Here is a 57,671-nt window from a genome sequence, read left to right on the forward strand (position 1 = left end):
TTAGGTGGTCATTTTGAATTGGAATCAGGTGCTCACTTTAAATTGGAATTGGGTGGTCAATATCACCGGAATTTGCAGTATGAGACTGATTTAGGAAAACTAAAAGCTTTTTTAATTAGTTATACTGAAGCGTCTAAATCAATTCCTGAAAAATCTGTATTTGAAACTAACCCTAAATTTGAAGCCTTCAAGAAAGATTTTGAAATCAAATACAATGCTTTCATTAAAATAGTTGACGACAATATAAAACTGATTGAGGATAAAATCAAATCCCCAAGCCTTTCAATAACTCTGAATAGTTCCGAGAAAGCACTTGAAGAAATTTTCGATATAATCAAAAATATTAATGATTTAATTGTAGAACACAATAAAAAGATTGACCATAAAGAAATTGCACTCGAAGAAATAAGAACTGACTTTTGGAATATTATACGATGGGAATATGACCAAACAATAAGTGCATTTATTGCAGACAAAGCCGAATCCGTAAAAAACATTGATTTAATCACAAAAGAGATCGAGGCTTTTTTAAAAGCAATTGAAAAAGAAAAAGCTATTATTGTCGAACAACAAAAACAAACAATAAATATTGAAGAAGCTATCATAAACATCAATAACGGCTTGGTTGATTTAGGAATCGACGATTTAAAGATTAAAAATCATTCCGAAAACCTTTACAAGATTGTTCGGGGCGAAAACGATGCTAGGATTTTTCATTCGCTTAGTGAAGGAGAAAAAATGATAATCAGCTTCTTGTATTTTATTGAACTATGTCGAGGAAAAAAAGATATTACAGAAGCTGGGAAAAACAAAATCATTGTTATTGACGACCCTATTTCAAGTTTGTCTCACATTTACGTTTTTAATGTCGGCAGATTAATACATAAAGAATTTCTAAGGAACAATAATTATGAGCAGATTTTCATTTTAACTCATAGCCTTTATTTTTTCTACGAATTAACGAATACTAAAAAGGAAGAGAGAGACAATACGCAAAATTTATTTAGGTTACGAAAAAACAGTTCAGGAAGTGAAATTCTTCCTATGAAATATGAAGAAATCCAAAATGATTACCATGCCTATTGGTTTGTAGTCAAAGACGAACAGCAATCCCCCGCACTTATTGCAAATTGTATGCGGAACATAATTGAATATTTTTTCAACTTTGTTGAGAAGAAAGATTTGAATAATGTTTTTCAAAAACCAGCAATGCAAGAAAATAGATTCCAAGCATTTATGAGATATATAAACCGTGAATCTCATTCGTTAGGGCAAAACATTTTTGATTTAAAGGAATTTGATTATACAGATTTTAAAGATGCATTTGCTTTAGTATTCAAAGAAAATGGATATGAAGAACATTATAAAAAGATGATTAGATAAGAATGCTATAATGGTAATTTAAAATTAAATGTTAATGTCGGTTGACAAAACTTAATTTATCCTTACATTTGTCAACCAAACAACATAAAAAATGGAAGCAATAATAGGACAAAGAATAAGAAATTCAAGAATCCATAAAGGATTATCATTGCAAGAAGTAGCCGATAGTATAGGCGTGTCTAAGCAGATGGTTAATAAATATGAACTTGGAAAATCAATGCCTACCAGTGATAAACTTATTGCTATTTCTAAATTATTTAATCAAAAAATAGATTACTTTTTTAGAAAATCCGAAGTTGTTATTGGTGAAATCAGTTTTAGAAAAAAAAGCAATTTTGGTGTTAAAAAAGTTAATTCATTAAAAGAAGAAATTAGAATTCAAATAGAAAACTATTTGTTTATCGAAAACATTTGTAATGTTTCTAATGCCTTTGAAAACCCGCTTCAAGACTACGCTATTCAGGAGGAACAAGATGTAAAAACTGCTGTCAATACCCTAAGAAACCATTGGAACATTGGACAAGATGCAATTCACAACATTATCGAATTACTGGAAGATAATCACATAAAAGTTATTGAGGTTGACGATGATAGTAAAAAATTCGATGGTTTAGCAACTGTTATTGATGGTAAATATCACATTATTGTAATAACCAAAGCGATGCCAATTGAACGCAAACGTTTTACTTTGTTACATGAATTAGGTCATTTATTGTTGCCTATAGCTACTTTAGAAGAAAAACAGCAAGAAAAACTATGCAATGTCTTTGCCTCTGAAATGTTATTATCAGAAAACAATCTTATCACTGAGTTAGGAAATCAAAGAAGCAGAATCACTTTTGAAGAATTGAAAAATGTTCAAGAAAAATATGGCATGAGTATTTCTGCCATTGTTTACAAATTGGGGGAAACCAAAATTATGTCGCAGGAACGTGTAAAGAAGTTTTACCAGAAACTAAATTTTGATGCAGCTTTAAAACAATCTGTTGAACTGTCGAGATATGACGGTCAGGAACATTCTATTAGATATGAGAACTTAGCATACAGAGCCGTTTCGGAAGAATTAATTTCAATGAGTAAGGCATCATCACTATTGCAAATTAGTTTGGATGAATTGAACAGTAAATTAACTTCCAATTTAAGATAGATGAAAATCCATATCAATGATGCCAATATATTGATTGACCTAGTTCATCTGGATTTGGTTGAGCCTTTTTTGTCTTTGAAGTTTGAACTTTACACGACAGACTTTGTTTTCGCAGAATTAGAACTATTACAACAACAAGTATTTGACTCAGACCAATTAACAAAATTGTCCGCTTCTGTAGAAGATATGCTAGCAATTTTTAATTTAAGTCAAGAACACGTAGGATTAAGTTTTGAAGACTGTTCTGTTTGGTATTTTGCAAAAAACATGAATGGTATTTTGATAACTGGAGATGGTAAATTAAGGACAAAAGCCAAAGCCTCAGGTATTGGTGTCAAAGGAATTATCTATATCATCGAACAAATCAAAGAACAAAATCTATTAACTGTTTCAGTTTGCATAGAAAAATTACAAACACTGCTACAGATTAACAATCGACTTCCTGTAAATGAAATTGAAAAGAGAATTCAATTATGGAAGAATGAAATCAACCATTAGACAATGAACGAAGCAGAAACAAGAGCGGAATTAATTGACCCAAAACTAAAGGCGTGTGGGTGGGGTGTTGTCGAAGGTTCAAAAATCCTTCGAGAATATAACATTACCGCAGGTAAAATACAAACAGGAGGTATCAGAGGCAAAAAAACAATTGCCGACTATGTCTTGGTTTACAAGGGAATTAAACTCGCTGTTGTTGAAGCAAAAAGTGATAATTTAGGCGTTGGCGAAGGAGTAGCACAAGCCAAACAATATGCCGAGAAACTAAAATTAGAAACCACATATTCCAGTAATGGAAAAGAAATTTACAGCATCTGTATGAAAACAGGTGTCGAAGGTTTAGTCGATAATTATCTTTCTCCTGATGAATTGTGGAACAAAACATTTGCAGTTCAAAATGAATGGAGGGAGAAATTTGCTTCCGTTCCATTTGAAGACAAAGGGGGTTCTTGGCAGTTGCGTTACTATCAGGAGTTGGCAGTTTTAAAAACCTTGGAAGTCTTAGCCAATAAGAAAGACAGGATTTTACTAACCCTTGCCACAGGAACAGGAAAAACGGCAATCGCTTTTCAAATAGCGTGGAAGTTATTTCAAACCCGATGGAACTTGTCTTCGATAAACTCAGACACCGAATATATTGCACGCAGACCAAGAATCTTATTTTTAGCAGACAGAAACATATTAGCAGACCAAGCATTCAATTCCTTTTCGGCATTTCCCGAAGATGCACTGGTTAGAATTAGCCCAAAAGAAATCAGCAAGAAAGGAAGCGTTCCGACAAACGGGAGCATCTTCTTTACTATTTTCCAAACCTTTATGTCTGGAACCGACAAAGAGGGTAATCCACAAACCCATTTCGGGCAATACCCTCCCGATTATTTCGATTTCATCATTATTGATGAGTGTCACCGTGGTGGAGCTAACAATGAAGGGAATTGGAGAGGTATTTTAGATTATTTCGCTCCTGCCGTTCAGTTGGGGTTAACCGCCACTCCTAAGCGAAAAGACAACGTTGACACCTATAAATATTTTGGAGAACCCGTTTATGTATATTCCCTAAAAGATGGGATTAACGATGGTTTCCTGACTCCTTTCAAAGTAAAAAGAATCAAGACCACCCTTGACGATTATATTTTCACAAGTGATGACCAAGTCGTTGAAGGAGAAATTGAAGAAGGTAAACGCTATGAAGAAAAAGATTTCAATAGAATTATAGAAATCAAGGCAAGGGAGGCAAATCGTGTCAAAATCTATATGGACGAAGCCAACCAAAAGGAAAAGGCAATCATCTTCTGTGCCAATCAGGAGCACGCCTCAGCGGTTCGTGATTTGGTCAATCAATATAAGACTTCTAAAGACCCAAATTATTGCGTTCGTGTTACCGCCAATGATGGAGAAATTGGAGAACAATTTTTAAGGGAGTTTCAAGACAATGAAAAAACAATCCCAACCATTCTAACAACTTCACAAAAACTTTCCACTGGCGTTGATGCACGGAACATAAGGAATGTAGTTTTGATGCGCCCTGTAAATTCAATGATTGAATTCAAACAAATCGTAGGTAGAGGAACCCGTATGTTTGACGGTAAAGAGTTCTTTACCATTTATGATTTTGTAGATGCCTACAAACATTTTTCTGACCCCGAGTGGGATGGAGAGGCAGAACCTTGTGAAATTTGTGGACAGTTGGTGTGTGAATGCCAAAGCAAACCAAAGCCAGAGCCAAAACCGTGTAAAGAATGCGGTCAATTGTCTTGTATTTGCGTTAACGAACCTCCGCCTCCTTGTTTAAAATGTGGAGAATCACCCTGCGTTTGCAACAAAAGAATAAAAGTAAAAATAAAATTGAGAGACGGAAAAGAACGTGAAATACAAAAGATGATTTCCACTTCGTTTTGGAGCTCAGAAGGCAAACCCATTTCGGCAGAAGAGTTTTTAAACAATCTTTTTGGCGAATTGCCCAACCTTTTCAAAAGTGAATCCGAGTTGCGGACATTGTGGAGCAATCCACTCACGAGAAGAATCTTGTTAGAAAAATTAGAAGAAGCAGGTTTTCCTAAAAGCGATTTACAAATTGTGCAACAATTAGTAAATATGGAAAAGAGTGACTTGTTTGATGTTCTTGAATATGTTTTTAATGGAAATTATCAGTCAATGACTAGAGAGCAACGTGTAGCAGCCTCACAAGCCACCATCTTTGCCCTACTTAACGACAAACAAAAAGAATTTATCGAATTTGTTTTAAGCAAGTACATCGAGACAGGAGTCGAAGAACTTGACCAAGAGAAATTGCCTGTATTGCTGACAAACAAATATCATTCGCTGGAAGATGCCAAGAATATTTTGGGTGACGTTGGAAATATCAGCAAACTTTTTATAGAATTTCAACAACATTTGTACAATCAAAAGGTTGCATAATATTTTGCAACAACCAAAAATCAGACAGAAAGTCATTTAAAAAAAAGGATAACAACAAATAGAGAACCTTTTGAATAGTTTTTGTAATTTTGTAACGATTCGTTCTTTTACATCAACAATAGTGGATTTTTACAACAATTCAAGAATACTAAAACGCATACGATTTACATTATTTCGCACAAAAATAGCTTTGCAAAGCACCGTAAACACTAGGGGTTTAAAATAGGGTTCAAATTCATAACCCTGAGGTCACGGGTTCAACTCCCGTCTTCGCTACACAAAACCCGAAAACCCTTGTAAACAAAGGAGCTTTCGGGTTTTTCATTAAAATCGGTTGTCAAATTAGTGTCAAACTCTTTTATCGTTCAAAAAGCAATTTTTTGAACAATAAAAAAAATGCCTAAAATTCAAAAAAACACCGCTCACGAGAAAGCAGTCGCTTTTTTAGACTACAAACCCGCTGAATTACGTCTAAATAAACAATGGTTGATTGTTTATTACGCCAAAAATCCACTTACTAAAGAATTAGAAAGGTTTAGACTTTCTGTACCTGTAATCGCTTCAAAGAGCGAAAGAATCAAGTACGCAAAAAAAATTGTGCTAGAAATCAACAAAAAGTTAGATAGCGGCTGGCTTCCGTATTATAGCAACTCAGGGACAAATGAATTTAAAACCTACGAATATTGCTTTAAGAAGTTTTTAGAGCATACCGCTGCGGAAGTTGAAAACAAGACTAAAAGACCCGACACCTTAAGAAGTTACACCTCATACTTCAATATGATTAATAAATATGTTGTCGACAAAAAAATGAAATTGGATCTAATTTTAGAACTAAACAAACCATTTGTCGTCAATTATTTGGATTGGATTTATTTTGAACGGAAAAATTCGCCTGCCACCTATAATAATCATCTAATTTTTATAGGAAACTTTATAAATTATTGCATAGGACGTGGATATATGAAAGAGAACTTCACGGCTTCAATACTCAGAAAGAAAGAAGACCCTAAAAAAAGACAAGTTCTAACCGTTCAGGTTAAAGAAAAACTAAAAAATTTGCAGAATGATGAGTATAATTATTTTGCGCTCTGTATGGCTACCTATTTCTGTTTTATAAGGAGAACTGAACTCACAAAACTAAAAGTAGAAAATGTCAATCTTAACAAAAGCTATATAAATATTCCTAAGGAAATATCAAAAAACGGCAAGGATGAAAATGTAACTATCCCAAACGCTTTTGCTGCAATTTTAGCGAAACATTTAGTCAAGGCGAAAAATGATGACTATCTTTTTAGTGACGATAATTTTAAAACGGGCAAAAAACAATTAAAACCCAAAAAAATATCGGATAACTGGGTCAAGTTTCAAAAGAAATATAAAGTCGGTAAAGAGTTTCAGTTTTATTCATTGAAAGATACTGGAATTACGGATTTACTCATCAGCGGAATTCCTGCCATAAAAGTAAGAGACCAAGCAAGACATTACGATTTAAAAATAACAGAGAAATATACGGCACGAAATAAAGCTTGTGACGAAACCGTTCGGAACTCTAACTTTGATTTTTGATAAATTAAAAACAAAGTTTTAAACCGCTTTCACTTACACCAGTTCACTTTAAACCCTAAATAATTGGAAACATTGGAAACAGAAACAGAAAATACCGCTTTTATTGGGTTTAAAGCGGTTTTTGTCGTTTCTAAATAAAGAAACAGGATGTTTTTTTCGGAAACAAACAATTTTTTTGATGCATTTTTTGGAAACAAATAGTAGAGAAAAAATATTTAATTGTTAAAGCTTGCTTTTTAATTGCAAATGTCGTTTTTTTGTTGAGTTATGCGTTTTTACGCTCAAAAACTACTATATAAAGAAAATTATTTCCCTATGATTATTCCAATCGCATGAAATAAAAAAACCGTATCACATTACTGCAACACGGTTTTCCTCCCTATTGTTTTTACTTAGGTTCCCATTGATCACCTTTAAGCCCATAAATAGGATCTGTTCCTAAATTATACAGTAGTCCCATTTGAAGTAGATGATCATCCAATTCAGATCCGGTTAACTCGCTTGGAAAATAGCTTAAAAGAATTTCTTTTTGCTCGTCAAATTCGGCATAGGTTTTAGTGTATATTTTCTCTTGAACTTGTCCCGATCTATTAAAATAAGACATGGTAGACTCATTCTCCGTGCCTTTATTCAGTACAATACTGTCTACTGTCTTTATCGTATAAGTTTTACTTACGGAATCTTTCCTTTCAACCGTGATTTCGATTTGGATGTGCTCTTCTAAAAGTCCTTGACGGTCGTTCACTAATGTTATTTTTTGTTTGGATATTACTTTCATAGTTTTATATTTAATTATTAAACTCCTCCATCTGTTATTGCCCAATTGTTAGGTGCTCCAGTTAGTATTGCTCTACCAGCACTCCCTGCTGCGGTATATTTAATTGTTCCAAAATTTATTGTTATTGGTGTTTTAACCGGCCTAGAACTCCATCCATTATAGATTGCATCTAAATTTGCAGCAGAGAACGTAGACGAAGATCTACCTAACATGAAATCAGAAAAATTAGTTACATTTGAAACGTCCCATCCTCCTATATTTTGGTTAAAAGCCATTGTTGACTGGAGCATCTTTTGCATATCAGTAACTTTAGCTACATTCCATCCACCAATATTTTGATTAAAAGATATAGCTGAGTTAAACATCTGAGCCATAGTCGTTACATTAGACGTGTTCCAACTTCCAATATTTTGGTTGAAGTTATTATTTGCGTAAAACATATACGACATATTTGTAACTGCCGAAGTGTCCCAACTACCAATAGGTTGCATAAATGCGTATGCTTGATGAAATGTTCCTGACATATTAGTAACGGCCGATGTTATCCAATTATTTATCGTTGAACTTCCTCCATTATTAAATGCTGATGCTAATTGAAACATATTAAACATGTCAACAACAGAACTTGTATTCCATGATCCAATATTTTGATTAAAGACCGTGGCGTTCGTGAACATTTGACGAAACGTTGTAACGCTTGAGACATTCCATCCGCCAATGTTTTGATTAAAAGATATAGCTGAGTTAAACATACTTTGCATATTGACAGCTACGTTTGTTCTAATCTGCCAGTTATTTATTGTAGAGCTTCCTCCATTATTGAATGATATCGCTGAAAAAAACATTTGTTGAAATGTTGAAACGCTAAATACATTCCAATTTCCAATATTTTGATTGAAAGTATTTGCTTGCTGAAACATGCCTAGCATGCTTGTTACTTCTGAAACATTCCAATTTCCTACGTTTTGGTTGAATGTAGAAGCAGATTGAAACATACCCTGCATTGTAGTGACTGCACCTGTGTTCCAAGACCCTATATTTTGATTAAAGCTAGAGGCAGATCTAAACATATTCGCCATATTCGTAACCACTGATGTGTTCCAACTTCCAACAGGTTGATTAAAATTAATAGCTGACAAGAACATACTATTCAAAGAAACTGTCCCTGTAGTTTTTAATATCCATGAATTGATAGTTGAATTACCCCCATTGTTAAAAGTAGATGCATTGGCAAAACATGAAGAAAAATCACTAACATTCGATACATTCCAACTGCCTATATTTTGGTTGAAATTTACACATGTATCAAATGTACTAGACATATTCGTAACTGCTGAAACATTCCAATTTCCAATTGTTGAACTACCGCCATTATTAAATGCCGATACTAATGCAAACATTCCAGCCATAGTTGTAACATTCCCAACATTCCATGACCCAATGTTTTGATTGAAATTAGTAGCTTGAAAAAACAAATTAGATGTGTCTGTAACAGCAGAAACATCCCACTCATTTATTCTCCCTATAGTAGCTATAGCAGAACACCCTCTGAAACAATTAAACAATGAAACAGTTCCATTTAAATCCAATCTATCTGTCACTCCCGATAGATTTAAATTAGAACAACCATAAAAATAGCTTCCTTGGTTAGTTCCTAATTTTAGCTTACCCCATGTAGTTACTGACAAAAACTTTAATCTATCGCCTGTATTATTAAATTGCCATCCTGTACATACTCCTTTTATGGTAATAACATAAGTCCCAGCCGATGCATAAGTATGCGTTATAGCCGCTTGATTCCATGAAGTAATACTACTGGTAGAGTTATCTCCCCAGTCCACTACAAAGTTATAAGTTCCTGTTGAGATAAGCGGTAGTTTCACTTGTGTAGAAGTACTTGACCCAGTTGATATATTATCAGTCTTCCAAGTGGAAACAAATGGCTTAGTCTTCTGTCTCCCCCAAATTGCATTTTGAATTAAACTTCCCATATTACACCCCTAATAATAAAATATCGTTTGTACTACCTCTTTTTGTCAGCGTGAAAATCTGTTTTTCTGTTGTAGTTACAGGAGCACCAAATAACCAAGTGTGCGGTGATGCAATAGCCCATGTAATATTTACTCCAGCTAATGTTACTCCATTAAATATGTAGCTATTTACCAATGAAGAAGGAATGGTAATAGTACAACTTGTTACAAATACTACCGTTTTACCATGCCAAGAAGCTTGTGCGTTTTGGCTTGATCCAACTTCTACTTGATTGGCAATGTCCTGTTTTCCTGAAACAACATCAACCAAAGCATCAATCAACCCCTTCAACGTTTTCCCCATCTCAGCAGTCAATGCCTTAGTGGTTCCACCAGTAGTCAGATCATTCACCAAGATAGTACTCAACGAAGTTTGCACCGTTTCAATAGCGTCAACGATTTCCTGTACGTTGTCCAGGTTAATGTTGTCCGAAGTCAAAAGAGCATATATCGCTTCGGCTCTTGAAGCGAGTATCGCCCCTTGTTTTGCCGAAAGTAATCCAGTACTTCCGCCCGTGGTTAAATCGTCAACGATGTTCAGGTATTGGCTGGCTATTTTTTTAAACTCATCCAAGGGTGCATACCCATTGGCGATACCTTTTTCTGACTTGTTCTCTTTTTCAACTAAAAAAAAAAAGTCCCTCGAAAGTGCTATTAAAAATTCATTGACGTTGGCTTGAACGATAACAGGAAAACACAAAGCGTAATCAATAGAGCGGTAATCAATCAAAAAACCGTCCTCATCTGTTGAGGATGCGATACGGAAACGGTTATCATCCCCTCTCTCACGGCACAAACTCATTGACGGCTCGAACGAAGCCACAAGCGAATTGTCCAGCGTACCTTGAAGCAGGACAGTTCCTTTGTCTGTTTTTGTGAATTTAAGCGTTTTTGCGACTGCCATTATTTTTTGGTTTTAGCGATTGATTTCTTTGCAACTGGGTTTTTCTTTGCAACGTTTTTTTTCGTTGCAGGCTTCTTTGCAACTGTTTTTTTTGCACACACTTTCTTAGTCTTGCTAGGGGTTGGGGTTGTTTTTACTACTTTCCCGCCTTTGATGTATTTGAAGCCTTTTTTTAGAGTACCGTCCACTTTTAGCCCTGTGGCTTTTACAACATGGCTACATAATGTTTTCAATCCTCTTACACTTGGTTTTTTTAGTCCTTGGTTTTTCATTTCTCCGTATTGGTTATAGTTAGTATTAAATTCTTTCAAAGCATTTCGTAACGCTAATAGTTCAAATTTGAATTGTCTTTTATAGGTTGCAGGCAATGTGTTATAAATACCTTTACCTGTTGAGGCATTTTGTAAAGTAATTTCATGGTCTTTTTTAAATGCATTAGCCGCCGCCCAACTGGACGCTTTGAAGAATTTCTGATAAAACTCAAACATTGTTTGATAATGACTTTTATGTGTTTTTCCCTTTTGAGATACTTCTACTTTCATATTCTTAATTTACTATAAATGATAATTTTCTTTTTGTCGTTGGTTCTGCCGTTGCTTCGGGTTCGTTCCCTTGCAGCTTTTTACTAAAAATGTTGAATTTCAAGCCATCCAGGGGTTTGTTTTGGTAACGGTTTTTGTCCGCATAAATGTAATTTTCTCGGTAATCGTCTTTTTTCTCGGTAAACAAAACTATGTCAACATCAAACTGGCTTTTGCTTCCCCCACGCATTTTACCGTCTGTTGTTTGTTGAAAAATGACAATGAATAATTTACCGTCATACTTTTTACGTAAATCCTTATCGACTTCAAAGCCCTTTTCCATTTCCTGCATTTTGGTAAAACTATCGATCACAATCACATCGTTTTTCTTGATTAGGCTTTCCAGTTCAGCAATGGTTTTTATTTCCGGAGCTTCTATGTTGTTCAAAGCTTTTGCGTTCAAATATTGCTCGGCTTTATCGTAGTAAACTCCACTCTCGGGGTGTTCCTCAATGCTGGCGTGTCCTACCTTGTAGTTTTGTGCCAACGCATTCATAAACTGGAAGCACATACGGGTTTTCATTGAACCCTGACCACCTGTAAGCGAGACAACAACACTTTCTTTGTTTTTGCGTTCTACATTCCCCAAAAACTCGGCTATATCCTTGTCTTCAATTTTGAATGTCGGCACGTCCTTTGGCTTGTTTGCCATTTTGTAGGCAAGGGAATTCTTGTCTATGTTTTCCTTTGCAATGGGTTTTGCAACAACACTTGGAGCATTCAAACCTTTTTTTGTCTGACCTCTTTTGTCTATTTTCCACCCAAAAGAAACAATAATGCTAATTACTTCTTTAGTATCTTTTGACGATATATATCTACCTTGGTAAAAAAAGGTATAATCGTCTAAAATGGATTCTAAATCAGCTATATGGATAATCTTTTCTTTTAAAGTTCTTTCAAACCCTTCCTCTTTTATTGCAAATTCAATTTCTTTTAATAGATTTTGATTTGAAATAGTATCGTCATAATTAGATTCGATTTTAACTACCTCTTTTTTAATTGGTTTTGCCTTTACAACTGGCTTTGGCGCATTCAATCCTTTTTTGCTCTTTGCCTTTCCTGCAAGTCCTTCAAATAAATCCAATTGTTTAGATTTTTCCTTTTTCGTAGGCTTAACCGTTTCGGGTTTAGCGGTTTTTGGCTTTGCAATTGGTTTTGCAATGGTTTTCTTTACCACTTTCTCGGGCGTTACTGGGGTTTCTTCGTTTGCCACTTCACGCCCTAAAATATGGTTTGCACCTTTTTGCGCCTGTGCGCTTGCCTTTAGAAAAAAACGATTGTCGTTTGTCAATTCATCAACCAATTTCCTATTCCAACCTTGTAAATACTTTGCGGAATTTTCTTTGGTGTGAAATAAAATACCCGATTCTCCACTAAGGAAAACCGCCCCCAATTCTGCAATCAATTCCTCGAATGCATAATCTGAGTTTCCTTTTTTGCTTCCAAACTTCCTGTCTAATCTCTTTACCGCTCCTGTACTGTGTATCGCTTCGTGAAAGAAAGTAGAATAATAAAACTCTTCACTCGAAAACGCTTCAATACTAGGCATATTCAGTATATCGCCTGATGGTTGGTAAAAAGCCTTATCTCCTTTGAATGTGTAGGTCGGTGGATTCTTGTAACCGTCAATAATAGCTTGTGCGCTCTCTATTGGGTTAACGTTCTTGGTTTCGGTGCTTTCTCCCTTAAATTTCAACCCTGTGCAATCATCGGCACGGAAAACGTTGTAATATTTCAGTACAGGCACTCCAAAACCATTTTCGCCCAATTCTTTTTTGTCGATATTGTTTGCTTTCACAAACTCATTCCACTTGGTTCGGTCTGTAGTTTTGATGTTTAACCCGTTGTGGTTATCATAATTGAAAATAAACGTGTAATAAATCACACGTCTTGCCTTAGCTCCTTTGTTTAGGGTTGCTTTGGCATCCTTTATTTGATTGAATGTCAAATAATACGGTTGCTCAAAATTGATAGGTACTAAATACGGCAATCCCTCATCATCAAATTTAATGTCGAAATTAAGTAAGTAATTTGCCCCTGTGTATTCTTTTCCAGAAGCATAGTTTTTTGCACTCCCACCAACTCCGGAACCTTTCCATTCTTTTTGCCATGGCAAATGCCCCACCTTGTCAATGGTGTTGATAATCATTTCGGTAATGTAAGAGTAAATGTCGTCAGCAGATACGGCTTTATTTAGTCCGTTGGTGTCGTCTTCAGAAATGTATTCGAGTGTAGGCAAAAACATATCGGCTTCAACTCCATTCAGTCCATAAGGCTCAACCAAGTTTTTAATTTCAATCAAAAAAATATCATCCGCAAAGCCTTCCAAGACTTTGATTACCCTTTTTGAAATAACGGTATGACGTTCTCTTTCGGCTTTTTCTAATAGCTTTTCAAGATCTTTTCTATGGACGATCATCCCGTTTAGGGCGTTGAATTCTTTAGCGATACTCATTTACTTTGCTTTATATTCCATTCCCAAAATGCTTATTATAACTTCTGTCTTGATTTTGCTTAAGTCAAACCCACCACTATTGACAATTGTAATCGCATTCATCAAAGTAGTTTGCAAATCCAATGAAATAGGCACATTTCTAACCGCAGTACTTGACTTTGCAGCAATGCTAAGCGAACTCATATTTAGATTAGTTTCTCCTATATAAATGCCGTTTTGGTCATAGAACACTAATTTTTTAAGTGTCAAAACAACGCCATCTACACTAAAAGCCGTAGGGGTGGGGTTGATAAAATTTAAATCGATGTTGAATGAAACATTTGGCTTACCGTTATTCCATTTTCCATTGAAGTTTTTTACGCCAATAGGAATTATTGCAATTTCGCTAAACTGGCTAACAACTTGTTGCGCCTTATTTTTGAATAAACTTATAGCAACGACCACAAGACCTAAACCAATTCCTATTTTTGCTATTGTACTGCTCATTTTGCTTTTTTTAATGTTAAATCCAAATTCTCGAAATCCTGTAAGCCCCGTACAAAAGAGTTGCCGTGCCTAAATAAGCCAAATACTTAACCCACCACGGAATATATTTTACTGGGATTTTGATAATTTCTTTGTCGCCTTTTATGTATATCTTTTCCTTGTTTGTCGCCAGTTTTTCCTTGTATGTTTCTGCTATTTTTTGCCAAGCGATTATTTGACCTTTCAATTCATCGTAATAAATACCCGCCTCATTATCGCCTGATTTTTTACGGCTGTTTAGCTGCTTCAAAACTTGGTCTAAAGTTGCCTGTGTAATACTGTCACATTCGGGTTTTGCGGTTTTTACTTTTGCAACCTGAATAATTAAACTGTCCTGTATTGCTTTGCTTATTTCCGTATGCTTTACAGTATCAGTTCTATGTTTGATAATGCCCTCAATGGTATGGGTGCTCTCAATGGGTTTTGAAGCGCAACCAAACAAAAGCATTGCAATAGCAAAGCAAGCGATAAAAGTTACAAAGACTTTTAAAAATATTTTGAATAGATCTCCGTGTGGTAAATTTGTTGTCATAATTAAATTCGTTTTGATTTTATTGAAATTCTTAAACTTTCGAAAATAGTAGAGATTAATTCCTCTAATTTATCATGAAATAGTGTACTCTTGAAGCCACCCCAAGCGCAAACCATGTAGGTAAACATTCGGTTACAATGCAAGAACTGGTCGAAAAGGGCATAAACCGAAATTGCAACAAAAAAACTTATAATACCTTCGGCAAGAATAAAGCTAAGAGTTGGTTTTTTCCCTTTTAGCACGGCATTGTATATTTTTATAAAAATCCCTGCCAGTACGACTAATAGGAACAAAATATAGTCCTGATAATATTTGATGTTATTTATTAATGTTTCCTTCATTTTTTGTAAAATATATTGTTGTTACCGTTATTAAACCAACTCCAAACAGTAGGCTTAACTCTTTGTAGTGTTGGATTGACTTTTTTTTTTAATTCCTCTAGCGTGATTTTTTGGGTTTTGAAATAGGCTGTTTTTAACTTTCTTTCCGCTAATCCATTGGTTCCACCGTTTACTCCTTTGGTAACTGATAAAACGCTGTCTTTATCTGCGTATTTATTTAAATTACCCCAAGCACTCCCATAAACCCAGTACCAACAAGCTATGTCAATAGAATTTATTAATTCCGATGCTAATTCGGGACTATTTACTACATCAATACCCGAATAATTTTTGTATCTCTGGTAATTTCCTCTTCCTGTCAACTGGATTAATCCACGCCCTCTGAATCGGTATCCGTCGCCTAGTTTAGTATTACCTAAGTATTTATGGTTCTGATACTTTTTTTGTGCATTAGCATAGGATATATCTTCAACGGTTGCTGTAAAATTTGCGCTTTCGTGTGCCAATTGTCCTAAAAAATGAGCGATTCGTAAAGGGGTGGTAATACCGTATTTTTTGAACGAATTAAAAAAAGACCCACTGTTTACACTTATAAAATTTACCATTATAGAATTACTTTTTTAGGTTCGGATTTCGGTAATAGCAACACTAATGCTAGTATTGCTATTCCTCCAATCATTAATGTTGATTCTGTTGTTTGTGTCATTTTAATACGGTTTTACGTGTTTACCATTTATAAAATAGTAATTGCCATCTTTTTGAACTAGATAACTCCCGTTTGCGGTTGCTGTCTTAAAAGTTCCTGCTGATTCCCCATAACTGAATTTCCCCCAAACTGCTTCTCCAGTATTGGTATAAGAACCGTTGGCTATTTTTTTGGAATTGTAAAGTGTAGCGGTAGGGACTGAAATCATAAGTTTTGCTCCCACTTTTGGCAATGCAACTGGTTTTGCAACAGGCTTTGCAGCTGTATTTGTAGCTGTCTTCGTAGCAGTCTTTGCAACTGGTGCTGCAGCTGGTGTTGCAATTGTATTTATCGTTTGGAACCGATTAAGGCTTATTTCCGAAACTCCTTTTGCTTTTTGTAAAGCATTTAGAGTAATTTTTCCAAAATCTCCGTCATCTTTTACATTAAGTAAACTTTGCAACTCCTTCACTTCTTTGCCTTTACTTCCTTTGCCTAATAACTTGTTTCTGTCAAGTTCTGTTTTTGGCGTTTCTTCGGGCAGGTAGTTTGGCGTTTCTTCTACTTGGTTTTCGTTCTGTTTTTTCTTCCAGTACAAATAACCAAGCCCTAGAACTCCAACCACTCCAACACCTATTAAAACTTTATCTTCATTACTCACTTTCATTTTCATTTTCTTTTATAGGTAAAGAGGAAACTTTTTCCTCAATAAAATGTAATATTCATCGTTTAACTCTTCTCGAAGCCACCTTTTTAGCGGTAGTTTTGACCCTCCTACGGTATTGTAACCCAACAGCGTGTTATAGTTCTTTAATCCCCACAATTTGTTTATCGCTCCAAATTGCGCCTGTGTTACTCCTGTTAGAGTTTCCACGATAAGGGTTTCATCTGTTCCGCTATAACGGTTCATTGCTTCGTAGAGTAATGATACTTTTTGCTTTGCCGAAAAAACAGGGGCGGTGTTGATGTCGCCTTCGTCTATGTATTTCTTTTTTCCTCCTAATATGGATTTTCCGTCTTTGTTAGTCTTGGTAAGGAAGTATGCCCCAACGCCCAAAACCAATACGGAAAAGCCGATTATTATTGCTTTTTTCTTTTCCATTTTAAAAGAATCCTTGTATTAAAAATCTAAGTTTAGAAATATCCTCCTCTTTAAACTGATCCTGTAGCCATTCTACTAAATCCATTTTAGAGAGGGTTGAACTTCGCCTTTCTCCAAAGGCGTTGTACAATCGTATAAAACCGTTGTAGTTCAGTCCTGTTAAGTTTTTTTCGACTGTGGCATAATTGGCTCCAAATCCCATCATTGCGGTATAGATTGCTTCGGCTCTTGCTTTGGCTTCTAATGTGCTAATCTTACTTGGCTTGTAGCGGTTGTCCTCTTCTCTTTTTTTGAAACCCATAAAAATTTTATAGTAAGCAAAAAAGCATAACCCTCCTATAAGCCCAATTTTTAAAAGTAAAAACGCCAAATCCGTACTTTTTGCAATGGTCTTTTGTCCGTGTTCGCTACTGGCATAGGCAACGAGTGCTGGGTTTTTTAATCCTTCTTCCATTTTTTAAGGTTTTTTATCCCAAAAACCCCTTAATCATTCCGAAATTGTTTTTCAACTGGGAAATAGCCTTTGGGCTTTTAGATAGTTCTGATAACTTTTGTAACACGTCCAAATCTAATTTTGCCAAAGCTGTCAAAGCTTCTGTTTTTGGTTTGATTTCAAAAGGCGTGTTGGTTGTGATTTCTATTTCTATTTTGCTTATGACTGCCATAGGTTATGTTTTTTTAAGAGTTCCGCTAGTTCTACCGAAAACTCATTATTCGTATTTAGTCCTGTGTTGATGTTGTACAATACGCTCACAACGGTATCGTCAAGTTGTTGCAATGTAGTTGCAAAGGCTTTTTTGGCTGGTGTTGTGAATTGTTCTACCGCACCTGCAAGTCCCGCCGTTGCGCCACCGTTAAATATACCCGCCAATGCTGGCAAATGTTGTAATGCTCCCATTATCATACCTTGGTTTGCGCTGCTTTTCTCGCTGTTGTATTTAGTAGCAAGCCTTTCCTCTTTAAGTTCCTCAATAAGCTTCTTTTGCTCCTTGTTTTCGGATTTCAAGATTTCACATTCTGTATAAAGCCTTGTAGCATCGCCTTTTGATACCATAAGATTCACAATGTCCAATGTTCCCAATCCGAAAGAGTTTTGCATTGGTTCAGCAAAAATTGGTTGTTGTACTTGTGGTATTTGCATTTGTGAAAGGCTTTGCGGTTGTACCGTTTGTGTGTCAGGCGAAAAATTAACTTTGAAACTCGCTCCCAAAACTTTATAGGAAGAACCATTTTTGCGCTTTTGAGTCAACTCCAATGTTTTATGTCCCTTTGCAAAAAGGGATTCAAAAAAGTTTTCAGCACTTTGATGTTCCTGCATTATTTCAGCATGGGTTTTGTTGCGAAATAGAAACGCATTCGTATCTAAATCGAAAACGGAAACGCCTGCGTACTGGTCGCTGTTGAGTTTTTCCATTAATAAATCTAATTCACGCATGGGGGTATAATTTTTTTGTAGATTATTTCTATTTTCTTTTCGTAACCCGTCAAAGCCTTGGTTGAGAAAACCACGTCAATGTCAACGTCCGAATATGTGCCGTCTGCAACGACTAGCGTTTTGTTTTTGCCAGCTTTGAGGATTGTATTATTGAAAGTACAATCAACATCTCCAACGTTAAAAACTTCCATTGTGGTAACGTTTTCAACTTTTACGCTTACGTCTTCCTTGGTTATTAAGACTACTGGATTGGACTTGAGCATTTGATTTCGGTTACGCTGTAAATAAGAACCGCATTAAAATACGTGTCCTTTGCAACGGCTGTTTTTGTTTTTGCAATGAAATTGAACGTCTTGGCATTTGTTTCAAACTGCAACGGTTTGTACGAGTCGTGAAAACCCGCTCCCTCTCTACGTTTCCAGTGGTTAATATGAGATGATTTAGCAATAGCTATTCCGCTATCATCATTTATTGCAAATTCAGCCATATTTTCAATGTCTGTGTGGTTCGTGTGAACCTCTGCTCCCAATATGTAACCGTATTCTAATGCGGTTAATAGGGTTGCTTCTTTCGAGCCATTTGGAATGATTAGGTTGATTACTTTTTCTTTGGTTTTCATTTCTTTTGTGAATAAAAAAAAGCCGTAAGCCTTATGCTTTACGGCTTTTTTGATTTAATGATTCCGTGCTTTTTTTAGATTTTAGCTTGGTGCGCTCTGAATTCGAAACGGATATTCAAGTCTGCCCCAGCAGGAACCGAAACACCTTTTGGATATTCGATTTCAAACTCAAATTCCATGTTTGACTGAATTAACGGAGATGTTGATATGTTTCTAAACACTTCGTTTGTACTACTTGGATTTGAGATGTCACTCATTGGCATGTCAAGCAAAATGTTTCCGTTTTGTTTGATTCTGATTTCTGCATTTTGCAACGCTTCATCCAATACTACCGTTTGAGAATATTTCTCGCTTCTCACGTTTGCCGAAGCTGTTGTTCCTTTAAGAACTCTCACACCGTCAATGATATAATCACGTCCTGCATTCAAACGGTTTCCGTCAAGATTGGTTACCCCAACCTCACGCTTTGTATTCACGTCTATTAATGCGATTGTTCCGCCTTGACCTTTCACGTTTACGTTTAAGTAAAGTGTTTTATCGGTTAATGCTACTCTTCCTACGTGTGGTACTCCGCCTTGATCTTTGGCTTTCAATGTAGCTACTGCCGACAATAATTGTGTTTTTCTGTTGTTCATTTTCTTGATTTTTACGGGATAATTCCCAGTTTGGTTGTTTTTTTATTTTTTAGTACTCTCCGTCGTATTCGCCTTGCAGTCCGTACAATTCGTCTTCCGCACCTTGCAATCCGTAGATTTCTTCTTCTGCTCCGTGCAATCCATCTGCCTGTTCAAAAACGTTTCCGTTTTCATCCATAAAAGTTCCGTGCAATCCGCTTTCGTCATACTCGTAAACGTTTCCGTCCGCTCCCATTAATCCACCGTGCAATCCGCCTTCATCAGGACAACCCAAGCCTAAAACACCTTTTGTAAAAAGATCGGCTTTGGACGTTGCTTCGGGTTTTTGAGCATAATATTTCGTCCCTGCTTTTTTGAGTATAATAGAAACCTGAGCCAATGCACTACCCATCAACGCACCTCTCAAAAGATTCTCTTTCGTGCCTGTGCCACTTACTTTTGTCGCTCCAAATACCGATACTCCCGCAATGACAGCATTAATAAATCCACTATTAGGATTTTGGGGCAATAACGTACTTACTCCATTTGATACCATACCGCCTAGTACCGCCCCTCCAATTGTTACTACTTCTTTATTCATTATCTACTTTTTATTAATTACTTACTTTTTTCTTGTCGCTAAATATGCTATCCCAGCCAAAGCAACCGCACCACCTACATATAATATGGTGTTGTTTTTTGGTGCTCCCTGAGCAGCTGCCGTTGTTGGACTTGCTGCCTGTGTTTCTAGCGATTCTTCATAAGGCTTTATTGGTGTCAGTTCGCCCTGTGGTTCCGCCTCGTCCATTGGCTGCGTTTGGATCGCTCTAGTGCTAATTTTTCTTTGCCCTGTGGCTTGTTCCAAGGCTTGTTGAGTTTTTACCCCAAAAATGCCGTCGGGCTTTATTCCCAATTGTTCCTGCAACTCTTTCACGCCTTCGCCTTGGCTTCCTATGGCTAGTGTTTGCGCAGGAGCTTGAACGTCTTCGGTGCTGATTGACGTTTGCCCTGTGGCTTGCTCCAAAGCTTGCTGTGTTTTTGGTCCAAAATCGCCATCGGGTTTTATTCCCAGTTGTTCCTGTAGCGCCTTCACGTCTTCGCCCTTGCTTCCTATGGCTAGTTTTTTGCTTTTCTTTTTAAACTTCAAAGGAGATTTTCCTTTGGGTTTTGGACTTGCCGCAACACTTTTTTGTGGTGTTGCAATGGGTTTTTTCTTTTGTAAAATCTTTGCGCCTCTTTTTTTCTTTTTTACTGGAATTAGGGGCGCAGTTTTATTGCCGTCTTTATCTGTTACCGAAACTACCTCTGTTTTTGGTTTTGAATCGGGAAGGTTAATTCCTGCTTGACTCAAAACGACACTTCCTACTTTTGACTTCCCTAATTTCATGGCTGTTTTTCCAATCTTTGAATCAAGCACTTTAGAAACCGTGCCACCTGCTATAGGTATAAATCCCGCTGCTATCGGCGCTGCAAATTTTGCTACCTTACCAACCTGTTTTACAACAGTTTTAAGCTTTACTTTTTTTAGTACCTTTTTAAACTTCGCTTTCCCAAGCCCAATTTCTCCACTATCTACGTTCTCAACAGTTTCAACATCGGCGGTGTAAACGTTGTTTGCAGGTGCTGCAACGGCTATTGGTTTTCGGTTTCGTTTCTTCTGTAATAATGTGTGTGGTGCAACGGCTATTTTTGCAACTTTCAAGAATTTTTTAAATCCTCTTCTCGGTTTTCCTAACCCATCTCCTCCTACGTCATTTAAATATATCATGGTTCCTTTTTTATTTTTTTCCTAAAAGAAACACCCCGGCCAAAAATGCTCCTATTCCTAGAACTACTTTCCCGTTGCTGTTTTTCGTTGCAACGGTTTTGCCTTTTGTTGCAATGGTTTTTGATTTCTTTGCAACGGTTTTTGATTTTGGAGCATTTAGTCCGTAATGAGGTAAATTAATTTCTGTGTCGTGGTTCATTGTGTATATTGGTTCTCGGTTATTACTCGTTGTGCCGTCAATAATTAAATACCCTTCTTTTATGTTTCCAGTTTCTTGATTTAAAGGCACAATTACATAAACGTGCGTGTATAGATCAGGTCTAAAACTGGGTTGCTTAATTTGACGGATATAGTGCCTAACTCCCATATTTGCTAGCAAACAACTAGCGAAAATTGAATAGGTTTTGCAATCCACGCCCTCAACTCTTTGCTTGAACGCACACGCAGGGCTTCTCAGCATTTGTTCAGCACCGTCAGCTTTATACTGAATATGATGGTACAAAAACCAATATATTTTATCGCAGGTTTCCTTTAGCGTTTCCCTTTGCAAAAGCGTTGCAACTTTCTTTGTTTGATACTGGTATTTAATTACCATATCCTTTATCATTCGCACGGTATCAAAAGTATTGCCGTTGCCTAGGTTAGTCTTATCACAGCTAACTTTCGGGAACAACGGCTCGTACTCTTGACCGCCTAACAAATTTCTTCTTAACAAGTTATCAATGTTCATTTTCGTTTCGTTCTCATCAATAGAGTATTAGGCTTTCGTTTATTTCTTATGTTGGGTGTAAAGATTAGACGACTATTTTTGTGGCTTTAGAGGTTTGCGGACTTTTGCGGGCTTTCCGTGCGTTTGGATTTCTTTGCAACACTTTTGCAATAGCTTCGCAAAGAAAAACCGCTTCGAAGTGAAGCGGTTGGGAGAGGGCATAAAAAAACCACGCTGACTGGCGTGGTTTAGTTTGATTATTTTTTGTAGAGGCTATTTTTGATTTCCGTGGTCGTAATGCAAATGTTGTATCCTTTTTTCTCCAGTCCTTTTATGAGAACTTTGTCTGAAGTCCAAAGTCTATGTTTTTTGAATCGGCTTAACGCTACAAAGAATACATCGTCTGGGTCAATATCCGCAACAATATCAAAAGCTTCCAAAATATATTTTTTAGGTATGTTTGAAATGTCAATAAACTTAATTCTTTTGAAATAAAAATTAAGTTCACCCTGCACTTCTTTCTTGGTCAAATCTGATAATTGAACAATTTTAGAAAAATGATTTTCTATTTCGTCTTTCAGAAAGCTTGGAGCATAAAACTGAATTTGGCTTTTACTTTTAAAAACCTTTGCAACGGTTCCGTTTGGTTTTATTAATGCGCTAACAATTATGTTACTGTCTGTTATGACTATCATTTTAAGTAAATTTCCAAATACTTTCGGGTCATACTTTTGTTTATCATTTTAGATAATTCCTGTATGGCTTTTTCTTTGTTTACTCTTTTTTTAGGAGCATTCAAGTCTGTTTTTTTTACTTTAGTTGCCATCGTTTTTATATTTTAGATATACAAAGGTATGCAAAAAGGGATGATTATTTGCAAAAGTTTTTGGGGTAAAGGGAAACCGCCTGTTTTGGGGCGATTTGTTATTTTGAGTGAAAATTAATTTTAAGCCGCTTTCTTTTCCGAAACACTCGTTTGTGTGGTTTGAAAAGAAAACGGCTTAAAGGGCTTTATTTTGGTTCGTTTTACCGTAAAAAGTTATTTTGAGCAAAAATCTATTTTAAGCCTACTTCGTATTAGAAAGGTGTATTTGTCTTTTGTACCCTCTAAAACTTTCTTAAAAAGCTTTATTTTCATTTCGTCGTCATTTAAATACTTAGAAAGCTTGTTTGCAGTGGTCAATTTTGTGTTTTTTACTTTATTTTCTTTCGGGTTTTCGAGAACTCGAATAATAAAGTTTTGATTTATTATTGCGTTGGTGGGGTTATACGATTTTAGTGCCGCCATGATTTTAATCGTTTTTTATGGATAGTATTACGTAATTTTTTTCCAGCCCGAAGCCTTCAAAAACATTTGTGATTTGTCTACTGTAAACAAAACCAAACTCTAAAACTGTAAACTGTACCCAATCGCCAGTTTTAAAATCTCGGTCATTAAGCCTAATTTCCCAGTCCTTTTTGCCTTGAAAATGAAGTTGGGCAAACTCGTATTTTATCTTTAGATCGTGTTGCATATTTTCGCTTTTTCAAATTTCCACTCTAGCTGCTTTTGATTCATCAAACTTTCCTCATATTCCTTTAGTTTAATTTTTAACTCCTCAGACAATAAGTAACCGTCGGGTGTTCCGTTTCTCTTAATGAATATTATCACTTCATGTGTTAGTAGATTCTTTGCAAAGTGTCGCATTCCCATCGAAACACTTGTTCTTGTTTCTCTCAGAATGTCGTTTATTTCATCGATCAAAACTCTTTCGGACATTTGGCTTAAATATAAATTTTGGAGTTCTTTTTTGGTTCTTATATAATTGAGTTGTTTTAAAATCATTGTAGGTTCTGCGGTTTTTGGTTCTTAATAGATTTTTGACTGATGATTGAAACTTTAGACTGAATTATTGATTAAAACGGTAAATCGTCTCCCGCTTCTTTTATTTCGGCTTCGGTCATTGGTCGCATCGCATCGGTTTGCTCCCAAATCCTCCCGTTGCCAATAAAAATTCGGTCTAGTTTTTCTCCGTTTTTCACTCTCTCAGCCTCTTCCTTATTTCTCGAAATTGAGATACTAAAATCATTATCAAATTTATCGGGAACATCGTAATCCCAAGTTTCAATCATTAGGTATTTTTTGCCGTTTCCGTGTACCAAAACCCTTGATTTATCCACGTCTGTTAAACAAATACTCATTGTTCTTTTTTTGCCTTGCTTTGCCATTTTTTTTTATTGTTTAGGTTAGTTTTTGAATTAATATTTTTTGTTTTGATATGTTGTTTTTAATGAAATAGTAGTCTTTGTTTTCGTCCCAAAATTCCCAACTATTTAATTGTCCATTGATCTTAAATAAATCGCCTTGGTTGAGTTTTTGTAATACGCTTTGCAACTGATATAAAGTATAGGTTTTCATAGTTTATTGATTTACGGTTGTGTTTGTTATTTCTTTTTCTGCTTCTAAAATTCCCACTTCATCAAAAATCCTAACAGGGACAAAAATTTGACTGGTAGAATACAATTGTCTAAAATTGTGTATTTCGGTATTCTCATTAAAATAGAATGGCTGCGTACACATTTCGCCATCGTGGTTTTGTTGAAAATACAGTACTCCTATTCTTTTATTACCGTAGAGGTCTGCAAAATCTTCTCTAGTGGCGACCCTTAATTGCATGATTACTTTTGTTGTCATAACCAGTCGGGTAAATCGGTTTCTACTGTTTCAAACATCATTTCGGGTTGCAATTGTTTTGCGGTTGGTTCCGCAGGTGCTTCATGTGTTTTAATTTCTCCAGTTGTATTTATAAAATAATGTTCTACTGCTTTGCGCCCTCCCGTTTCTTGACATTTTACAATCATTTTTTTACTTTCTAATACCCAACCGTTCATTTTGCAATAACAGTCTAACCCTTTTTTGTGTGAGGTTGGATTTTTTGCAAATTTTCCCGCTTCTATAGCATAATCGTGTTGTATTTCTTGTCTAGGAAACCAAGAATTAAGTTTTGTTGCATCGCTAAAAAAATCATTGCAATGGTGTAGTTGTACGTCCCCTACTTGTTGCTGTAAGTTTCTAATGATTAAGTTTTCTTCGGGCGCATCTATTTTATCGTCTTGGGATAAATAGAATTGCAAACATTGCAACATGAAATTAAAGTCCTTATTTTTGTCTTTTTCCGAATAATCTTTGCTAAACAAAGTTTCTCCGTTAAAACTGTCTTTAATTTTTCGAGTTTCGTGGTATTCCTCACTTTTTTCGTGATAATAGTCGCTACATTGATACGTCAATAGCCTACGTTTTAAGGCGGCTGTAATGTCATTGGGTACAAAATTGGTTGTTGCACAAAGTTTTGGGGAATCCTCAAAAGAGATATACACTTTTTTACCTCCTTTGTGGTTTGCCGTCAAATCCTCAGTAACGATACTGAAAATCTGATTGTAATCGTAATTTTGAGGTAAATCGTCCCAACATATAATATCCGTAGCATCCGTTACACCATCAAACATAAATTTAGGATCATCTTTTAGGATTGTTCTTCCCGAAATGGTCAATTTGTTTTTTAGAAATTGGTACAAGCCTTTTATCTGAAATGATTTTCCCGAGCCTCCGTTACTGTCTTTAATTGACAATCCCATTTTCTTGTCCATTCCTAACACAAAATAACTATTTGCTTCATCTTTGTACTTATGCAAAAGGTATCCTATGCAGTACATTTTATTGATAAGCTGCAATTGTTGTATTCCGTTTTCTTCTTCGCTTAGCTTATCGCCTGTAATGTTGAAATTATTAATATCTTGGTGTTTGTCGTTGGTTTCTTTTTGCCAAAACATCCTACTGGTATTTATCAATACTTTAAAGTATTTGCTTGAATTATCCAAAATGTCAATTTTCCAATTCCCCGATGTATCTTTTGCAATTGTGAAATAGGGGTTTTGCAAATCGAAATTGTGTTTAATAATATTCGATTTCCAAACCGTATTGTCAACTTCTTTGTATTCGTTGTCTACAATTTCTTTTGGGGTAATGCTTACCACTTTGTTGTTGAAAAAATAAACTTGACTCTTTTGTGTTGCCGTATTCGTGTTTAAATCAATTTGTGCTAGTGATGATAGTTTCTCGGGAGAAAAATAGATTGATTTCAGAATCATATTTTGAACTTTCAAATCAATGAATTTTTCCTCCATAAATTGCAGTACAAAATTTCTCACTTCTCGTGGAGAAACCATTTGTACTACGTTTTTTTTTAGTTGGACTATTCTTGTTTCCTCAACATCGTTTGTGCTGTCGGGGTTGTTATTGGTGGTTTTGTGAATAAAAAAGCCGTTTAAAACCAAAAAATGAATCAATTTTTTGTTGTGAGTAGTGTAGCCCCCTTTTTCGTTGCGTTCCCAAAATTTCAATTCCATTGCTTGTGATAGCAATTGTTTGAACATATTTCGAACCATTTCTAAATTATTGGCTTTGTATTTACAAACCCAGTCGCCTAAATCTTTTTTCTTTTCTAATTTTAAAGCTGTAGGCAACCAAACTATTTTTATATCCAAGTGTTGCAAACCCATTGCAAGGGCTTGTTTTACTCCTGTTGTGTCTAAATCGGGGACATAATAAACTACTTTTGCAATTTTGCGTAATTGGTGCATTTCAGTAGATGAAATTATTTCAGCTTCCGAGTTGAACCAAATTACATCATAGCCCAATGAAGCAAGGTTTAGCCCATCGCTTCCGCCAGTTGCAATAATTACGCTATCGAGTTGCAATTCTGCAAGTCTTTTTCTTAGGTTCTTTTTGTAAAATGCATCGTCAGTATCTTTTATTTGCTGTAAAATCGATTCTATTTCCGCAAAATCTTCTTTCCCTATAATATCAAAAAGGCGTTCCCATCCGTAAATATGACGAGGTGGTTTTGTGCCTAAAAAATGGTGTTTTAAGAGATACTTGTCTTTTTTCGGGGCTTTGGGTTCGTACATTTTTGTAAAGCCCTCGTTTTTGTACCCGAAAATTGGGTAATTCTCCGTAGCCTTAACCGTCAATAAAGTAGGCACTTGTGTTTTGCTGTTGATGAATGTTTTTGAATAGGAATTCACACTATAAAAGCCATATTCCGAGCAATCACCCTCTGTTAAAAACGGAGCAAAGTTTTTGTAATTAGCTACTTTGTCGGCATAATCAATTTTCCAAATTCCAGCGGGTTCGGTTGTGGTTTCATAAGTAGTTTCGGGTTTGAAAAATTGCAGGGTCGTTTTTGATAAACCGTATTTTTGAAACAAATATTCGCACGCTTCCACAAATAGAATGTTACGTTCCTGCATTACGTGGTCTATTGCATTCAGTCCTTTTTTATCCGAAAAATTAAAAATAGAATAAATCTCAGTAGCCGATTTTTTGTTGGAAAGAATAGTACTTGGTGTGTCTTCTTTGTGGGTAATGAAATGTTTGTTTTTATTTTCTTTGCCAACACTGTCGGGAAATACATCGTGAAAGTATTTCAGTCCATTATCGGAAGCATCCCAAAGTAATTGTAGGTTGTATGGTTGGTTAGTCATCTTTAGGAGGTGTGGTTTATAGGAATGGATTGTATTTTTCGGGGAAACTTTTAATTCTTCTGTCGCAAATTTCTATAAGGTCTCTATAGATAGTATAAATTGCTCCTTTGTCTTCCTCTGAAAAAATTAAACTCAAGGGTAATAATTCCATTTGATGTTCAATCCTTTCTTTATAGGCTTCCAGTTGTTTTTTTGTGGTGATGAATGCCATTACTTAAAAAGTTTGTTTTTAGTTTCTTGTGCTTTTTTCTTTTTGTTTTTAATCTTTGCAACGAGTTTTGCAATTTCCAGTTCAACGGTTTCGTTGGGTTGTTTTCCCGAAACTATCTTTTGGATGGAGGCGGGCGAAAATTCGTGACCGTTTGCATTAAAGATTTTCTTTTTCGTGAGATGTTGGATTATTAATCTCGAAAACTGTTTGCCCAAAACCTCTATTATCGTCTCTTTCTGTTTTTCCGTTATCATGTGATAGGTATTTCTAGTTGAATTTGGTAATCATAATTACGTTGCAATTCAAGTATGTATTTGTTTTGCAAATCTTCGTTGTAAGGCACAAAAATTGTTTTTGTACTGTATTGATAGCGATACATTTTCTTTATCTTTTGGTGCAATCTGTACTTTCTGTAAATACTTTTTTTGGTCGCTATCATATTTCTTACTTTTTCTCATCTATTGGCATAATATTTGCCTTACAAACAAATAGTTAAAACAGTTTTGCGATGGGATATTTTTTTGTTAAAATTTCCTTACTGTTTTTCTAAAAGTCGCTGCAAAATTTTATTACCTTGCAAGTTGCTTTTAATCTGTTTTAAAGTGGGTTTTTATCCGCTTTCAATTACAAATTAAGCAATATATTTCCGAATTAAAAAATATTTCGGCAAAATAAGTAATATTTTATTATAAATATTTTTTATGTTATTGAAAATCAAAGAGTTTAGAAAATTAAAAAAATTAAGTCAGCAAAATTTGGCGGATAAAATAGATGTTTCAGTAAGAATGTTTGGCGAATATGAAAAACAAACTACGGATATTGGATTGTTAAAACTGCAAAAAATTGCCGAAATTTTGGAAATTTCAATTTTCGAGTTGATTGAATTAAGCGATAATGAAAAGCAGAAAGTTGCAACACCTTTGCAAAGCAATTGCGACGAAAAAATAAAAGAACTAGAAGGACGTATCGAATTTTATAAAGAAAAAATAGAATTTGTAGAGCGAAAACTAGAAGATTGCGAAACCGAAAAAAAACGTATCAAAACTATTAGCTAAGTGGCTATGCAGTAACTAAATAATTAAGAATAATGAGGCAATTTTTTGTGCATAATGGTCAAAATGAAGAAGGACCTTTTGATTTTGAACATCTTCAAACAATTCAACTTAAAAAAGATACACCTATATGGTATGAAGGTTTAGATAATTGGACGACAGTTGATAAAGTAGAAGAATTAAAACCATTATTAAATTCTCATACTTATCCTCCAAAATTTGAAAGTTTAAATCAACAAAAAAGAGATTCCACACCACCAATTTTTGAAAACTTCCAAAAGCAATCTAGTAATGAAAAGAAAAAATCAAAAAATATACTGATTGGTGGGGCGTTAGTTGTTGGATTGATTATAATGTTTTTTTATTTCAATTCTTTTCAATCGAGTAATTCAATCTCAAACGATTCTGTTCGGGCAGATTCTGCATACGTTGAACCAACAGATTCACAATTACAAAATAGTAATGTTGATGTAATTTCTGAAGCAAATACCGCTCAAAGCGAAATTTCTGCTCTTACTGAAAAAAACATGACATATAGAAATAATTTTGAAAAATTCTTAACTGTAACAAGTAATCAATATCAAACTAGAGAAATAGGAGGGATTTTTAATCTTGAAGTTATTTTTGCAAATAATACGGATTACGTAATTGATGTTGCAGAAATTCAGGTTGGATACATTAAAGAGAATGGACAATATTATAAAACCGAGATTGTACAGTTTACAAATGTTCAACCAAACACAAGTGAAAGTATACAGGCACCAGATAGTGAAAGAGGCAAGTCTGTAGATTTTACTTATAATAGCCTATATTCCAAAAAAATGCACTTTTGCTATCCAAGTGATAGCGGCAATAGTGCCGACCAATATTTCTGTAAATAAATTAAAAGTATTATGAAAAAAATAATTTTACTAGTAATATTTTTATTTGCATCGTTAAATTCATTCTCTCAAAAAATAAACCCAAAATTGTTGCAAGGAAAATGGCAAAGTATTGACGATAAAAGAGTTTTTTTGATATTCACGAATAATTTGAGAAAAGAAATTACAACAGGAATGGATGACTGGGAGACAAAAAAATATACCCTTTCAAAAGGACTGGGTAATTCTACATGCATCAATCAGGTGATAGATAATAAAAACGTAAGCATTTGGGCTATTGAATCTTTGAATAGTGAAGAATTAACCTTGTATTATTTACGAAGTGTAAGAGGGAATTCTTTAAGGTATAGAAGAGTTAAATAGATTTGCATACATAAATTTTCAAGCCAAAATTTAGTTTTTGGCTTATTTTTTTATCTTTTTTCTTTTTGTTTCCATTTTTTTTGGAAACAAATAAATAAATAGAAACAAAAAGGAAACAAGGAAAACAGGAACATACCAATAAATCCAAGGGTTTACATTAATGTTTCCAATGTTTCCATTTTTTTTAAAGAAATTATAGAGAGGGTAAAGGGAGAGGGGAAAAGCTAGAGCTTAGAAATCGCCCCCTCCGTAAAAAAACTAAGCGGTGTTATTATTGGTTTGTTTGCCAGTACAAAAGCTATCGCATTTGTACTGGCAAACAAACCAATAATAACGGTTAAAATGCAACCGCTGCGCTATTGCCGTTGCGTGGAAAGGCGCACGGATAAAAAGAATTAACGGATTTGGCTAGTGTCAAATTCTTGTCAATGTATATGTAATTTATTGCTTTTACGAGAAATAAAAGTTTTGATAATCAATTGATTGGGTTTTAAGTGATAAGGGTAATGTGTCCCGTCTTCGCTACAAAAAACAAACCCTTAAACATCAATTGTTTAAGGGTTTTTTATTGGGATTATGTTTAGAAAATACCGACTTCAAATTTCTCAAGTGAGGACTCAAGTGAGGAACTCGAGTGAGGAATTTTATAAATTGAGACGCGAACATTAAGCGGAAAAGATATAAATGAAATCTAATTTTTCGTTTTTACTGTTTAAAATTCACTCAACTATTTTAATTTTCGAAGCAGATAGGGCCGTTTGGACTAAATAACACCTTTTAGAACCCAATCCGTTGAATTAGAAAAAAGAATTTAGTATCCTTAATATTTATCGAAGGATTTATATTTACATCAAATCAAAACACTATTTTTAGCAGGCAATATAATAGAGAACAGACGACGATTTACAATACAAAAAAATACAATAAAAACAGAACTCGCTAAGAGAATGTCGAATACCTAAAAAGAACAACGGAACAACATGGACATAGTCAAATTTAAAATCACGTCAAAAACGATAAAAGTAGAAGTTCGCAATTCGAATAATTATGTTTTTAATTTTAACACAGCCTTAGAAATTGAAAAAGAGGATAGAGACGTTTTATTAAGACTGTACAACGCGTTAGACCTACTTTTTAAGAAAGAAAATACCAGCGAAGTGAAAAACTATATTTCACCCAATCAAACGAACATACTTGACCAGATTGCAGCTGTTGATGATTTAGAACATGAGGATATTAAATAAAAGACTTCTGATTTGAACTGCTCCCAAAAAATTAGACATTATTTGGGAGCAGTCTATTTCGACAAACTGTAGTTTTCCTTAAATTAGGCAGCAACTATTATAAAAACTTAATTTGCGAACCCATATCAAAAACAATAGTAGCAAACGGACGCATATTCGACAAGACGTTACATATTACTTTAAACAACTCCACGTCCTAAAATAGGATAAAATTTAAAAACTTAGTTTTACTTATAATTATCCGCACAAAGCGATATCTAGGCATAAGACAAGAAGAGCTAGACGACATATATATGTCATTATAATCTTAAAATTAAAAATTCCACTTTCAAAAACTATTTATTAAATACTCGCCCAAAGTATTTAAAGGATAAAATGTACTGTACCCCAATAATAGGACAATAATTCAAGGCTCTTTTTTAGTAAAAAAAAGGATTGCCAAAATTATTTTTAGCAATCCCTTTTAATAATTCTCTTTAGCTTTTAATTACAAGCTTAATTTAGAAGTTGATTAAATCTTAATTATTTTTTTAGAAATATTCCCACCGGATGTATATATTTTCAAGAAATAATTACCCATAGCCAGGTTTTGGATTGAGATTGTGTTTTTAGCATACCGCGCAATAAATTGTCCTAAACTATTATACAGTTCTATTTTTTCTAAAATAAGCTCATCTAGTATGGTTACCGTTATAATATCATTTGTCGGATTTGGATATACTCTTACTGTAATTGTTTTTTCAAATGAATCGGTTGATAAACTTTTTGAAACAGTTATTGTTACCGTCTCTACATTACTATCAGCGTTTCCATCATTGGCTTTATAGGTAAAACTATCCGAAGTGGTTTCAGACCCATTATGAGTGTAGCTGAAAGTTCCGTTGCTATTCAATGTCAAAGTTCCATTGCTAACATCAGAAACCAAGATAGCGGTAAGGATATTATTCTCTAAATCGGTATCGTTTGATAAAACATTAGTTGCACCACCAACAAGAGTAGTTGCTGTGCCACCTTCTGCAACCGTGATTTGGTCGGCAACTGCTATTGGCGCATCATTGATGGTTATTTTTCCATCTTCTACAGCGACACTACTGATGTTTTGATTTGCAGTGTTACTTAAAATTACATTAGAATAAACAAAGGAATAATTTCCGGCGCTTAGATTGGAATTTAAAGAGACAGGAAAATTTATAATAGATTCAGCTCCTGTACTTATGGATGCGTTAGAGAAACTGTATAACAATATTCTATATTTATTTGTGCTTAACAGAGAAGCCGATACGCTAAAACCTGCAGACCTTGCTGTCGTTGTGAGATTAGTGGATTGTAAGTTAAAACCCGAAGGCAACTCAACATCAAACTGTATGGCTCTTACTGCATCAGTATTCTTTAGTAGGATTGAAAAATTATTTAATTGATTTTTAATACCCATTTGGTTTTTAATCATCACATAATTAGTTGATAATAATTTTGTAATCGTTATAACAACCGTAACCACATTACCATTAGAAGTCCCATCATTAACCTTGTAAGAAAAACCATCTGAAGTAGTTGCAGAACCACTGTGAATGTAAGAAAAAGTTCCATTACTGTTTAACGTTAAGGTTCCATTAGAAACCCCAGAAACCAAGACAGCAGTAAGTATATTATTTTCAGCATCAATATCATTGGCTAGAACATTAGTTGATCCACCAACAAGAGTTGTTGCGGCGCCCCCTTCGGTAACCGTGATTTGATCTGCAACCGCTGTTGGTGCATCATTCATCGGGCTAACCGTTATCGTCACTGTGATTACATTACTATCAGCGTTTCCGTCATTGGCTTTATAGGTAAAACTATCCGAAGTGGTTTCAGACCCATTATGAGTGTAGCTGAAAGTTCCGTTGCTATTCAATGTCAAAGTTCCATTGCTAACATCAGAAACCAAGATAGCGGTAAGGATATTATTCTCTAAATCGGTATCGTTTGATAAAACATTAGTTGCACCACCAACAAGAGTAGTTGCTGTGCCACCTTCTGCAACCGTGATTTGGTCGGCAACTGCTATTGGCGCATCATTGATGGTTATTTTTCCATCTTCTACAGCGACACTACTGATGTTTTGATTTGCAGTGTTACTTAAAATTACATTAGAATAAACAAAGGAATAATTTCCGGCGCTTAGATTGGAATTTAAAGAGACAGGAAAATTTATAATAGATTCAGCTCCTGTACTTATGGATGCGTTAGAGAAACTGTATAACAATATTCTATATTTATTTGTGCTTAACAGAGAAGCCGATACGCTAAAACCTGCAGACCTTGCTGTCGTTGTGAGATTAGTGGATTGTAAGTTAAAACCCGAAGGCAACTCAACATCAAACTGTATGGCTCTTACTGCATCAGTATTCTTTAGTAGGATTGAAAAATTATTTAATTGATTTTTAATACCCATTTGGTTTTTAATCATCACATAATTAGTTGATAATAATTTTGTAATCGTTATAACAACCGTAACCACATTACCATTAGAAGTCCCATCATTAACCTTGTAAGAAAAACCATCTGAAGTAGTTGCAGAACCACTGTGAATGTAAGAAAAAGTTCCATTACTGTTTAACGTTAAGGTTCCATTAGAAACCCCAGAAACCAAGACAGCAGTAAGTATATTATTTTCAGCATCAATATCATTGGCTAGAACATTAGTTGATCCACCAACAAGAGTTGTTGCGGTGCCCCCTTCGGTAACCGTGATTTGATCTGCAACCGCTGTTGGTGCATCATTAACCGGAGTAACGGTTATCGTCACTGTGATTACATTACTATCAGCATTTCCATCATTTGCTTTATAGGTAAAGCTATCGGAAGTGGTTTCAGAACCATTGTGTACATAACTGAATGTTCCGTTGATATTCAATGTTAAGGTTCCGTTGCTTACATCAGATACCAACACAGCGGTAAGGGTATTGCTTTCCGCATCGGTGTCGTTTGTTAACACACTGGCTGCGCCGCCAACAAGAGTTGTAGCGGTGCCACCTTCGGTAACCGTGATTTGGTCCGCCACTGCTATTGGTGCATCATTCACCAGAGTAACGGTTAGCATTACCGTAACTATATTGCTGTTTGAAGTCCCGTCATTTACTTTATAGGTAAAGCTATTTGAATTAGTTTCAGAACCATTGTGAGCATAAGAAAATGTTCCGTTGCTGTTCAATGTCAAAGTTCCGTTGCTAACACCAGAAACCAGAACTGCGGTAAGCGTATTATTTTCCGCATCGGTATCGTTTGTCAGGACGCTGGTTGCGCCGCCAGCAAGAGTTGTAGCGGTGCCACCTTCAGCAACCGTGATTTGGTCTGCCACTGCTATTGGTGCATCATTCACCGGAGTAACGCTTATCATTACCGTGACTACATTACCATTTGAAGTCCCGTCATTTGCTTTATAGGTAAAACCATCCGAAACAGTTTCGGAACCATTGTGCACATAACTAAACGTTCCGTTGCTATTCAATGTTAAAGTTCCGTTGCTTACATCAGATACCAACACAGCGGTAAGTGTATTGTTTTCCGCATCGGTGTCGTTTGATAAAACTGTAGCTGCGCCTCCGACAAGAGTTGTAGCTGCGCCTCCTTCGTCAACCGTGATTTGATCCGCAACTGCTATTGGCGCATCATTGAATGTTATTTTTCCGTCTTCTAAAGCTATACTACTGATGTTTTGATTTGCAGTGTTGCTTAAAATCACATTGGAATAAACAAAAGAATAATTCCCGGAATTGAGATTAGAATTTAAAGAGACCGGGAAATTTATAATAGATTCAGTTCCTGCACTTAGGGATGCGTTAGAGAAACTATATAACAATATTCTATATTTATTTGTACTTAGTAGTGAAGCCGATACATTAAAACCTGCAGACCTTGCCGTAGTTGTGAGATTAGACGATTGCAAGTTAAAACCCGAAGGCAACTCCACATCAAACTGAATGGCTCTTACGGCATCAGTATTCTTTAGTAGGATCGAAAAATTATTTAATTGATTTTTAATACCCGTTTGGTCTTTAACCATTACAAAGTTGGGAGAAAAAACAGTAGACTGAACGTTTACTATTTTTTGCAAATCAGGGCCGTTGTATCTAAAAGAAACCGTTTCCGAAAAAGAGCCGATATTAGTCGGCTTATAAATAAGCTTTGCCATTTTACTTGCTCCAGGTAAAATTTCAATAGGTAAAGATGCATCTATCATAATCTGACCGGATGATGTAACAATCGAATCTATTATCAGCAATGAAGAGCCGGTATTGTATAATGTTACATTGCTTATTCTGGATTCGGTAATAGGGACGTTTCCATAAGATATTGTAGTATTATCGATCGAGAGATTCGGCGAATTAATTTGGATAAAACCGTTGTAAGAATCGGATTCAATATTACCCAAAGTAGCATTTGAAAGAATTGGACTCGAAATGTTCAAATTATAAGTTCCTGAAGACACTGCCGGTTTTAATTTGAAACGGAACAACTCTCCACTGCTTCCATTAAAATTTTTGTTTGAACTTGAATAGGCAATAAATCGTAATGTGTTTCCATTTACAACAGAGACGCTAATGGCGTGTCCATTAAATCGCAATGATTGTAAGATAGAATTATTCACGTAGGAGATATCGGCAGGAAGCAAAACATCAAATTGAAATCCATTAAAAGCTTCCATATTATTGACATAAACAGGGATTTCAATTTCGGTATTAATGGTGCCACCGCCGTTTCCGATATGGATTTCATTTACTGCATAAACCGTTGCACTTAAGGCAATGGTCTGAATGTTTCTAATGGGATCCGGATCATTATTTTGAAAGCCTAGGTTTAATGTAGTATTTATTTTGGCAGCGGTATTTAACCCAATTGCTATATTCTTGGTTTCATTTGGACTGATGCTAACAGGGTACGAACCAACAATAGTAAAGGGCGCAATCGCAGTATTCCCATTAAGAATTAAAGGAAGATTTCCCGTATTTTGAACCGTAATTTGTTGCGTTGGGTTACTTCCGATTGGAACTCTACCAAAATTCACGCCAGTGGTCAAAAGGCTAAGTGTTGGCCCTTTTACCATAACATTTTGATTGATGCCTGAGATAGCTATCGCTGCACTAGCGGCAGATGACCCAACTACATTATTAAAGCCACAATTAAAAGTGTCAGCCACTGTTTTAGACTTCATTTTGAGGCGCACCAGCAAACCCGAGCCCGGATTTAAAACCGCATTGGATGTCGAGTAAATGATAACCCGAACTATTCCCGGCGAAGGGGTGCTTACCGAAAGGGAATGATTAGGAGCAGCACTGGTTAATTCATGCCCGCTGAGCAATGCAAAAGCAGTTGCGTTATAATTGATGTCAAATTGCAAAGCAGCAATATTATCCTGATTTTGCAATGCAACGTTTAAATCAAAATCTGTGTTGGTTCCCACTTCAACAGCTTGCATGGAAAGCGTATTTTGCGCAAAGAATTTTAACGGAGCTATTGTTAAAAAAGCAAGGAGGAAATATGTTTTTAATTTCATTGTTATTTTTTAACAATTATTTTTTTCACGATACGGTCTTTTAGCTCTCCATTTCTTTCCACATCCATGACTAAGATGTACATATTGTCACTAAGACCATTCAATTCTAAGTTTGCAGTGCTGTATCCCGAAGTGTTTTTAAAATGGTCTTGATTCCATACTCTTTTGCCTTGTAAGTCATAAACACTAAACGAAACGGCATCCATTTTTTCCGGCAGGTAATATTCTATATTTACTGTTCCGCTGGTTGGATTAGGGCTTAAACTGGTAATTTCAGAAAAATTAGTTTGCAAAGGAGCGACAATACCTGGAATTGCATTTTTATTGTATAATGCATTTAGTTTGCTGCCATTTGGCGTTCCCACTACCGCTTTACTAATGTCCAAAAGCCCTTCAACAGAAGCATTTTTGGTCAACAATTTTGTTTTTCCAGCTGGGATATCGGAACCACTAAAGCTATAGATCATAATGACTTTCTGATTGTCCTGCTGATAGGAGATGGATTCAAAACTGGATACGGCAGCTGATTTTGTATATTCAAAATCAGTGTTAAACGCCAGTTGAAGTCCGCCAATAGCATGTTTCGATTCTACAAATAAATCATTTCCTTCCCAATAGAATAAGGCATCGCCCACGGCTTCTTTGGAGTAATATGTGATTTTGTTTTTAGCAGATGCAATTCTTCCTGTTTTTGGACGTAAAATAATATCAACCGTTCCCACGATATCCAATACATTGATGGATTGGTCTGCATTGACATCTGCCGCTTTGAAAATAAAAGGGGTTGGGTTGTTACCCAAAATATAATCCACTGACTGAACCAAATCCATCACGTTCACGCTGAAATCACCATTTCCGTCTCCAAGTTTGGAAGTTAGTGGACTTGTAGCCACGGTTTTGGAGTAATCGGTTTCCTCAAAACTGGTCCTAAGGATTTTGTATTTGTAGTAGTACGTTTGCACTTCCGAGACATCAAAGTCAGTATAAGTTGGCGTGGTAATAAGGTTTTGGTTAATCTTTACGGGTTCCGTAAAAGTTTCGTCTGTATTGGCTTTGTAGCGATACATATTGTAACCCAATACGTCGTCAATAGCAGTACCGGATGGTGTTTCCCAATCCAATGAGATCTTTCCAAGTCCCGGAGTGGCTCCAAAACCAACGGAGGCAGAACCCGCACTTTGCACCAACATATTAAACCTATAATCCTCAACAGGTATATCAAAATAATCTAAATCTCTTGCTCCTTGCACACGTATCCTATTAATTCCATCGGCGGCTCCAATTTTTACCTCATGCATTACGCTATAAATTTTGCCATCTGGTGACCAGGTGCCTTTTTCGGAAATAATTTTTTGATTATATGGCTCACGAACTCCATAACTTATCTGGGGAGGATAATTGGTGTCCATAGCTCTATTGAAATAGATATCAAATTGATGAGTGCCTATTCCTATTGGATCCATTACATCGTACTCATCTTGGGTATCTTTTCCATTGACTAGCACCTTCCAAACTATACCGTGGTTTTCTTCATAGGGAATATTTGAGATACTTCCCATATTCATTAATCCAGAGTATGAGCTATTATTTAAAGCATCTTGAATTTCTCTTCTATATTTTGATGGGTTTGAAGTTCCTAAGTAAGCTTCTATTAGAGGTGTTGTTGAGTTCGTTTCAATTTTAAAGGAAATATCATTATCATAAATGTTAATTTTGCTCAAACGGTTGCTGTTTCCTTGAAATAAAATTCCTGAACTCCTGCTAAACGGGTATTCGCTTTTGTTACTAATGAAGTTTATATTTTTAGCAATGAAATCTTTACCATTATAATACAACTGTCTATTTCGATTGTAATAATAATTGCTTTTTGTTAATATAGAAGGACTATATAGACCAAAAGGATCGATACAGAAACTGTCAGATACTAGTACGTTAGATGCATTTATTTTATTACCATATAAAACTACATATGAAGTTACATTCTGTATTTTTACAAAATTTAAAATAGAATTGTCCATATTGTTATTCCATATCGAAAGTCCTGCCCAGCCATTACCTTCATTTGTGAAAATAATATTTGAATCTTTAGTTCCATCTGCAATCATTCTGGAATTATCTATCAAAGAAATCTTCTTTCCATCTGAAATTTTAATGGTGGTTCCGGGTTTTATTGTTATAATTGAATTTTCACTTATAATCACATTGTCTGAAACGAGATACTCTTTGTCGGGATACAGTGTCATATCTTGATTGATAACTCCAAATAAAAGAATGGAATTCTTTACATTAATCACATATTCCGTAGAAGTTAAATATTCTTTATTCGGTCCTGACCAAACCTTTAAATTAAACTTGATATTGACATTATTGGCTACATTGGGTGCAATTCGTATTTTTAATGATTTTGTTAAATCCTGAAGGCTCGCATAGGCTGCTATGGAACCAATGGCAATTTCGTTTTCTAAAATGGTGGCTTTGGTTTGGTCTTCAAATTCGGCAAATTCTATCCCCACTCTTACATCAGTTGTTGGTCCCCAATAGTTTTTCACCAAAGGTAAAATGTCAATAATCTCATTAGGTTCCAGAAAGCCATTGCCGTTTTGGCTAACGCTGTTGTCTTTGTTAATGGCTGACAATACCTTTAATTCCGGTTTAGGAGTAATCTCAATTGCGGCTTTGAAGTTCACAAGGGATGTCGATGTGTTTATCAAATTACCGAATAATAATTCTTTGCTGTCATTTGGCTTTTGTTGTAAGTATAATGCAATCCCTCCAGAAATCAGTGGGGCTGCCATAGAAGTACCGGTCAAAGCGCGATATCCTCCATTTGGTACCGTACTCATAATTCCTGAACCAGGCGCTTTTAATTCATAATTTAAAAGATTAGGATATCCGGAAAATGTTGGACCATCCTGATCATAGTTAGAGTATTTAGCGATGTCTTGTACTCCTAAAACAAAAGAATAAGCCCCCGGGTAAAATGGCATGCCCGGAAGGCCATCCTCGCATTTACCAGGACCGATGCACAGTGCATTATTCCCCGCTGCCGCGACCAATACGCTGGTCGCATAGGCATTTTCCAATGCATTACGCATCGTTATGGATTCCGCAGAAGAACCAAAACTCATGTTTATAATTTTTGCGCCATTAGTACTGGCGTATTGTATGGCTAATGCAATTGTGCTCGCATTTCCCTCGCCATTGCTTTGAAACACTTTTAGGGGCATCAGTTTTATATTCCAGGCGGCTCCGGCAATCCCAAGATTGTTACCGCCAACCGCACCAGCAATTCCCGCTACGTGGGTTCCGTGCATGTTATCATCCAGTGGAGCATTGTCATTATTAATAAAATCCCAACCTCTAATATCATCTATAAAACCATTGTTGTCATCATCAAATCCCTCAATGCCATTGAGTTCAGCGGTATTGGTCCAAATGTTGGCCTGTAAGTCAGGATGGTTGTAATCTACCCCCGTATCTAGAATGGCAATTGTTTGTGAGCCATTTCCGGTACCGTAAGTATCCCAAACCTCATTTATGCGGGTAGCCGTAATATTCGATTGTTGGCTGTACAAAGGGTCATTTGGAGTGACAGGGGTAGCGGTATTGTTTTTTAGTTTTTTTAGTTCGTCTTCGGTATATTCTTTAGAATCCACCGTAAAATCATTTACGTTAAAGGTATAATCTGGTTCGGCGTACTCTACACTAGGATTTTTTTTAAGATTTTCAGCAAGGGTCAAAACATCTTCTTGCTTGTCTTTTAAATCTAACACAAAGATGTTTTTTAAAGAGTGCACTTCTTTCAATCTAGTATCTTTAAAACCAGATTGTTTTCGCATCGTACTTTTTTCGACAGATTGTTGTGAAAACATCACTGTTGATGTAGAAACTTTGTTTTCAATCCCCAGAAGTTTGCCAATGTTTTCGGTAGTGGATCCAACGCCTTTGCTGGTATAGGAAACCTTGGCGTTTACATTGTCCTTTAATTTTACAATGATCTTTCCGGGAGTAAAGTTCATCATGTCCTGACGCGGATCGTGTTTCTGTGACCAAATAAACGGTGAAACCAATAAGAGCAGAAGTAAAGTTTTTTTCATAATTAACGATTATTTAAAAGTAGTGATAGGTCTTGGAAATTTATGGTTCGAATGAGAGCTATATTTTAAATGAATAAATTATATAAATTTCATATTAAAAATCGCACAGTTGTACAAACATAAACCATTTAGTTTACATTACTTTACTAGTTTCCGAATTTTCCGTATAAAAAATATAATTTTCCATGTGTAATTTGTTTTAATGGGTTCTGGTCCCGCTTTTATAATTTTTACAGCATATAGATGAATTTCATCCAAGATCACACCGATTCTAAAAACTCATTTTGAATTGAAAGAAGTGAGGAAAAAGAGTGAGAAAAAATTAAAAAATCTAACAAAACCGATTTGCCATAAAAAACAATCGACTCATTATTAGGTAATTACAAGATGAAAACATCAAATTTCAATTTTCATAACCCTGAGGTCACGGGTTCAACTCCCGTCTTCGCTACAAAAATCAAACCATTAAACATCAACCGTTTAAGGTTTTTTTATTAGAATTATATTTGAAAAATATCGAATTAAAATTTCTCAAGTGAGGAACTCGAGTGAGAAATTTTATAAATCGAGATATGAACATTAAGCAGAAAAGATATAAATGGAATCTAATTTTTCGTTTTTACTGTTTAAAATTCACTCAACTATTTTAATTTTCGAAGCAGATAGGGCCGTTTGGACTAAATAACACCTTTTAGAACCCAATCCGTTGAATTAGAAAAAAGAATTTAGTATCCTTAATATTTATCGAAGGATTTATATTTACATCAAATCAAAACACTATTTTTAGCAGGCAATATAATAGAGAACAGACGACGATTTACAATACAAAAAAATACAATAAAAACAGAACTCGCTAAGAGAATGTCGAATACCTAAAAAGAACAACGGAACAACATGGACATAGTCAAATTTAAAATCACGTCAAAAACGATAAAAGTAGAAGTTCGCAATTCGAATAATTATGTTTTTAATTTTAACACAGCCTTAGAAATTGAGGCAGCCGATCGAGAAGTTTTATTAAGACTGTACAATGCGTTAGACCTTCTTTTTAAGAAAGAAAATGTTAGCGAAGTGAAAAACTATATTTCACCCAATCAAACTAATATACTTGACCAGATTGCCGCCGTTGGCGATTTAGAACAGGAGAATGTTAAATAAAAAAATTTTCGATTAAGACCGTTTTTTATTGGAACGTTAAATTCTTGTAGATTTAAAATCAATTGGGAGATAATCAAAGAAGAATAAAAAAAAGCGTTTCGAAACTATCGAAACGCTTTTTTTTAAATCAAAATCCAATCTTATTTCTTGATCAACTCCTGTAATGGCTTTAATTGCTCTAAATCAATCTTTGACTCTTTTAACACCGAAATCATATTCATAATATTCGTTGGATTCATATCTTTTCCTAAAACTCTAATAACAGCAAAACCCGCATCATTTTTATTGGCAAAAAACACAAATTCATTAATATGGTCATCAGCCCCAACATAACTTACTGAAGCTCCTTGTTTGCCTGAACTAAATTTCATCAGCTGTTGGTACATCGTATCTTTCAGAATCAAATTGACTTTGGCACGTTCTTCTTCAAATTGCACTTTGTTTTTATCATTCAATTTGAAGGCCAAAACATTCATTTTTTCAAAAGAATGCAAAGCTTCCTTTTGGTCTATTGTCAATTTTGCTTGATCCACATTCAAAATGTTTGATGAAATATCCAAGGCAATAAAATCTTTGTTCTCTGTATTTTCAACAAAGTATTTTTGCAAAGTTGGTTCTGATTTACAGCTTCCAAAAACTAAACCGACTAGCAACGTGGTTATAAATAGTATGACTCTCATTTTACTTTTTACCTTTAGTTGCTTTTTTCAAATCATCTCCACCTGGGATTCTCATTTTATCTGTCAGTACTGAAATCTCATTCAAATCGAAATCTCCCGTCAACGACATTAAAACGGTATCATCTTCTTTTCCTCCTTCTATAAACATCAACAACTCTTTTATTTGAGAATCTTTGGCTCCAGATTTCACCATAATTTTGATGTTTCTTCCTTTGTCATTTACGCGCATTAGCTCTTCTAAACCGGCTGTTTTAATGTATTTCTCGGTAGCCGATTTCATTTCCCCTTCTACCCTCGTACTTTGAGTGGTAAACACTTTTAGATTATCTAATTTCTTAATCAAATTCATGTATTGTTGCGCCTCTTTATCGGAGGTGTCCACTTTTACTTTACTCATCAATTCGAACATTTTTTTATTGACTACAATCGATGTTACATCATCTTGCCCGTCAAATTTATCGAATGCTCCTTGTGCAAAAAACGGGCTTGATACTAATACTGCTACTAATGTGATTATTAACTTCTTCATTTTATTTTGATTTAATGATTATTTTTAAAATTCAATTCAACTATTGGGCTTGAATGCTCTAGAATCACTCTCGCTTTATTTTTATTCAACAAATGCTTTATTCTTGGTTATTTCATAAACTTGAAGGTATTGCACCCCTTCGATACCTACATTTACATTATCCGACAACATAGCCAACGCTTTCTGGGTTGCTTCTAAAGCTTCTTCGGGATCATCATAAGTTCCTAATTCTTGATTTTCCTTCACCGTATTCACATTAAAATAAGTGTACGTTCCAATTCCTATCATCATAACGATTGAAGCTGCTAACGATAACCATGCCACTTTTCGCTTTTTAGAAATCAGTGTTACATTATTCGTCAGCTTTTGTTCTTTTGCTTCTGCAAAATACCCAAATAAAGGTCGATACTGCTCTAAATGTTCCGCTACATTTGGAGAAGAAAAATAGTCTTTCAACTCGTTTTCTTCGGCAATACTCGTCTCTCCTTCAAAGTATTTTTCTAAAAGTGCTTCTATTTTACTGAACTCCATAACTGTGTGTTTTAAACATGTATTCTCTAATTGTTTTCCTTGCTCTAGAAAGTGCCACTCGAACAGCAGTTTCATTCATCTCCACTATTTTTGCGATTTCCGAAAATTCGCATTGTTCTATATCGCGTAACTGAATAATTAATCGTTGTTGTTCTGGCAATTGATTGATAATTTTTTCAACCCAATCTAAACTATCATTATCTTCTACTTTTTTATCTAAACTCGGTTCTCTATCCGTATAATTATTATGTACAATTTTCAGATTACTGGCTCTTTTCGATTTTAACTGATCCAAACAATAATTTTTAGTCATCGTCATTGCCATTGCTTCGACACTATTGTACGATTCTAAATTCTCATTTTTACTCCATAATTTTACCAAAATTTCCTGAGTAGCATCTTCTGCTTCCTCAGTACTTACGAGCAATCGCTTGGCCAATCGAAAGAGCTTGTCCTTGAATGGATTGATTAAAAGCACGAATTCATTTTGGTTCATAAATTGGTTTTATTACTTCGGTTATACAATCAAGACGATACACTATTATATTTGTTACAAAAAAAATTAAAATAAGACTAAAGTTACTACTTTTGCGTTCTATACCTACTATAAAACATTATATGAAGACATCTTTTAAAATTATACTTTTAGTATTTTTAGCCCTTTTTATTTTTCAGAGTTGTGAAGATATGGATGATGTTGCAGCTCCTCCAACTTTACAAATCAATGATTTTATTTGGAAAGGTCTTAATTTATATTATTTATGGCAAGCCGATGTGCCTAATTTAGACGATGATCGATTTGCAAATCAAAAAGAACTAAATGCTTTTTTGTCTGGATACTCAAAACCAGAAACATTATTCGAAAGTTTACTCTATAAACCCGAAAGTCTGTATCCTAAAAAAGGAGAATATGTTGACCGATTCAGTTGGATTGTCAGTGACTATCTCGAATTGGAAGGTATGCTTCAGGGGACTACTAAAAATAACGGGGTCGATTTTGGTTTGCGCTACAAATCAGTAAAATCTACAGAAATTTTCGGTTTTGTTCGATATATCCTTCCAAACTCAGATGCTTCTACCAAAGACATTAAACGTGGAGATATCTTTTATGCTGTTAACGGAACTAAACTTACCACCAGTAATTACCAAAAACTATTATATGGCACTGAAAGTTATACCCTTAATTTAGCCGATTATGACGGAGGAGCAATCACTCCCAACGGAAAATCAGTAACCTTGACAAAAACGGTTCTTGACGAAAATCCAATTTTAATGAATACTGTAATTGAATCTGGATCTCATAAAATAGGATACTTAATGTACAACGGTTTTTATCCCAACTATGACACCCAACTCAATGATGCTTTTGCAACATTAAAATCACAAGGTGTTACGGATTTAGTTTTAGATCTAAGATACAATTCCGGAGGCTCAGTGCAGTCTTCAACTCGTTTGGCCAGTATGATTACTGGACAATTTACTGATCAAGTGTTTTCTAAACAACAATGGAATGCCAAAATCAATGCCTATTTCGAATCTGAAGACCCGGATGCATTGAATAATTATTTTACAAACACTATTCAAGGCACACCTATAAACAGTTTAAACCTTACCAAAATTTACATCTTAACTACAATAAGCACCGCTTCGGCCAGCGAATTGGTGATTAACGGTTTGAAACCTTACATTGATGTGGTGCAAATTGGAGAAGTAACTACCGGGAAAAATGTGGGATCTATCACCATTTACGACTCCCCTACTTTCGGAAAAGAAAAGAGAAACCCAAATCACCGTTATGCCATGCAGCCTTTAGTTTTAAAAATTGTAAATGCAGCAAATTTTGGCGATTATCTTAATGGTTTAACGCCAACTTATGAATTAAAGGAAAATTATGGAGACATGGGTGTATTAGGTACAAGCTCTGAACCTTTATTGAGCACCGCTATTGGGAAAATTACAGGGACTGCCAAAATGATTAAAACCAACAAAGGAAAAGTATTCCCGTATTTTGAAGACTCAAAATCAATTTCTGGACAAAACCAAATGTATGTTGATAAAGTACCTGCTGGGCTATTGAAATCTTTGGAATAAAAACAATTATCAACACAATAATACTACAAATAAATACGTTGTTGTCTGACAAACCTTAAAAAACAAATTACAATGAAAAAGACATCACTCTTATTTCTAGCACTTATTGCGCTTATTTCATCTGCCTTTATTAAACCAATGGCAAACGAGCCCAAACCAATCACAGTAGTTATTGATGCAGGACACGGAGGATCTGATTTTGGCGCAACCTCGAATGGCACTTATGAAAAAGTGATTGTTTCTCAAATTGCAGAAAAAGTGAAGTCTTTGAATGTAAACAAAAACATTATCGTTAAACTCACCAGAACTTCTGATGAGTTAATGACATTGGACAAAAGAACGGAGTATATAAACGCTATTAAACCCGATTTAGTTTTATCCTTACATGTAAACTCCAGTACAAACCATGCAAAATCGGGGGTGGAATTTTATGTTAGTGATAAATCGCCTTTCTTTGAAAAGTCTAGTGAAATAGCCCGTAAATTAAATTTGGCTTTAGCCAAAAACAATTCATTAAAAGTATCAGATACCAAAACAGCTCCCTTTCATATTATTAAAAAATCTGAGGCGCCCGCAGTAATTGTTGAACTTGGTTATTTAACTAATGACTACGACAAAAAATACTTGACAGATGACAACGAACAAAATGAGATTGCCAAAAACATAGTTTTCTTCTTATCTGAATTAAAATAAAAAAAACCTAATCAAAAAAGGCTTTCATCACTGAGAGCCTTTTTCTTTTTTCATAAACAAAATCCAATACCGTTGTTATTTCAAATTAGTTCAACAATCCTAAACTATCGAGAGAACAAAATAAAACAGACAGCAGCATTATATCAAAACCATTAGACTAAGAACAGACTAATGGTCTAAAAATTAATCGTTAAAATAGAAACCATTTGGACCAACACCAACTGTAAATTCTTTTTCTAAAATCCCTGTAAGTGAATAAACAAACGCTTTACTATTTGCAGAAAAATCTCCACCATCAGCAATGAAAATATGGTTGTTTTTTACTGCAAAACCATACATTTTTCCATAAGCAGATGCAGATGTATAGCTAAAAATAGCAGTGTTTGAAGCTTCGGCAGCAGTGATAGCAATTCCGTAAACCGATGTTCCAACAGTATAATAAATTTTATTTTGATCGATATCAAGATTTTTAGCATTTTTAAAATCCGCAGGGAAAGTGATTTTACTCATACTTTTATCCGATAATTTTACTTTCACTATTTCACTAGCTACTCCGTTTGAACTTCTCAAAACATATAAAATACCATCTTTTGATTCCATAGTGTCTGCTTTAGAACCAACAGCTATAGGGGTTTCCAAAGTTTTTGTTGCAGGATTTACCACTAACAATTTATCATTATTATAAGGCTCAGAAATATATAATTTTCCGTTTTCTAACACTATCCTATTAGCTGTCGCATTCAATTCAATTTTTGATTCCACTAAATTAGTAGCCAAATTGATAACAGCAACATAATCATCCTTATATCCAGGAGCATCAGCTGGCGCCCCCCAATCAGCATAAGTATTAGCGTTCGTCACATAAGCTTTACCGTCTTTTACAACACCATATCTTGGTTTTACAAGTCCCGATTCAATTTTGGCAATAATCTTAAACGTGTTTCTATTTACAACCGTAATTTTATTTGAACCTCCTGATATTATATAAGCTTTGTCTCCATCAAAAAAGACAGATTGCACATATTTACCTAACAAATCATCACCATTTACCTTAGTGTAAGCATCTTGAGTGAAAGTTGCCAAATCATTACTGATATAAGAAACTGATCCCTGACCTGCACTACCTTCATTCAAAACCAAGATTCCTTCATTGTAATCACCAGAATCTACTTTATCATCATCATTATTCGTACATGAAACGAATGCCGAAACGCTCACAAGAGCAACAAAAAAAAACTTACTGAACTTCATAACTATTTAAAATTTAAGGATTATATACATATTAAAATTGCGTCCTGGCATAGGTCTATCCTCTAGACTTTGATATTTTTGATTAAAAACATTCAAAACTTGAAAACCTAGTTTTGAAGAATTTAACAACCCAAAATCATAATCAAACCCAACATTCGACACGGGATAGCCTTCTATAATTTCATTTGGATCATTATCAGATCGAGTATATACAAACCCATTGTATAAAAACTGACAATTAGCAGAGAACTTACTATAGGAATAAGCAAAAGAACCTGTTACTTTATGATACGGCACAAAAAACAATTGCTTATTTGTATCTACATTTTTTGAAACTGTGTAGGCATAAGTTGCGTTTACAGCAAAATTAGTTGCATCATACGTATTAGACCACCCAAAAATTGTTTCGGCTCCATACGTATTTACACGATCCGTATTTTCTGGTGACCAATTATCTCCCTTTCCTGGAACCCAACGAATCAAATCATCAATTTTTATAAAATAAACAGTTTCTGATAAAGTGAATTTTTTATATTTAAAAACATTACCAACCTCAGCCTGATAAGAACTCTCTGGTTTCAAATCTGGATTACCGCCTGATTCCCAATACAAATCATTAAACGTTGGAATTCTGAAGTTTCTGGATAGATTGACTTTTAAATTATAAAAGGAATTAAAAATATAGGATGAACCCAATGAAAACAAAAATGGACTGTCATAATCAGAACTTACTTCTTTCCTAAAGCCCAATTCGTTTTGCCATTTATCATTATACTGCTCTACTGCTTTGAATGCAATTGCTCCAATTTGCCTGGTATTATCACCAAAACTGCTACCGAAACCCTTGGTACGGTTGTAATCTAAAATTCCATTCAATTTAATGGATTCCAGTACTTGATACCCAAAATCCATTTTAGCGATTAGCGATTCTGATTTTCCAAAACTAAAAAAATTACTTTCGATATCTCCAAAATATTGGTATTGCTCTGTAAGATAGGCTACTTTATAATTGCTGCTAAAACGATCTTTGGTTTCAGTATATTCTAAAAGATTACGGCTAAAGGTGTTGATGTATTTTGTTTTTGAATCGGATTCAGAGACTAACGAAAGATGTCTGTCCGTGTTTGAAGATTGACTATAAAAGGTAAGGACAGCATTGGATTTAATTTTATATCCCACATTGGCAGACAAATTGGTTGTGGCATATTGTCCGTTTTCATTTTTGCGTTGGACTCCTTTCCAAGTATAAAGCCCTACATAATCATAATCGTTATCCGAGCTATTTCTGGAAAAACCAACTTGAGTACTCCATTTTTTATTAGAAAGAATCATTTTATAATTGACTCCTATAGTATTGAAACTACCATAATCTAATCGCAAATCATTTTCAAATTTATTTTTGAAAACCAAATTATTATTCAAATGAACGGTTCCTCCTATGGCTCCACTTCCATAACTCACACTTCCTCCACCGGCTTTTACACTAATGGTATTAAAATCTGGAGACGTGAAAGTATTAAAATCGGCACTACCGTTGAGTTGAGAATTGACATTTATACCGTTCCAAATTACGGCAGTTTGCGAAGCGGTAGTTCCTCTAAAAGAAACCGTAGACAACATTCCACGCCCGTATTCCTTGAAATACAACACACTGTTATAGTTTAATAAATTGGTAAGGGAAGATTGATTTTTGCTAATCACCGAATCATTAAGAACTTGAATCGATTGTGATTTATTGTTTGAATACAAAGTACGATCGGAAACTACAACCTCTTTTAAATTGGTTATAGAATCATTTTGCGCCAAAATCAATTGGCACATTAAAACAAAAAAGGGAAATATTAGTTTTCTTAAAGTCATAATTTCTGAACTTTTTTTCCCGAAAGTTCGATATTCGTTAAGAAAAAAGGCAGGTCTCCTGGCTTGCGTCTTGTTGTTCACCTTCCCATTCGTCTAGACGTACAGTGGTTTGTAGATAACAACAAGCTTGATAGCTTACAGTTGCGGGAACAGCTTAGGTTTTGAACCTAATTCCCTTTTAATGTGTTTTCGTAAAAAGTAAAACACAACCTTAATTCGGGTGCAAATATAGAAGAAATGAATTTACAAATCCTAAAGTTTTATTTTTTATCTTTGTAGTAAACAATTTTATTATGGAAACTTTTATCGTACATCCTAAAAACAATGAGGAGAAAAAAGTGATTAAAGCCTTTCTTGAAGCATTGAAAATAAAGTTTGAAAACTTAACTTCAAATTCAACCGAAAGCCCTTATGACGCTGATTTTGTTGATATGGTTGAAGAAAATAGAGAAGATTACAAAGCTGGAAAAGGAATTAAAATTGATTTAGATGATATATGGAAATAATATTCGTTCCAAAATCAAAATCCCATTTAGATTATTTCAAAAAAGACAAATAACCAAATCGTTTTAAAGAAAGTCAAACAAATTTTGGCATCCATCCAGGAGACTCCATATGAAGGAATTGGAAAACCTGAACCATTAAAACATAATTTATCGGGACTATGGAGTAGACGAATTAATCTAGAGCACAGATTGGTTTATGAAATACTTGAAGAAGACTCCGTTATTTTAATCCACTCTTTGAAAGGTCATTATTAAAAGTACTATTTCTTTATATTTCAATTTTAATCACATCTCCGTAATTAACTTTATTCTGAAAAGCATCTTTTAGTGGTAAATCATTTATTTTGCACAAAAAACTACGAATTACTCCAGCATGTGCTACGATAATCACAGGTTTTTTAATCTCTCTTGCTAGCTTGTTATCCAAAAAATCTAAAACTCGATCATTCAAATCAACAAAGGATTCGCCATTAGGAACACGTACATTCACAAAGTCTTCCATCCAAGGATTTAGAGCTTCTTGAGGAATGGCATCCCAACTTTTAAGTTCCCAATCTCCAAAATTCATTTCCTTCAATCTTGAGTCTTCAATAATGAAATCGATTTCGGTGTTTTCTAAAATATGCTTAGCCAAAACCGTACAGCGTTGCAATGGACTCGAATACAAAATAGCATCTTGTGGCAATTGGTTTAAAATACATTCAAAAACAGCATCATAAGGCTCTCGAATTCCTACATCACTCTGACCGTAGCAAATTCCTTTTTCACAAACCGTTTCGGTATGACGTACTAAATAAATTTCCATATCCCAATAATTGACATATAAAAAACCACTTCACATACTTGTTGCGTTGCTCCTAAGCAATCTCCCGTATAACCGTCAATCCATTTTTGAAAATAACGGGCAAGAAAAAACCTAGTAATAAAAACGGGCACTAAAGCCAACAACAGTTGCCATTGAAAAAAAGACAAAATTACAAGAGGCAGTAATCCAAAAAATAAAGCTCCTACAACTTCTTTCCATGTAAACTTTTGAGCAATGGGTTTGCTTTTACTCGATGCATCTTCTCTTGAATATTGATGTGTAAAAACTATAGAAACGGCAGCGAGTCGGCTAATCGAATGGGCTGAAACGAATAACAAAAGATATTTGATCGAAGATTGAAGATTAACGATTTCAGATGTGTTTACCAGTTCATAAAGAGCTTTAAATTTCAGCAAAAAAAGTAAAACCAAACCAATGGCTCCATAGGCTCCAATAGCGCTGTCTTTCATGATCAAAAGGATTTTTTCTTTGGTCCAACCGCCTCCAAAACCATCGCATACATCGGCAAATCCATCTTCATGAAAAGCTCCCGTAGTCAGAATTCCTGCAATCATCGATACTATTAAAGCAATTTCTGCAGAAAATAGGATTGTCCCCAGATAATAAATTCCAAAGCAAATCCCCCCAACTATCCAACCAATTAAAGGAAAATAACGGGATGCTTTGTTTAAATAATCTGGATTGTGGTCAATGTTTTTGGGACACGGAATTCGGGTATAAAACATCAAGGCCGTGAAAAATACATGTAATTCTTTTTTCATATTGAAATCTGTTTTCTGTTTTCTGTTTTCTGTTTTCTGTTTTCTGTTTTCTGTTTTCTGTTTTCTGTTTTCTGTTTTTCCAACAGCTAAAGCTGTCGGCTATTCACCCCTGCGGATTCAAAACTGGCCATTTCATTCAAAAAACAAACAGCCGATTGAATAATTGGAAATGCAACCGCACAACCTGTCCCTTCTCCCAATCGCAAATCGAGTTGCAACAACGCACGAACATTTAAATAATCCAATATTTTTTGATGTCCTTGCTCTGCAGAGGAATGACAGAATATCGCATTTTCTTTGATTGCGGGATTCATTTTATAAGCGATTAAAAAAGCCACCGTACAAATAAAACCATCAACCAAAATAAGCATATTGTTTTGTTTGGCTTGAAGTATTCCGCCAGCCATTTGCATAATTTCGAATCCGCCGAAATAAGCTAGTTTACTTTCTAGATCATTTGGGCCATCATAATTTTCAAGTGCTTTTTTGAGAACATTTTGCTTCTGAATCAATTTCTCATCAACAACGCCTGTTCCGTTTCCAACACAATCTTCGATGGGCAATTCTAACAGAATGCTCATCAAAACCGAAGCAGTGGAAGTATTTCCAATTCCCATTTCACCAAAACCGATGCAGTTACACCCCGTTTCAAAAACAGAATTGACTATTTCTTTTCCTTTAGCAAAGCACAAATCCAATTCGGTTTTTCTCATTGCTGAACCGTGTAAAAAAGACTGAGTTCCCTTCCCTATTTTGGCCGAAACCAAATTTACATTTGTTGGAAAATCATAGTTTACTCCAGCATCTACAATGGTTAACGCGATATTATTTTGTTTACAAAACACATTAATGGCAGCTCCACCTTCCAGAAAATTTGTCACCATTTGTCGTGTAACATCTTGTGGGTAGGCACTCACGCCGTGATTGGCAATTCCGTGATCGGCCGCAAAAACGACTATATTTGGGTTTGTTATTTTGGGCTCTAAAGTTTGAAAAACGGTTCCTATTTGTTTCGCCAAACTTTCCAAAACGCCAAGAGAACTCGTAGGTTTGGTTTTACTGTCGATTTTTTGTTGAAGTGCCTCGCTTATTATGGAATCACTGGAGTGTGATTGCTTCGTTCCTCGCAAAGACTCAAGAACGACTGGAGTTGAAACCAAAATCTCTTCAACAATTGGATTTTCTTGTTTTTGCTTCCAATTCAGTTGTTGCAACATCGGTTGATTGTCATAATTGGTAGCGGGTTTGCCTACGCAAAAATACCCCAAAGGCTCTATGTTGTCGGGCAAGCCCAAAAGTTGCTTGAACTGGTAATAATTTAAAATAGAAACCCACCCCATAGAATACCCTTGTTCTGTCAATGATAGCCAAATATTTTGGGCAGCGCATACCGCACTAAACTTTATCGCTTCATTACTGCCAACTGTTCCAATAGTGAAATTATTCAAAACCGAACGGTCGTAGCATATCACCAATCCGAGTGGCGCTTCCTCAATAGCTTCCAGTTTTAAAGATTTATATTGTAATTTTTGCAGTTCATCGTCGGTTAAGTTTGCCGCCTTTTGATCATAATCTAAAAACAATTCTTTTACAGCTTTTTTAATTTCATCCGACTTGATCAGATAATATTTTGTAGCATCGGTCAAACCTACAGAGGGAGCATGATGTCCTGCTTGGAGTGCTTTTTGAATCACTTCATCGGGTATTGCATCACTTGTAAAATGACGGGTATCACGACGGGATTTTATAATTTCATCTAAATTGGACATCCTATTTTTTTATAAAATTTTTCAATGGTAATGGTATTTTCAATGGCAATATCAATTACAATTTCAATGGCAATAGTAAAGTCTAAAAATTGAAATTGATTTTTGCTATTGCAATTGATATTGACCTTGTTTTTTAATCACAACCGGAATCCCAGAAACCATCAACACAACGTTTTCAGCTTTTTGGGCGATGTATTGGTTCATCCAACCTTGAAGTTCTGTGAATTTCCTGCCGATGTGAGTATCCGCATGAACTCCCATTCCTATTTCATTGGTTACAATAATAATCGTTGCATTTTCTTGTTGTGTAATCGCATCCAATTCGGCTTTGGCTTGTTCCAAACTTAAGGAAACGTCATTCTTCGTATCCACAAAAAAATTGGTTAACCAAAGCGTGACACAATCGACAATAGCCACTTTTCCTGAGAAATCAATTTCACTCAAATACTTTTCCTTTTCTATGTTAACCCAGCGTTCATCACGATCTTTTTGATGACGGTCAATGCGTTTCTGAAAATCATCATCCCACTTTCGAGCCGTTGCCACATACATTGGTTTTTCGGACAGCTCTTTGGCTAAATTCTCGGCGTAACTACTTTTTCCTGAACGTTCTCCTCCAGTAATTAGATATATCATTTTTTTATTTTAAACACGTACCGATAGATTGCGATACTAATTAACTATTTTTTCAAAAGTTGTCTAATGGACACCAAATGTCCGAACAAAACGATCGGAACGATAAAAGTAGGCAACCAACTAAATGGAAAATTCAAGACCGCGATATTTGGTTGGTCAAATCCAAACTTTTGTATCGGCGAAGGTATTGACAATACCGCACTTACAACAATGTTTATCAAAAGACCAAGGCAAATAAAATTCCAAACTAAAATAAATTTTCTATCTAACATTCCTTTCTTAAGTCCAAAATAGGCTATAAAAGGGGCAGTAACTCCTGCTAAGATATCAAAGTTCCTCCCTTCAAAAGTCATTAATTGCGGAACTGTTTTGTTGAGAAATAGCCAAAATAAAACCATCTCAACCGGAATTCTCACCATGTTCAGATATGTAATATTTATCAAAGGCAAGCTATCTATAAATTGACGTCCTTTTGCTGTGGCAAACAATAGTACAATAGTAAGAATTAAAGGCCAAACACCAAACAATGCAATTTTAGGAGGAAAGAAATCTACATCCGAATTGTAAAAATTATTAAACGTAAAAACCGCTTGAGCAAGCAACCAAATTATCAAACCCAATAAAATAAAACTAGCTTTTTTCCTTGTGTTTTCAACACTTGAACTTTTAATAGCCCAATAAAAAAGTGCCAAAGTAGCAACTGTAGTCAGTACAAAAGTTATTGAAATAAAGGACAGTAAATTTTCTATCATTGTCTGCATATTATATTGTTACTAAATTATGCGTTTATTTAATCAATAAGGACAATGTGCACAATCGCTTTTGCAACAATAGCCCCGTTTGAGATGAAACCACGCTTTAAAAACATAGTTACCATCCTCAAAATAATAATCAATTCCTTCAATTATGTTCGTGGTTTCGGGTAATAACGAAGCTTTATTCCCTATTGCAGTTTCGGGAGTTACGGTTGCTACAAATTCGTCTATTTTATTGGAACAAGCTTTCGAAAAACAACTGGAACAAAGACAATCTTCAATATCCAAGGGATTAAAAATAGGAGGAAAATTATTGCACCAACATTTCTCCCCTTCCAGTGTATCTCCACAATTAAAAGGCATTTCACAAGTAGAACAATGCTTTACTTTTATAGTATTCATTTTGTAAAGATAGTATTTGTCCCATTTTTTACTGCAAAAATTAAACAAGAAATTTATAAATTAATATACCTTTGCCCTTATTGTAAAAAATATATTATGCGATTTTCATTCTACAAAGTTCTTTTAGTCACCATTCTCTTTTCTTTTATTGGATGCCAAAAAAATGAAAAAAAAGACACTATAACTGATGCCTCTGCTTCAAATAGTATTCAATATGCCAAAAGTTTAGCCATCTATAAACATGAAGGATATACAATTGTTACGGTGTCAAATCCTTGGCCGGATGCGGTTAAAAATTTTACTTATATTCTAAAAGAAAAAAATGGAATTGTTCCAGACAGCTTAAAAAAACACACTCAAATTTCGGTTCCATTGCAATCTATTGTAGTGACTTCGACTACTAACATTCCTTTGCTGGAAATGTTGGATGTAGAAAAAAAACTTGTTGGATTCCCTCATACGGATTATGTTTCATCCGAAAAAACGAGAGCTTTAATTGACGCTGGTTTAGTTAAAAATGTTGGGCAAAACGAAAAACTCAACATCGAACAACTTATTGAACTGGCCCCAGAACTTATCGTGACTTTTGGCATTGACAACAACAATCCTTCCATTGAAAATTTACAAAAAAGTGGTTTAAAAGTATTAATTCAAGCCGATTGGATGGAGCAATCTCCTCTTGGAAAAGCGGAGTGGTTAAAATTGTATGGCGCTTTATTTGGCAAAGAAAAAGAAGCCGACAATTTGTTCTCAACTATTGTAAAAGAATACAATGACGCTCTAGCATTGGTGGCAACCAAAAAACCAACATCAACGGCATTGTACGGTTCTATGTACCAAGACCAATGGTTTGTAGCCAGAGGCAGTAGCTGGGTAGCTCAATTTATGAAAGATGCCAAAGCCAATTATCTTTGGGCGGCACTCGAAGGCACGGGAAGCCTTGGATTGTCTTTTGAAAACATATTAGACAAAGCAAAAACAGCTAATTTTTGGATTGCAACAGGTTCGTTCAAATCATTATCGGAACTGGAAAAAGCAAACCCTCATTACAGTCAGTTTGATGCTTTTGCAAATAAAACTATTTATACTTTTGAAGCAAAAATGGGAGCTACTGGAGGAACTGTTTTTTATGAATTATCCCCTGCCCGACCTGATTTGGTGTTGAAAGATTACATCAAAATTTTTCATCCTGAATTGCTTTCCAATTATACATTTACTTTTGCCCAAAAACTGAATTAATTACAAATTGAACAATCAAAAACGAAATACAGTCTTATTCTCATTGCTTTTTACAGGGCTAATTGTCCTCTTTTTTGTCAATATCAGTTTGGGGTCGATTACTATACCTTTCAAGGAAGTCTACACCAGTTTGACAGGCGGTCAATCCAGTAAATCAACTTGGGAATACATCATTATCAATTACCGTTTGCCCAAAGCGATTACAGCCGTTTTAGTTGGAATGGGATTGTCCATCAGCGGATTATTAATGCAAACCTTATTTCGAAATCCACTTGCTGGCCCTTATGTATTGGGACTCAGTTCGGGTGCGAGTTTGGGTGTTGCTTTTGTCATTTTGGGTGCGAGTATATTGCCTTCCTTTTTGAGTGGCTTTTTATTGTCTCCCTATGGAATCGTTTTGGCATCCACTCTAGGCAGTACCACCGTTTTATTATTGGTGTTATTGGTTTCGCAACGACTGAGAGACACTATGGCTATTTTGATAGTTGGACTCATGTTTGGCAGTTTTACCAGTGCCATTGTGGGTGTTCTTACCTATTTCAGTTCCGCGGAACAATTGCAGAAATTTACTTTTTGGTCTATGGGAAATCTTGGCAATTTGTCTTGGTCATCCATTATCATTTTATCAATTTGTGTATTACTGGGATTATTCCTCAGCTTGCTTAGCATCAAACCTTTGAATGCATTACTCCTTGGAGAAAATTACGCCAAAAGTATGGGATTAAATTTCAATAAAGCCCGGCTCATTATCATATTGGCAACGAGTATTTTGGCAGGAAGCATAACGGCTTATGCAGGGCCTATCGCCTTTATTGGATTGGCAGTTCCCCATATTGCCAAATTAGTGTTTCAAACGAGTAATCATACCGTTTTATTCTGGAGTACTTTGCTTTTTGGAGCCGCAATTATGTTGATTTGCGATGTGGTTTCTCAAATGCCAGGAATGGAAGTTACTTTACCAATTAATGCTATTACTTCGATATTGGG

Annotated in this window: 62 protein-coding genes and 1 riboswitch (1 of these 63 running past the window's edge); of the genes, 16 read left to right on the forward strand and 46 right to left on the reverse strand. The window is 35.2% G+C overall.

Translation table 11 applies throughout. The features are described from left to right. The 5 genes from DB891_RS07405 to DB891_RS07425 form a co-directional block, all read left to right on the forward strand. The coding region (locus tag DB891_RS07405) for an AAA family ATPase (RefSeq protein ID WP_148666414.1) at nt 1-1,383 on the forward strand (1,383 nt) is incomplete at its 5' end. Nucleotides 1,384-1,474: 91 nt separating this feature from the next. Next, complete coding sequence (locus DB891_RS07410; RefSeq protein WP_116762118.1) at nt 1,475-2,530, forward strand: helix-turn-helix domain-containing protein; 1,056 nt, start codon at nt 1,475-1,477, stop codon at nt 2,528-2,530. Next, nucleotides 2,531-3,028 (forward strand): PIN domain-containing protein, encoded by a 498-nt coding sequence (locus DB891_RS07415; RefSeq protein WP_116762120.1) that lies wholly within the window; start codon nt 2,531-2,533, stop codon nt 3,026-3,028. Nucleotides 3,029-3,031: 3 nt separating this feature from the next. Further along, complete coding sequence (gene hsdR / locus DB891_RS07420; RefSeq protein WP_116762122.1) at nt 3,032-5,446, forward strand: EcoAI/FtnUII family type I restriction enzme subunit R; 2,415 nt, start codon at nt 3,032-3,034, stop codon at nt 5,444-5,446. A gap of 396 nt (nt 5,447-5,842) precedes the next feature. Beyond that, entirely contained in the window at nt 5,843-7,012 is a 1,170-nt protein-coding gene (locus DB891_RS07425) for a tyrosine-type recombinase/integrase (protein WP_116762124.1), read from the forward strand. A gap of 388 nt (nt 7,013-7,400) precedes the next feature. On the opposite strand, the gene DB891_RS07430 is transcribed toward DB891_RS07425, so the two are convergent. From DB891_RS07430 to DB891_RS17470, 32 genes are all read right to left on the reverse strand, one after another. Continuing rightward, nucleotides 7,401-7,790 carry a hypothetical protein gene (locus DB891_RS07430; protein WP_116762126.1) on the reverse strand — a complete coding sequence of 130 codons (390 nt, stop codon included), beginning with the start codon at nt 7,788-7,790 and terminating at the stop codon, nt 7,401-7,403. Nucleotides 7,791-7,807: 17 nt separating this feature from the next. Beyond that, nucleotides 7,808-9,781: a BspA family leucine-rich repeat surface protein gene (locus DB891_RS07435; RefSeq protein WP_116762128.1), complete on the reverse strand. Its 1,974-nt coding sequence runs from the start codon at nt 9,779-9,781 to the stop codon at nt 7,808-7,810. A 1-nt stretch (nt 9,782) separates the two neighbouring features. Continuing rightward, on the reverse strand, nt 9,783-10,724 hold the full coding sequence (locus tag DB891_RS07440) for a hypothetical protein (protein WP_116762130.1): 942 nt from the start codon (nt 10,722-10,724) through the stop codon (nt 9,783-9,785). After that, nucleotides 10,724-11,266 (reverse strand): hypothetical protein, encoded by a 543-nt coding sequence (locus DB891_RS07445; protein WP_116762132.1) that lies wholly within the window; start codon nt 11,264-11,266, stop codon nt 10,724-10,726. Before DB891_RS07445 ends, DB891_RS07440 begins: the two co-directional genes overlap by 1 nt. Nucleotides 11,267-11,270: 4 nt before the next feature. Then, complete coding sequence (locus DB891_RS07450; RefSeq protein WP_116762134.1) at nt 11,271-13,760, reverse strand: zincin-like metallopeptidase domain-containing protein; 2,490 nt, start codon at nt 13,758-13,760, stop codon at nt 11,271-11,273. Continuing rightward, a complete protein-coding gene (locus DB891_RS07455) occupies nt 13,761-14,246 on the reverse strand; it encodes a hypothetical protein (protein ID WP_116762136.1) in 486 nt (161 codons plus the stop codon). A 16-nt stretch (nt 14,247-14,262) separates the two neighbouring features. Then, on the reverse strand, nt 14,263-14,817 hold the full coding sequence (locus DB891_RS07460) for a hypothetical protein (RefSeq protein ID WP_116762138.1): 555 nt from the start codon (nt 14,815-14,817) through the stop codon (nt 14,263-14,265). Between the two features lie 2 nt (nt 14,818-14,819). Then, complete coding sequence (locus tag DB891_RS07465; protein WP_116762140.1) at nt 14,820-15,158, reverse strand: hypothetical protein; 339 nt, start codon at nt 15,156-15,158, stop codon at nt 14,820-14,822. Continuing rightward, the gene (locus DB891_RS07470; RefSeq protein WP_116762142.1) at nt 15,155-15,763 is read right to left on the reverse strand and encodes a glycoside hydrolase family 19 protein; all 609 of its coding nucleotides are present in this window, start codon (nt 15,761-15,763) and stop codon (nt 15,155-15,157) included. The genes DB891_RS07465 and DB891_RS07470 overlap by 4 nt, the downstream gene beginning before the upstream one ends. Before the next feature lie 102 nt (nt 15,764-15,865). Next, on the reverse strand, nt 15,866-16,510 hold the full coding sequence (locus tag DB891_RS17590; protein ID WP_189337121.1) for a hypothetical protein: 645 nt from the start codon (nt 16,508-16,510) through the stop codon (nt 15,866-15,868). 12 nt (nt 16,511-16,522) lie between these two features. Beyond that, nucleotides 16,523-16,945, reverse strand: a complete 423-nt coding sequence (locus tag DB891_RS07480; RefSeq protein WP_116762144.1) for a hypothetical protein — start codon at nt 16,943-16,945, stop codon at nt 16,523-16,525. A gap of 1 nt (nt 16,946) precedes the next feature. Then, nucleotides 16,947-17,399: a hypothetical protein gene (locus tag DB891_RS07485; protein WP_116762146.1), complete on the reverse strand. Its 453-nt coding sequence runs from the start codon at nt 17,397-17,399 to the stop codon at nt 16,947-16,949. A gap of 13 nt (nt 17,400-17,412) precedes the next feature. Then, entirely contained in the window at nt 17,413-17,610 is a 198-nt protein-coding gene (locus tag DB891_RS07490) for a hypothetical protein (RefSeq protein WP_116762148.1), read from the reverse strand. Then, nucleotides 17,598-18,380 carry a hypothetical protein gene (locus DB891_RS07495; RefSeq protein WP_116762150.1) on the reverse strand — a complete coding sequence of 261 codons (783 nt, stop codon included), beginning with the start codon at nt 18,378-18,380 and terminating at the stop codon, nt 17,598-17,600. The genes DB891_RS07490 and DB891_RS07495 overlap by 13 nt, the downstream gene beginning before the upstream one ends. Continuing rightward, the gene (locus tag DB891_RS07500) at nt 18,368-18,643 is read right to left on the reverse strand and encodes a hypothetical protein (RefSeq protein ID WP_116762152.1); all 276 of its coding nucleotides are present in this window, start codon (nt 18,641-18,643) and stop codon (nt 18,368-18,370) included. Before DB891_RS07500 ends, DB891_RS07495 begins: the two co-directional genes overlap by 13 nt. Beyond that, nucleotides 18,622-18,999, reverse strand: a complete 378-nt coding sequence (locus DB891_RS07505) for a hypothetical protein (RefSeq protein WP_116762154.1) — start codon at nt 18,997-18,999, stop codon at nt 18,622-18,624. Before DB891_RS07505 ends, DB891_RS07500 begins: the two co-directional genes overlap by 22 nt. A 74-nt stretch (nt 19,000-19,073) precedes the next feature. After that, complete coding sequence (locus tag DB891_RS07510) at nt 19,074-19,634, reverse strand: hypothetical protein (RefSeq protein ID WP_116762156.1); 561 nt, start codon at nt 19,632-19,634, stop codon at nt 19,074-19,076. Nucleotides 19,635-19,683: 49 nt separating this feature from the next. After that, nucleotides 19,684-20,214, reverse strand: coding sequence for a hypothetical protein (locus tag DB891_RS07515; RefSeq protein WP_116762158.1), 531 nt, complete (start codon nt 20,212-20,214; stop codon nt 19,684-19,686). A gap of 21 nt (nt 20,215-20,235) precedes the next feature. Beyond that, nucleotides 20,236-21,381, reverse strand: coding sequence for a peptidoglycan-binding domain-containing protein (locus tag DB891_RS07520; protein ID WP_116762161.1), 1,146 nt, complete (start codon nt 21,379-21,381; stop codon nt 20,236-20,238). A 10-nt stretch (nt 21,382-21,391) separates the two neighbouring features. Next, entirely contained in the window at nt 21,392-22,111 is a 720-nt protein-coding gene (locus DB891_RS17595; RefSeq protein ID WP_189337122.1) for a hypothetical protein, read from the reverse strand. Nucleotides 22,112-22,347: 236 nt separating this feature from the next. Further along, complete coding sequence (locus DB891_RS07530; protein ID WP_116762163.1) at nt 22,348-22,785, reverse strand: PIN domain-containing protein; 438 nt, start codon at nt 22,783-22,785, stop codon at nt 22,348-22,350. Further along, complete coding sequence (locus DB891_RS17890) at nt 22,782-22,916, reverse strand: hypothetical protein (RefSeq protein ID WP_262497830.1); 135 nt, start codon at nt 22,914-22,916, stop codon at nt 22,782-22,784. The genes DB891_RS07530 and DB891_RS17890 overlap by 4 nt, the downstream gene beginning before the upstream one ends. Nucleotides 22,917-23,129: 213 nt before the next feature. After that, nucleotides 23,130-23,378 (reverse strand): hypothetical protein, encoded by a 249-nt coding sequence (locus DB891_RS07535; protein ID WP_116762165.1) that lies wholly within the window; start codon nt 23,376-23,378, stop codon nt 23,130-23,132. Between the two features lie 4 nt (nt 23,379-23,382). Next, nucleotides 23,383-23,604 (reverse strand): DUF3850 domain-containing protein, encoded by a 222-nt coding sequence (locus DB891_RS07540; protein WP_116762167.1) that lies wholly within the window; start codon nt 23,602-23,604, stop codon nt 23,383-23,385. Next, nucleotides 23,589-23,915 (reverse strand): hypothetical protein, encoded by a 327-nt coding sequence (locus tag DB891_RS07545; RefSeq protein WP_116762169.1) that lies wholly within the window; start codon nt 23,913-23,915, stop codon nt 23,589-23,591. Before DB891_RS07545 ends, DB891_RS07540 begins: the two co-directional genes overlap by 16 nt. A gap of 71 nt (nt 23,916-23,986) precedes the next feature. Then, entirely contained in the window at nt 23,987-24,298 is a 312-nt protein-coding gene (locus DB891_RS07550; RefSeq protein ID WP_116762171.1) for a hypothetical protein, read from the reverse strand. A 13-nt stretch (nt 24,299-24,311) separates the two neighbouring features. Beyond that, nucleotides 24,312-24,488 carry a hypothetical protein gene (locus tag DB891_RS17600; RefSeq protein ID WP_189337123.1) on the reverse strand — a complete coding sequence of 59 codons (177 nt, stop codon included), beginning with the start codon at nt 24,486-24,488 and terminating at the stop codon, nt 24,312-24,314. Between the two features lie 3 nt (nt 24,489-24,491). Then, complete coding sequence (locus DB891_RS07555) at nt 24,492-24,764, reverse strand: hypothetical protein (protein ID WP_116762173.1); 273 nt, start codon at nt 24,762-24,764, stop codon at nt 24,492-24,494. Beyond that, the gene (locus tag DB891_RS07560) at nt 24,761-27,613 is read right to left on the reverse strand and encodes a hypothetical protein (protein ID WP_116762175.1); all 2,853 of its coding nucleotides are present in this window, start codon (nt 27,611-27,613) and stop codon (nt 24,761-24,763) included. The genes DB891_RS07555 and DB891_RS07560 overlap by 4 nt, the downstream gene beginning before the upstream one ends. A gap of 16 nt (nt 27,614-27,629) precedes the next feature. Next, nucleotides 27,630-27,824, reverse strand: a complete 195-nt coding sequence (locus tag DB891_RS07565) for a hypothetical protein (protein ID WP_116762177.1) — start codon at nt 27,822-27,824, stop codon at nt 27,630-27,632. Further along, nucleotides 27,824-28,078: a hypothetical protein gene (locus DB891_RS07570; protein ID WP_116762179.1), complete on the reverse strand. Its 255-nt coding sequence runs from the start codon at nt 28,076-28,078 to the stop codon at nt 27,824-27,826. The genes DB891_RS07565 and DB891_RS07570 overlap by 1 nt, the downstream gene beginning before the upstream one ends. Next, nucleotides 28,075-28,263 carry a hypothetical protein gene (locus DB891_RS17470; protein WP_124019501.1) on the reverse strand — a complete coding sequence of 63 codons (189 nt, stop codon included), beginning with the start codon at nt 28,261-28,263 and terminating at the stop codon, nt 28,075-28,077. The genes DB891_RS07570 and DB891_RS17470 overlap by 4 nt, the downstream gene beginning before the upstream one ends. Before the next feature lie 262 nt (nt 28,264-28,525). Here DB891_RS17470 and DB891_RS07575 point away from each other — a divergent pair, with 262 nt between their 5' ends. From DB891_RS07575 to DB891_RS07590, 4 genes are all read left to right on the forward strand, one after another. Next, nucleotides 28,526-28,879, forward strand: a complete 354-nt coding sequence (locus tag DB891_RS07575) for a helix-turn-helix domain-containing protein (protein ID WP_116762181.1) — start codon at nt 28,526-28,528, stop codon at nt 28,877-28,879. Nucleotides 28,880-28,911: 32 nt separating this feature from the next. Beyond that, on the forward strand, nt 28,912-29,757 hold the full coding sequence (locus tag DB891_RS07580; protein WP_116762183.1) for a DUF4339 domain-containing protein: 846 nt from the start codon (nt 28,912-28,914) through the stop codon (nt 29,755-29,757). Nucleotides 29,758-29,769: 12 nt separating this feature from the next. Further along, nucleotides 29,770-30,120 carry a DUF2147 domain-containing protein gene (locus DB891_RS07585; protein ID WP_116762185.1) on the forward strand — a complete coding sequence of 117 codons (351 nt, stop codon included), beginning with the start codon at nt 29,770-29,772 and terminating at the stop codon, nt 30,118-30,120. Nucleotides 30,121-31,100: 980 nt separating this feature from the next. Beyond that, nucleotides 31,101-31,364 carry a hypothetical protein gene (locus DB891_RS07590; RefSeq protein WP_116762187.1) on the forward strand — a complete coding sequence of 88 codons (264 nt, stop codon included), beginning with the start codon at nt 31,101-31,103 and terminating at the stop codon, nt 31,362-31,364. Between the two features lie 511 nt (nt 31,365-31,875). Here the strand turns inward: DB891_RS07590 and DB891_RS07595 are convergent. Together DB891_RS07595 and DB891_RS07600 are read right to left on the reverse strand one after the other, a co-directional pair. Continuing rightward, entirely contained in the window at nt 31,876-36,900 is a 5,025-nt protein-coding gene (locus DB891_RS07595; protein WP_116762189.1) for an Ig-like domain-containing protein, read from the reverse strand. 2 nt (nt 36,901-36,902) lie between these two features. Continuing rightward, nucleotides 36,903-40,997: a S8 family serine peptidase gene (locus tag DB891_RS07600; RefSeq protein ID WP_116762191.1), complete on the reverse strand. Its 4,095-nt coding sequence runs from the start codon at nt 40,995-40,997 to the stop codon at nt 36,903-36,905. 894 nt (nt 40,998-41,891) lie between these two features. On the opposite strand from DB891_RS07600, the gene DB891_RS07605 reads away from it, so the two are divergent. Then, on the forward strand, nt 41,892-42,155 hold the full coding sequence (locus tag DB891_RS07605; protein ID WP_116762193.1) for a hypothetical protein: 264 nt from the start codon (nt 41,892-41,894) through the stop codon (nt 42,153-42,155). 140 nt (nt 42,156-42,295) lie between these two features. Here the strand turns inward: DB891_RS07605 and DB891_RS07610 are convergent, their stop codons facing one another. From DB891_RS07610 to DB891_RS07625, 4 genes are all read right to left on the reverse strand, one after another. Then, complete coding sequence (locus tag DB891_RS07610) at nt 42,296-42,835, reverse strand: DUF4252 domain-containing protein (protein WP_116762195.1); 540 nt, start codon at nt 42,833-42,835, stop codon at nt 42,296-42,298. Between the two features lies 1 nt (nt 42,836). Then, nucleotides 42,837-43,364 carry a DUF4252 domain-containing protein gene (locus DB891_RS07615; protein WP_116762197.1) on the reverse strand — a complete coding sequence of 176 codons (528 nt, stop codon included), beginning with the start codon at nt 43,362-43,364 and terminating at the stop codon, nt 42,837-42,839. An 81-nt stretch (nt 43,365-43,445) separates the two neighbouring features. Beyond that, nucleotides 43,446-43,895, reverse strand: coding sequence for a hypothetical protein (locus DB891_RS07620; protein WP_116762199.1), 450 nt, complete (start codon nt 43,893-43,895; stop codon nt 43,446-43,448). Continuing rightward, entirely contained in the window at nt 43,882-44,391 is a 510-nt protein-coding gene (locus tag DB891_RS07625) for an RNA polymerase sigma factor (RefSeq protein ID WP_116762201.1), read from the reverse strand. Before DB891_RS07625 ends, DB891_RS07620 begins: the two co-directional genes overlap by 14 nt. Before the next feature lie 122 nt (nt 44,392-44,513). On the opposite strand from DB891_RS07625, the gene DB891_RS07630 reads away from it, so the two are divergent. Together DB891_RS07630 and DB891_RS07635 are read left to right on the forward strand one after the other, a co-directional pair. Further along, complete coding sequence (locus tag DB891_RS07630; protein ID WP_116762203.1) at nt 44,514-45,986, forward strand: S41 family peptidase; 1,473 nt, start codon at nt 44,514-44,516, stop codon at nt 45,984-45,986. Nucleotides 45,987-46,058: 72 nt separating this feature from the next. Next, nucleotides 46,059-46,679 carry an N-acetylmuramoyl-L-alanine amidase family protein gene (locus DB891_RS07635; RefSeq protein WP_116762205.1) on the forward strand — a complete coding sequence of 207 codons (621 nt, stop codon included), beginning with the start codon at nt 46,059-46,061 and terminating at the stop codon, nt 46,677-46,679. A gap of 183 nt (nt 46,680-46,862) precedes the next feature. Here the strand turns inward: DB891_RS07635 and DB891_RS07640 are convergent, their stop codons facing one another. Both DB891_RS07640 and DB891_RS07645 read right to left on the reverse strand, forming a co-directional pair. Further along, a complete protein-coding gene (locus tag DB891_RS07640; protein WP_116762207.1) occupies nt 46,863-47,930 on the reverse strand; it encodes a YncE family protein in 1,068 nt (355 codons plus the stop codon). A gap of 6 nt (nt 47,931-47,936) precedes the next feature. Continuing rightward, nucleotides 47,937-49,790 (reverse strand): TonB-dependent receptor plug domain-containing protein, encoded by a 1,854-nt coding sequence (locus DB891_RS07645; RefSeq protein ID WP_116762405.1) that lies wholly within the window; start codon nt 49,788-49,790, stop codon nt 47,937-47,939. Between the two features lie 31 nt (nt 49,791-49,821). Beyond that, nucleotides 49,822-50,019: riboswitch (cobalamin riboswitch) on the reverse strand. A 64-nt stretch (nt 50,020-50,083) separates the two neighbouring features. Between DB891_RS07645 and DB891_RS07650 the strand changes: the two genes are divergently transcribed. Together DB891_RS07650 and DB891_RS17920 are read left to right on the forward strand one after the other, a co-directional pair. Next, nucleotides 50,084-50,296 (forward strand): DUF2683 family protein, encoded by a 213-nt coding sequence (locus DB891_RS07650; protein ID WP_116762209.1) that lies wholly within the window; start codon nt 50,084-50,086, stop codon nt 50,294-50,296. Between the two features lie 84 nt (nt 50,297-50,380). Continuing rightward, nucleotides 50,381-50,551, forward strand: a complete 171-nt coding sequence (locus DB891_RS17920; RefSeq protein ID WP_317045993.1) for a Txe/YoeB family addiction module toxin — start codon at nt 50,381-50,383, stop codon at nt 50,549-50,551. Nucleotides 50,552-50,564: 13 nt separating this feature from the next. Here the strand turns inward: DB891_RS17920 and cobC are convergent, their stop codons facing one another. From cobC to DB891_RS07690, 6 genes are all read right to left on the reverse strand, one after another. Further along, nucleotides 50,565-51,101, reverse strand: a complete 537-nt coding sequence (gene cobC / locus DB891_RS07660) for an alpha-ribazole phosphatase (RefSeq protein WP_116762212.1) — start codon at nt 51,099-51,101, stop codon at nt 50,565-50,567. Next, complete coding sequence (locus tag DB891_RS07665) at nt 51,086-51,883, reverse strand: adenosylcobinamide-GDP ribazoletransferase (protein ID WP_116762214.1); 798 nt, start codon at nt 51,881-51,883, stop codon at nt 51,086-51,088. Before DB891_RS07665 ends, cobC begins: the two co-directional genes overlap by 16 nt. A gap of 86 nt (nt 51,884-51,969) precedes the next feature. Continuing rightward, on the reverse strand, nt 51,970-53,652 hold the full coding sequence (cobT, locus tag DB891_RS07675) for a nicotinate-nucleotide--dimethylbenzimidazole phosphoribosyltransferase (protein ID WP_116762218.1): 1,683 nt from the start codon (nt 53,650-53,652) through the stop codon (nt 51,970-51,972). Nucleotides 53,653-53,757: 105 nt separating this feature from the next. Continuing rightward, the gene (gene cobU, locus DB891_RS07680) at nt 53,758-54,288 is read right to left on the reverse strand and encodes a bifunctional adenosylcobinamide kinase/adenosylcobinamide-phosphate guanylyltransferase (RefSeq protein ID WP_116762219.1); all 531 of its coding nucleotides are present in this window, start codon (nt 54,286-54,288) and stop codon (nt 53,758-53,760) included. Nucleotides 54,289-54,332: 44 nt separating this feature from the next. Beyond that, entirely contained in the window at nt 54,333-55,040 is a 708-nt protein-coding gene (locus DB891_RS07685) for a hypothetical protein (RefSeq protein ID WP_116762221.1), read from the reverse strand. A 42-nt stretch (nt 55,041-55,082) separates the two neighbouring features. After that, a complete protein-coding gene (locus tag DB891_RS07690) occupies nt 55,083-55,445 on the reverse strand; it encodes a DUF5522 domain-containing protein (protein ID WP_116762223.1) in 363 nt (120 codons plus the stop codon). 96 nt (nt 55,446-55,541) lie between these two features. Here DB891_RS07690 and DB891_RS07695 point away from each other — a divergent pair, with 96 nt between their 5' ends. Both DB891_RS07695 and DB891_RS07700 read left to right on the forward strand, forming a co-directional pair. Beyond that, the gene (locus DB891_RS07695) at nt 55,542-56,684 is read left to right on the forward strand and encodes an ABC transporter substrate-binding protein (protein WP_116762225.1); all 1,143 of its coding nucleotides are present in this window, start codon (nt 55,542-55,544) and stop codon (nt 56,682-56,684) included. Nucleotides 56,685-56,691: 7 nt separating this feature from the next. Beyond that, a protein-coding gene (locus DB891_RS07700; protein WP_116762227.1) for an iron ABC transporter permease crosses the window boundary here: on the forward strand, nt 56,692-57,671 show its 5' portion. Its footprint extends 49 nt past the window's final position; only the first 980 of its 1,029 coding nucleotides appear in the window; the start codon lies at nt 56,692-56,694; its stop codon lies beyond the right edge, outside the window.

This window comes from Flavobacterium laiguense (assembly GCF_003097655.1).
Classification (GTDB): domain Bacteria; phylum Bacteroidota; class Bacteroidia; order Flavobacteriales; family Flavobacteriaceae; genus Flavobacterium; species Flavobacterium laiguense.

Coding starts and splice junctions, on each gene's coding strand:
- DB891_RS07410 (WP_116762118.1), top strand. CDS start 1,475: ATGGAAGCAATAATAGGACAAAGAATAAGAAATTCAAGAATCCATAAA.
- DB891_RS07415 (WP_116762120.1), top strand. CDS start 2,531: ATGAAAATCCATATCAATGATGCCAATATATTGATTGACCTAGTTCAT.
- hsdR (WP_116762122.1), top strand. CDS start 3,032: ATGAACGAAGCAGAAACAAGAGCGGAATTAATTGACCCAAAACTAAAG.
- DB891_RS07425 (WP_116762124.1), top strand. CDS start 5,843: ATGCCTAAAATTCAAAAAAACACCGCTCACGAGAAAGCAGTCGCTTTT.
- DB891_RS07430 (WP_116762126.1), bottom strand. CDS start 7,790: ATGAAAGTAATATCCAAACAAAAAATAACATTAGTGAACGACCGTCAA.
- DB891_RS07435 (WP_116762128.1), bottom strand. CDS start 9,781: ATGGGAAGTTTAATTCAAAATGCAATTTGGGGGAGACAGAAGACTAAG.
- DB891_RS07440 (WP_116762130.1), bottom strand. CDS start 10,724: ATGGCAGTCGCAAAAACGCTTAAATTCACAAAAACAGACAAAGGAACT.
- DB891_RS07445 (WP_116762132.1), bottom strand. CDS start 11,266: ATGAAAGTAGAAGTATCTCAAAAGGGAAAAACACATAAAAGTCATTAT.
- DB891_RS07450 (WP_116762134.1), bottom strand. CDS start 13,760: ATGAGTATCGCTAAAGAATTCAACGCCCTAAACGGGATGATCGTCCAT.
- DB891_RS07455 (WP_116762136.1), bottom strand. CDS start 14,246: ATGAGCAGTACAATAGCAAAAATAGGAATTGGTTTAGGTCTTGTGGTC.
- DB891_RS07460 (WP_116762138.1), bottom strand. CDS start 14,817: ATGACAACAAATTTACCACACGGAGATCTATTCAAAATATTTTTAAAA.
- DB891_RS07465 (WP_116762140.1), bottom strand. CDS start 15,158: ATGAAGGAAACATTAATAAATAACATCAAATATTATCAGGACTATATT.
- DB891_RS07470 (WP_116762142.1), bottom strand. CDS start 15,763: ATGGTAAATTTTATAAGTGTAAACAGTGGGTCTTTTTTTAATTCGTTC.
- DB891_RS17590 (WP_189337121.1), bottom strand. CDS start 16,510: ATGAAAGTGAGTAATGAAGATAAAGTTTTAATAGGTGTTGGAGTGGTT.
- DB891_RS07480 (WP_116762144.1), bottom strand. CDS start 16,945: ATGGAAAAGAAAAAAGCAATAATAATCGGCTTTTCCGTATTGGTTTTG.
- DB891_RS07485 (WP_116762146.1), bottom strand. CDS start 17,399: ATGGAAGAAGGATTAAAAAACCCAGCACTCGTTGCCTATGCCAGTAGC.
- DB891_RS07490 (WP_116762148.1), bottom strand. CDS start 17,610: ATGGCAGTCATAAGCAAAATAGAAATAGAAATCACAACCAACACGCCT.
- DB891_RS07495 (WP_116762150.1), bottom strand. CDS start 18,380: ATGCGTGAATTAGATTTATTAATGGAAAAACTCAACAGCGACCAGTAC.
- DB891_RS07500 (WP_116762152.1), bottom strand. CDS start 18,643: ATGCTCAAGTCCAATCCAGTAGTCTTAATAACCAAGGAAGACGTAAGC.
- DB891_RS07505 (WP_116762154.1), bottom strand. CDS start 18,999: ATGAAAACCAAAGAAAAAGTAATCAACCTAATCATTCCAAATGGCTCG.
- DB891_RS07510 (WP_116762156.1), bottom strand. CDS start 19,634: ATGAACAACAGAAAAACACAATTATTGTCGGCAGTAGCTACATTGAAA.
- DB891_RS07515 (WP_116762158.1), bottom strand. CDS start 20,214: ATGAATAAAGAAGTAGTAACAATTGGAGGGGCGGTACTAGGCGGTATG.
- DB891_RS07520 (WP_116762161.1), bottom strand. CDS start 21,381: ATGATATATTTAAATGACGTAGGAGGAGATGGGTTAGGAAAACCGAGA.
- DB891_RS17595 (WP_189337122.1), bottom strand. CDS start 22,111: ATGAACATTGATAACTTGTTAAGAAGAAATTTGTTAGGCGGTCAAGAG.
- DB891_RS07530 (WP_116762163.1), bottom strand. CDS start 22,785: ATGATAGTCATAACAGACAGTAACATAATTGTTAGCGCATTAATAAAA.
- DB891_RS17890 (WP_262497830.1), bottom strand. CDS start 22,916: ATGGCAACTAAAGTAAAAAAAACAGACTTGAATGCTCCTAAAAAAAGA.
- DB891_RS07535 (WP_116762165.1), bottom strand. CDS start 23,378: ATGGCGGCACTAAAATCGTATAACCCCACCAACGCAATAATAAATCAA.
- DB891_RS07540 (WP_116762167.1), bottom strand. CDS start 23,604: ATGCAACACGATCTAAAGATAAAATACGAGTTTGCCCAACTTCATTTT.
- DB891_RS07545 (WP_116762169.1), bottom strand. CDS start 23,915: ATGATTTTAAAACAACTCAATTATATAAGAACCAAAAAAGAACTCCAA.
- DB891_RS07550 (WP_116762171.1), bottom strand. CDS start 24,298: ATGGCAAAGCAAGGCAAAAAAAGAACAATGAGTATTTGTTTAACAGAC.
- DB891_RS17600 (WP_189337123.1), bottom strand. CDS start 24,488: ATGAAAACCTATACTTTATATCAGTTGCAAAGCGTATTACAAAAACTC.
- DB891_RS07555 (WP_116762173.1), bottom strand. CDS start 24,764: ATGACAACAAAAGTAATCATGCAATTAAGGGTCGCCACTAGAGAAGAT.
- DB891_RS07560 (WP_116762175.1), bottom strand. CDS start 27,613: ATGACTAACCAACCATACAACCTACAATTACTTTGGGATGCTTCCGAT.
- DB891_RS07565 (WP_116762177.1), bottom strand. CDS start 27,824: ATGGCATTCATCACCACAAAAAAACAACTGGAAGCCTATAAAGAAAGG.
- DB891_RS07570 (WP_116762179.1), bottom strand. CDS start 28,078: ATGATAACGGAAAAACAGAAAGAGACGATAATAGAGGTTTTGGGCAAA.
- DB891_RS17470 (WP_124019501.1), bottom strand. CDS start 28,263: ATGATAGCGACCAAAAAAAGTATTTACAGAAAGTACAGATTGCACCAA.
- DB891_RS07575 (WP_116762181.1), top strand. CDS start 28,526: ATGTTATTGAAAATCAAAGAGTTTAGAAAATTAAAAAAATTAAGTCAG.
- DB891_RS07580 (WP_116762183.1), top strand. CDS start 28,912: ATGAGGCAATTTTTTGTGCATAATGGTCAAAATGAAGAAGGACCTTTT.
- DB891_RS07585 (WP_116762185.1), top strand. CDS start 29,770: ATGAAAAAAATAATTTTACTAGTAATATTTTTATTTGCATCGTTAAAT.
- DB891_RS07590 (WP_116762187.1), top strand. CDS start 31,101: ATGGACATAGTCAAATTTAAAATCACGTCAAAAACGATAAAAGTAGAA.
- DB891_RS07595 (WP_116762189.1), bottom strand. CDS start 36,900: ATGAAATTAAAAACATATTTCCTCCTTGCTTTTTTAACAATAGCTCCG.
- DB891_RS07600 (WP_116762191.1), bottom strand. CDS start 40,997: ATGAAAAAAACTTTACTTCTGCTCTTATTGGTTTCACCGTTTATTTGG.
- DB891_RS07605 (WP_116762193.1), top strand. CDS start 41,892: ATGGACATAGTCAAATTTAAAATCACGTCAAAAACGATAAAAGTAGAA.
- DB891_RS07610 (WP_116762195.1), bottom strand. CDS start 42,835: ATGAGAGTCATACTATTTATAACCACGTTGCTAGTCGGTTTAGTTTTT.
- DB891_RS07615 (WP_116762197.1), bottom strand. CDS start 43,364: ATGAAGAAGTTAATAATCACATTAGTAGCAGTATTAGTATCAAGCCCG.
- DB891_RS07620 (WP_116762199.1), bottom strand. CDS start 43,895: ATGGAGTTCAGTAAAATAGAAGCACTTTTAGAAAAATACTTTGAAGGA.
- DB891_RS07625 (WP_116762201.1), bottom strand. CDS start 44,391: ATGAACCAAAATGAATTCGTGCTTTTAATCAATCCATTCAAGGACAAG.
- DB891_RS07630 (WP_116762203.1), top strand. CDS start 44,514: ATGAAGACATCTTTTAAAATTATACTTTTAGTATTTTTAGCCCTTTTT.
- DB891_RS07635 (WP_116762205.1), top strand. CDS start 46,059: ATGAAAAAGACATCACTCTTATTTCTAGCACTTATTGCGCTTATTTCA.
- DB891_RS07640 (WP_116762207.1), bottom strand. CDS start 47,930: ATGAAGTTCAGTAAGTTTTTTTTTGTTGCTCTTGTGAGCGTTTCGGCA.
- DB891_RS07645 (WP_116762405.1), bottom strand. CDS start 49,790: ATGACTTTAAGAAAACTAATATTTCCCTTTTTTGTTTTAATGTGCCAA.
- DB891_RS07650 (WP_116762209.1), top strand. CDS start 50,084: ATGGAAACTTTTATCGTACATCCTAAAAACAATGAGGAGAAAAAAGTG.
- cobC (WP_116762212.1), bottom strand. CDS start 51,101: ATGGAAATTTATTTAGTACGTCATACCGAAACGGTTTGTGAAAAAGGA.
- DB891_RS07665 (WP_116762214.1), bottom strand. CDS start 51,883: ATGAAAAAAGAATTACATGTATTTTTCACGGCCTTGATGTTTTATACC.
- cobT (WP_116762218.1), bottom strand. CDS start 53,652: ATGTCCAATTTAGATGAAATTATAAAATCCCGTCGTGATACCCGTCAT.
- cobU (WP_116762219.1), bottom strand. CDS start 54,288: ATGATATATCTAATTACTGGAGGAGAACGTTCAGGAAAAAGTAGTTAC.
- DB891_RS07685 (WP_116762221.1), bottom strand. CDS start 55,040: ATGATAGAAAATTTACTGTCCTTTATTTCAATAACTTTTGTACTGACT.
- DB891_RS07690 (WP_116762223.1), bottom strand. CDS start 55,445: ATGAATACTATAAAAGTAAAGCATTGTTCTACTTGTGAAATGCCTTTT.
- DB891_RS07695 (WP_116762225.1), top strand. CDS start 55,542: ATGCGATTTTCATTCTACAAAGTTCTTTTAGTCACCATTCTCTTTTCT.